This is a genomic window from Nonomuraea diastatica, assembly GCF_004349015.1.
Lineage (GTDB): Bacteria > Actinomycetota > Actinomycetes > Streptosporangiales > Streptosporangiaceae > Nonomuraea > Nonomuraea diastatica.
Map to the genome: position 1 here is coordinate 1 of NZ_SMKP01000050.1, position 56,139 is coordinate 56,139.

51 protein-coding genes are annotated in these 56,139 nt (G+C 69.6%); 17 read left to right on the plus strand and 34 right to left on the minus strand.

Annotated features, from left to right (window positions below):
- The coding region (locus E1294_RS18980) for a sensor histidine kinase (RefSeq protein WP_132509866.1) at window positions 1-1,969 on the minus strand (1,969 nt) is incomplete at its 3' end.
- A gap of 501 nt (window positions 1,970-2,470) precedes the next feature.
- Between E1294_RS18980 and E1294_RS18985 the strand changes: the two genes are divergently transcribed.
- Window positions 2,471-3,454: an ABC transporter substrate-binding protein gene (locus E1294_RS18985; RefSeq protein WP_165977365.1), complete on the plus strand. Its 984-nt coding sequence runs from the start codon at window positions 2,471-2,473 to the stop codon at window positions 3,452-3,454.
- Between the two features lie 28 nt (window positions 3,455-3,482).
- On the opposite strand, the gene E1294_RS18990 is transcribed toward E1294_RS18985, so the two are convergent.
- From E1294_RS18990 to E1294_RS19005, 4 genes are read right to left on the minus strand one after another with little or no spacing between them, the layout of a single operon-like run.
- A complete protein-coding gene (locus tag E1294_RS18990) occupies window positions 3,483-4,070 on the minus strand; it encodes a GTP-binding protein (protein WP_132509870.1) in 588 nt (195 codons plus the stop codon).
- Window positions 4,051-4,431: a DUF742 domain-containing protein gene (locus E1294_RS18995; RefSeq protein ID WP_132509947.1), complete on the minus strand. Its 381-nt coding sequence runs from the start codon at window positions 4,429-4,431 to the stop codon at window positions 4,051-4,053. Before E1294_RS18995 ends, E1294_RS18990 begins: the two co-directional genes overlap by 20 nt.
- Window positions 4,432-4,469: 38 nt before the next feature.
- Window positions 4,470-4,892, minus strand: a complete 423-nt coding sequence (locus E1294_RS19000) for a roadblock/LC7 domain-containing protein (protein ID WP_132509872.1) — start codon at window positions 4,890-4,892, stop codon at window positions 4,470-4,472.
- Window positions 4,889-7,669: a sensor histidine kinase gene (locus tag E1294_RS19005; RefSeq protein WP_132509874.1), complete on the minus strand. Its 2,781-nt coding sequence runs from the start codon at window positions 7,667-7,669 to the stop codon at window positions 4,889-4,891. The genes E1294_RS19000 and E1294_RS19005 overlap by 4 nt, the downstream gene beginning before the upstream one ends.
- A 608-nt stretch (window positions 7,670-8,277) precedes the next feature.
- Between E1294_RS19005 and E1294_RS19010 the strand changes: the two genes are divergently transcribed.
- The 5 genes from E1294_RS19010 to E1294_RS19030 all read left to right on the plus strand — a co-directional run bounded on the left by E1294_RS19010 (window position 8,278) and on the right by E1294_RS19030 (window position 12,925).
- Entirely contained in the window at window positions 8,278-9,279 is a 1,002-nt protein-coding gene (locus E1294_RS19010) for an ABC transporter substrate-binding protein (protein ID WP_132509876.1), read from the plus strand.
- A complete protein-coding gene (locus tag E1294_RS19015; RefSeq protein WP_165977366.1) occupies window positions 9,276-10,091 on the plus strand; it encodes an ABC transporter permease in 816 nt (271 codons plus the stop codon). Before E1294_RS19010 ends, E1294_RS19015 begins: the two co-directional genes overlap by 4 nt.
- Entirely contained in the window at window positions 10,088-10,894 is an 807-nt protein-coding gene (locus tag E1294_RS19020; RefSeq protein WP_132509880.1) for an ABC transporter permease, read from the plus strand. Before E1294_RS19015 ends, E1294_RS19020 begins: the two co-directional genes overlap by 4 nt.
- 160 nt (window positions 10,895-11,054) lie before the next feature.
- The gene (locus E1294_RS19025; protein ID WP_132509882.1) at window positions 11,055-11,825 is read left to right on the plus strand and encodes an ABC transporter ATP-binding protein; all 771 of its coding nucleotides are present in this window, start codon (window positions 11,055-11,057) and stop codon (window positions 11,823-11,825) included.
- 275 nt (window positions 11,826-12,100) lie between these two features.
- Complete coding sequence (locus E1294_RS19030; protein ID WP_132509883.1) at window positions 12,101-12,925, plus strand: DUF4429 domain-containing protein; 825 nt, start codon at window positions 12,101-12,103, stop codon at window positions 12,923-12,925.
- A 12-nt stretch (window positions 12,926-12,937) separates the two neighbouring features.
- Here the strand turns inward: E1294_RS19030 and E1294_RS19035 are convergent, their stop codons facing one another.
- Complete coding sequence (locus E1294_RS19035) at window positions 12,938-13,702, minus strand: SDR family NAD(P)-dependent oxidoreductase (protein ID WP_246083106.1); 765 nt, start codon at window positions 13,700-13,702, stop codon at window positions 12,938-12,940.
- A 54-nt stretch (window positions 13,703-13,756) separates the two neighbouring features.
- Between E1294_RS19035 and E1294_RS19040 the strand changes: the two genes are divergently transcribed.
- Window positions 13,757-14,107: an ArsR/SmtB family transcription factor gene (locus E1294_RS19040; RefSeq protein ID WP_132509885.1), complete on the plus strand. Its 351-nt coding sequence runs from the start codon at window positions 13,757-13,759 to the stop codon at window positions 14,105-14,107.
- 97 nt (window positions 14,108-14,204) lie between these two features.
- Here the strand turns inward: E1294_RS19040 and E1294_RS19045 are convergent, their stop codons facing one another.
- The 6 genes from E1294_RS19045 to E1294_RS19070 form a co-directional block, all read right to left on the minus strand.
- On the minus strand, window positions 14,205-14,783 hold the full coding sequence (locus E1294_RS19045; RefSeq protein WP_132509887.1) for a GTP-binding protein: 579 nt from the start codon (window positions 14,781-14,783) through the stop codon (window positions 14,205-14,207).
- A complete protein-coding gene (locus tag E1294_RS19050) occupies window positions 14,764-15,168 on the minus strand; it encodes a DUF742 domain-containing protein (RefSeq protein ID WP_226898832.1) in 405 nt (134 codons plus the stop codon). Before E1294_RS19050 ends, E1294_RS19045 begins: the two co-directional genes overlap by 20 nt.
- 19 nt (window positions 15,169-15,187) lie before the next feature.
- The gene (locus E1294_RS19055) at window positions 15,188-15,610 is read right to left on the minus strand and encodes a roadblock/LC7 domain-containing protein (protein WP_090935862.1); all 423 of its coding nucleotides are present in this window, start codon (window positions 15,608-15,610) and stop codon (window positions 15,188-15,190) included.
- Complete coding sequence (locus E1294_RS19060) at window positions 15,607-18,798, minus strand: nitrate- and nitrite sensing domain-containing protein (protein ID WP_165977367.1); 3,192 nt, start codon at window positions 18,796-18,798, stop codon at window positions 15,607-15,609. The genes E1294_RS19055 and E1294_RS19060 overlap by 4 nt, the downstream gene beginning before the upstream one ends.
- Before the next feature lie 251 nt (window positions 18,799-19,049).
- Window positions 19,050-20,447: an aminobutyraldehyde dehydrogenase gene (locus E1294_RS19065; RefSeq protein ID WP_132509891.1), complete on the minus strand. Its 1,398-nt coding sequence runs from the start codon at window positions 20,445-20,447 to the stop codon at window positions 19,050-19,052.
- Between the two features lie 30 nt (window positions 20,448-20,477).
- Window positions 20,478-21,740, minus strand: a complete 1,263-nt coding sequence (locus tag E1294_RS19070; protein ID WP_246083107.1) for a glycosyltransferase — start codon at window positions 21,738-21,740, stop codon at window positions 20,478-20,480.
- A 146-nt stretch (window positions 21,741-21,886) separates the two neighbouring features.
- Between E1294_RS19070 and E1294_RS19075 the strand changes: the two genes are divergently transcribed.
- A complete protein-coding gene (locus E1294_RS19075; protein ID WP_165977368.1) occupies window positions 21,887-22,492 on the plus strand; it encodes a TetR/AcrR family transcriptional regulator in 606 nt (201 codons plus the stop codon).
- Here E1294_RS19075 and E1294_RS19080 read toward each other — a convergent pair.
- Genes E1294_RS19080 through E1294_RS19095 form a run of 4 tightly spaced genes read right to left on the minus strand, consistent with a single transcriptional unit; the run spans window position 22,486 to window position 26,375 of the window.
- Window positions 22,486-23,535: an ABC transporter ATP-binding protein gene (locus tag E1294_RS19080; protein ID WP_132509895.1), complete on the minus strand. Its 1,050-nt coding sequence runs from the start codon at window positions 23,533-23,535 to the stop codon at window positions 22,486-22,488. The genes E1294_RS19075 and E1294_RS19080 overlap by 7 nt on opposite strands.
- Before the next feature lie 53 nt (window positions 23,536-23,588).
- Window positions 23,589-24,386: an ABC transporter permease gene (locus E1294_RS19085; protein WP_132509897.1), complete on the minus strand. Its 798-nt coding sequence runs from the start codon at window positions 24,384-24,386 to the stop codon at window positions 23,589-23,591.
- Window positions 24,379-25,245: an ABC transporter permease gene (locus E1294_RS19090; RefSeq protein WP_246083108.1), complete on the minus strand. Its 867-nt coding sequence runs from the start codon at window positions 25,243-25,245 to the stop codon at window positions 24,379-24,381. The genes E1294_RS19085 and E1294_RS19090 overlap by 8 nt, the downstream gene beginning before the upstream one ends.
- Before the next feature lie 5 nt (window positions 25,246-25,250).
- Window positions 25,251-26,375 (minus strand): polyamine ABC transporter substrate-binding protein, encoded by a 1,125-nt coding sequence (locus E1294_RS19095; RefSeq protein WP_132509899.1) that lies wholly within the window; start codon window positions 26,373-26,375, stop codon window positions 25,251-25,253.
- Window positions 26,376-26,547: 172 nt separating this feature from the next.
- Here E1294_RS19095 and E1294_RS19100 point away from each other — a divergent pair, with 172 nt between their 5' ends.
- On the plus strand, window positions 26,548-27,678 hold the full coding sequence (locus tag E1294_RS19100) for a phosphotransferase (RefSeq protein ID WP_132509901.1): 1,131 nt from the start codon (window positions 26,548-26,550) through the stop codon (window positions 27,676-27,678).
- Entirely contained in the window at window positions 27,675-28,634 is a 960-nt protein-coding gene (locus E1294_RS19105; RefSeq protein WP_132509903.1) for an SIS domain-containing protein, read from the plus strand. Before E1294_RS19100 ends, E1294_RS19105 begins: the two co-directional genes overlap by 4 nt.
- A gap of 6 nt (window positions 28,635-28,640) precedes the next feature.
- Here the strand turns inward: E1294_RS19105 and E1294_RS19110 are convergent, their stop codons facing one another.
- From E1294_RS19110 to E1294_RS19130, 5 genes are all read right to left on the minus strand, one after another.
- Complete coding sequence (locus E1294_RS19110; RefSeq protein ID WP_132509905.1) at window positions 28,641-29,207, minus strand: GTP-binding protein; 567 nt, start codon at window positions 29,205-29,207, stop codon at window positions 28,641-28,643.
- Complete coding sequence (locus E1294_RS19115) at window positions 29,188-29,502, minus strand: DUF742 domain-containing protein (protein WP_246083112.1); 315 nt, start codon at window positions 29,500-29,502, stop codon at window positions 29,188-29,190. The genes E1294_RS19110 and E1294_RS19115 overlap by 20 nt, the downstream gene beginning before the upstream one ends.
- A 191-nt stretch (window positions 29,503-29,693) precedes the next feature.
- Window positions 29,694-30,452: an RNA-guided endonuclease TnpB family protein gene (locus tag E1294_RS19120; RefSeq protein WP_165977369.1), complete on the minus strand. Its 759-nt coding sequence runs from the start codon at window positions 30,450-30,452 to the stop codon at window positions 29,694-29,696.
- A 111-nt stretch (window positions 30,453-30,563) separates the two neighbouring features.
- Window positions 30,564-30,986: a roadblock/LC7 domain-containing protein gene (locus E1294_RS19125; protein ID WP_132509911.1), complete on the minus strand. Its 423-nt coding sequence runs from the start codon at window positions 30,984-30,986 to the stop codon at window positions 30,564-30,566.
- Window positions 30,983-33,574: a sensor histidine kinase gene (locus E1294_RS19130; protein ID WP_132509913.1), complete on the minus strand. Its 2,592-nt coding sequence runs from the start codon at window positions 33,572-33,574 to the stop codon at window positions 30,983-30,985. The genes E1294_RS19125 and E1294_RS19130 overlap by 4 nt, the downstream gene beginning before the upstream one ends.
- A 287-nt stretch (window positions 33,575-33,861) precedes the next feature.
- On the opposite strand from E1294_RS19130, the gene E1294_RS19135 reads away from it, so the two are divergent.
- Genes E1294_RS19135 through betA form a run of 5 tightly spaced genes read left to right on the plus strand, consistent with a single transcriptional unit; the run spans window position 33,862 to window position 40,468 of the window.
- Window positions 33,862-34,965: a quaternary amine ABC transporter ATP-binding protein gene (locus E1294_RS19135; RefSeq protein ID WP_132509915.1), complete on the plus strand. Its 1,104-nt coding sequence runs from the start codon at window positions 33,862-33,864 to the stop codon at window positions 34,963-34,965.
- Entirely contained in the window at window positions 34,962-36,878 is a 1,917-nt protein-coding gene (locus E1294_RS19140; RefSeq protein WP_132509917.1) for an ABC transporter permease, read from the plus strand. Before E1294_RS19135 ends, E1294_RS19140 begins: the two co-directional genes overlap by 4 nt.
- Window positions 36,875-37,849, plus strand: a complete 975-nt coding sequence (locus E1294_RS19145) for an ABC transporter substrate-binding protein (protein ID WP_132509919.1) — start codon at window positions 36,875-36,877, stop codon at window positions 37,847-37,849. Before E1294_RS19140 ends, E1294_RS19145 begins: the two co-directional genes overlap by 4 nt.
- A 52-nt stretch (window positions 37,850-37,901) precedes the next feature.
- Complete coding sequence (locus E1294_RS19150) at window positions 37,902-38,837, plus strand: ABC transporter substrate-binding protein (protein ID WP_132509921.1); 936 nt, start codon at window positions 37,902-37,904, stop codon at window positions 38,835-38,837.
- Window positions 38,813-40,468 carry a choline dehydrogenase gene (betA, locus tag E1294_RS19155; RefSeq protein ID WP_246083110.1) on the plus strand — a complete coding sequence of 552 codons (1,656 nt, stop codon included), beginning with the start codon at window positions 38,813-38,815 and terminating at the stop codon, window positions 40,466-40,468. The genes E1294_RS19150 and betA overlap by 25 nt, the downstream gene beginning before the upstream one ends.
- 36 nt (window positions 40,469-40,504) lie before the next feature.
- Here the strand turns inward: betA and E1294_RS19160 are convergent, their stop codons facing one another.
- Together E1294_RS19160 and E1294_RS19165 are read right to left on the minus strand one after the other, a co-directional pair.
- On the minus strand, window positions 40,505-40,714 hold the full coding sequence (locus tag E1294_RS19160) for a hypothetical protein (RefSeq protein WP_132509923.1): 210 nt from the start codon (window positions 40,712-40,714) through the stop codon (window positions 40,505-40,507).
- 56 nt (window positions 40,715-40,770) lie between these two features.
- Window positions 40,771-41,541 (minus strand): TetR/AcrR family transcriptional regulator, encoded by a 771-nt coding sequence (locus E1294_RS19165; RefSeq protein WP_132509925.1) that lies wholly within the window; start codon window positions 41,539-41,541, stop codon window positions 40,771-40,773.
- A gap of 57 nt (window positions 41,542-41,598) precedes the next feature.
- Here E1294_RS19165 and E1294_RS19170 point away from each other — a divergent pair, with 57 nt between their 5' ends.
- The gene (locus E1294_RS19170; protein WP_132509927.1) at window positions 41,599-41,778 is read left to right on the plus strand and encodes a hemerythrin domain-containing protein; all 180 of its coding nucleotides are present in this window, start codon (window positions 41,599-41,601) and stop codon (window positions 41,776-41,778) included.
- Here the strand turns inward: E1294_RS19170 and E1294_RS19175 are convergent.
- From E1294_RS19175 to E1294_RS19205, 7 genes are all read right to left on the minus strand, one after another.
- Window positions 41,775-42,353 (minus strand): GTP-binding protein, encoded by a 579-nt coding sequence (locus E1294_RS19175; RefSeq protein WP_132509929.1) that lies wholly within the window; start codon window positions 42,351-42,353, stop codon window positions 41,775-41,777. The two genes, E1294_RS19170 and E1294_RS19175, sit on opposite strands and share 4 nt — an antisense overlap.
- On the minus strand, window positions 42,334-42,696 hold the full coding sequence (locus E1294_RS19180) for a DUF742 domain-containing protein (protein WP_132509931.1): 363 nt from the start codon (window positions 42,694-42,696) through the stop codon (window positions 42,334-42,336). The genes E1294_RS19175 and E1294_RS19180 overlap by 20 nt, the downstream gene beginning before the upstream one ends.
- A 26-nt stretch (window positions 42,697-42,722) precedes the next feature.
- Window positions 42,723-43,145 (minus strand): roadblock/LC7 domain-containing protein, encoded by a 423-nt coding sequence (locus tag E1294_RS19185; protein ID WP_132330743.1) that lies wholly within the window; start codon window positions 43,143-43,145, stop codon window positions 42,723-42,725.
- Between the two features lie 25 nt (window positions 43,146-43,170).
- Window positions 43,171-46,020 (minus strand): nitrate- and nitrite sensing domain-containing protein, encoded by a 2,850-nt coding sequence (locus E1294_RS19190; protein ID WP_165977370.1) that lies wholly within the window; start codon window positions 46,018-46,020, stop codon window positions 43,171-43,173.
- A gap of 206 nt (window positions 46,021-46,226) precedes the next feature.
- Window positions 46,227-48,452 (minus strand): [protein-PII] uridylyltransferase, encoded by a 2,226-nt coding sequence (locus E1294_RS19195; protein ID WP_132509935.1) that lies wholly within the window; start codon window positions 48,450-48,452, stop codon window positions 46,227-46,229.
- A gap of 61 nt (window positions 48,453-48,513) precedes the next feature.
- On the minus strand, window positions 48,514-48,852 hold the full coding sequence (locus tag E1294_RS19200; protein ID WP_132509937.1) for a P-II family nitrogen regulator: 339 nt from the start codon (window positions 48,850-48,852) through the stop codon (window positions 48,514-48,516).
- Window positions 48,849-50,162, minus strand: a complete 1,314-nt coding sequence (locus tag E1294_RS19205) for an ammonium transporter (protein WP_132509939.1) — start codon at window positions 50,160-50,162, stop codon at window positions 48,849-48,851. The genes E1294_RS19200 and E1294_RS19205 overlap by 4 nt, the downstream gene beginning before the upstream one ends.
- A 206-nt stretch (window positions 50,163-50,368) precedes the next feature.
- Here E1294_RS19205 and E1294_RS19210 point away from each other — a divergent pair, with 206 nt between their 5' ends.
- Window positions 50,369-51,292, plus strand: a complete 924-nt coding sequence (locus E1294_RS19210) for an ABC transporter substrate-binding protein (RefSeq protein WP_246083111.1) — start codon at window positions 50,369-50,371, stop codon at window positions 51,290-51,292.
- Between the two features lie 87 nt (window positions 51,293-51,379).
- Here E1294_RS19210 and E1294_RS19215 read toward each other — a convergent pair whose 3' ends face one another.
- The 4 genes from E1294_RS19215 to E1294_RS19230 all read right to left on the minus strand — a co-directional run bounded on the left by E1294_RS19215 (window position 51,380) and on the right by E1294_RS19230 (window position 56,125).
- Window positions 51,380-52,159: an MOSC domain-containing protein gene (locus tag E1294_RS19215; protein WP_165977371.1), complete on the minus strand. Its 780-nt coding sequence runs from the start codon at window positions 52,157-52,159 to the stop codon at window positions 51,380-51,382.
- Window positions 52,160-52,432: 273 nt separating this feature from the next.
- The gene (locus E1294_RS19220) at window positions 52,433-53,374 is read right to left on the minus strand and encodes a sigma-70 family RNA polymerase sigma factor (RefSeq protein ID WP_132509943.1); all 942 of its coding nucleotides are present in this window, start codon (window positions 53,372-53,374) and stop codon (window positions 52,433-52,435) included.
- A 68-nt stretch (window positions 53,375-53,442) separates the two neighbouring features.
- Window positions 53,443-54,630: an imidazolonepropionase gene (gene hutI, locus E1294_RS19225; protein WP_132509945.1), complete on the minus strand. Its 1,188-nt coding sequence runs from the start codon at window positions 54,628-54,630 to the stop codon at window positions 53,443-53,445.
- A 181-nt stretch (window positions 54,631-54,811) separates the two neighbouring features.
- Entirely contained in the window at window positions 54,812-56,125 is a 1,314-nt protein-coding gene (locus E1294_RS19230; protein ID WP_132509959.1) for a formimidoylglutamate deiminase, read from the minus strand.
- Between the last annotated feature and the right edge of the window lie 14 nt (window positions 56,126-56,139).

Genomic DNA, 56,139 nt, shown 5'->3' on the forward strand with positions numbered 1-56,139 from the left:
GGGAGGTCGTGGAGAAGGCGGGCGGTGGGGTGAAGAAGCCGGAGGGCTGGGCGAGCGACGGAGGGAAGAAGGCAGCGGGTTGGGGAGCCGGAGTGGGAAAGGCGGGGGTGGTCTGGGCCGGGCCCAGGTGGGGGTGGAGCAGAGAGCCGGGCAGGAGCACGATCGCGGTCAGACCGGCCGCGTGCGAGCGCAGCCGCACCCGTACGCCGTGGCGCTGCGCCAGCCGGGCGACCACGAACAGCCCCATGCGGCGGGAGACCGACACGTCCACCGTGGGGGTGCGGGCGAGCCGGGCGTTGGCCTGTTCGAGCTCGTCCTGGGTCATGCCGATGCCGGTGTCGTCGATGGAGAGCATGAGTCCGCCGCTCTCCAGCGTCCCGGTGGAGACGGTGACGCGGGCCTCGTACGGCGAGAAGGCCAGGGCGTTCTCGATCAGCTCCGCCAGCAGGTGGACGATGTCGTTGACCGCCTGTCCCGAGACGGCGACGCCGTCGGCGAGCTTGACCGCGACCCGCTCGTAGCCTTCGACCTCCGACAGCGCGGCGCGCACCACGTCGCCTAGGCCGACCGGCTCGTTCCACCGGCGGGGGGCGTCCTGCCCGGCCAGGACCAGCAGGTTCTCGTTGTTGCGCCGCATGCGCGTGGCCAGGTGGTCGAGGGTGAACAGGCCGGCGAGCCGCCGTTCGTCCCGCTCGCCCTGCTCCAGCCCGTCGATGATCTGGATCTGCCGCTGGACCAGGGTCTGGCTGCGCCTGGACAGGTTGACGAACATGGCGTTGACGTTGGCGCGCAGCCGGGACTCCTCGCCGGCCAGCCTGATGGCCTCGCGGTGCACCTCGTCGAACGCCCGGGCCACCTCGCCGATCTCGTCGTGGGAGTCGACTCCGATGGGCGCGGGCACGAGTCCCGTCTCGTCACCGCGCTCACGCAGCAGGCGGACCGTCTCGGGCAGGCGGGCGCCGGCGATGTGCAGGGCCTCGGTGCGGAGCCTGCGCAGCGGGCTGACCAGGGACCGGGCCATGATGGCCGTGATGATCAGGACCGCGAGCAGCAGCAGGAGGCTGTAGGCGGCGGCCAGGAGCGCGTCCCGGCGGGCGGCGTCCTTCAGTGTCCTGCTGTGGACGTTGATCTCCTCGCCGAGCCGGCGCTGCATGGTCCAGATCCCGTTCACGGAGCCACTGCTCGCCTCGAACCAGTGGTCGGCGTCGTCCTGGCGCTCCGGCTCGATGTCGATGCGGTTGCCGTCGGCGGCCTGGGCCAGCGCGCGCAGCCGGATCGCCTCGGCCCGGTCCACCAGGGTGCCGGTGACGGTGTCGTCGTACAGCTGGCGCTGGTCCGGCGTGGCCACCGACTTGAACACGGTGACCTCGCTCTCCTGCCGCGCGCGGGCGGCGATGAACCGGTCGAGCTCGCCGCTCTGGAACCGTCCGGCGGCGGCCGCGCCGGCGAGCAGGCCGCGCTGCTCGGAAGCGGCGTTGTACGCCTTGGACAGGGCGGAGAGCGCGGCCACATCGCCGGCGAGCGCCTCCTGGTCGCCTCCCTTGCCGATCTCGTCGTGGAACTGCGTGAGCACGGCGATGATCTGGGAGTACTTGGTGACGGTGGGCAGGGCGAGAAGCGCGGAGCCGAGCACGGTGCTGCGGGTGGCGGCGATCTCCGGCAGGCGGCTCAGCATCTGCCGGGTGAGGGTCGGCGCGCTCTCGCCGTACGCGGGGGTGATGGTCGCGGCCTTCTCGCGGAACGCCTCGGCGGCGGCGTCCACGGGGCCGAACTGCGCGCGCAGCGGCTCCTCGCGTTCGGGGGTGCGGCCGGCGGCCACGTAGTGCACGGCGAGGTCACGTTCCAGGGCCAGCTGGTGGGTCAGCTCGGTGACGGAGGCGCTGAGCTCGGATTTGTCCATGACGCGCTGGTACTGGCCGGCCAGCGTCCACGACGTGATGACCTGCTGTGCGCCGACCACGATGCTCACCCCGGTCGGGATGACGATCAGGGCGATGAGCCGCGAGCGTACCCGCCAATCCCGGAACCGGAATTTGCGCCGTCCTTTTCCGCCGTTGCGGCCATGCGGCTTCGACGGTGAAGGGGGATGGGGACGGTGGACGTCCGCAGGCGATCGGTTGCTCACTGGCTCCACTCTCTGGCCTACATATACGCCGGCATCGGCACCTGATGCGCACCCCCCGAGACGAAGAGCAATTTCAACACACGCCAGGCAGGTTGCGCCAACCTTACAAATCACCTGACTCCCTGGAAAGGATGACGTACAGCAAATCGGCCCCAGCGAAGCAGAGACGTCATGAAAGCCGGACAGTAACCGACAATCAGCGATGTTTCACTGGGCCGTGGCTCAGGGCAATTCATGGCATTCGCGCCACTCCTGCTGTACGATCACCGCCTGTCTCCGTGACGCCGCCTTCGGTTCCGATTCCCGGCGTCCACGGCGGCCTCGATGCCTCGGCCAAGGAGGACCATGCGATCCGGGCCCGCCTTCCGCGCCTGCGTGGCGCTCGCCGCCACGATCGTCCTCACCGCATGCGCCGGCGCCGGCCCCGCACCGCCCTCAGGCGGTCAGCGGGGAGGCCTGGAGAAGACCGCGCTGACCATCGGCGTCAGCCCGACACCTTCGTCGGCTCCGGTCTTCATCGCCGACCGCAGGGGGTTCTTCAAGGAGGAGGGCCTGACCGTCAGGACGGAGGTCATCCAGGCGCCGCAGGCCGTCATGCCGAAGATCCTCAACGGCACCATGGACATCTTCAAGGGCAGCTACGTGTCCCTGATCAACATCCAGGGCAGCGGCGCGGCGAAGATCAAGATTCTGCACGACAGCCTGGCGGCCGCGCCGGGCATCGCCGGTGTCGTGGTCATGAACGACTCCCCGTTGCAGGGCCCGAAGGACCTCAAGGGCAGGACGATCGCCGTCAACTCGCTCGACAACCTGGGCACGATGTCGATGAGCGCCCATCTGAAGGCTTATGAGATGACCCCCGACCAGGTGAAGTTCGTCGTGGTGAACTTCGAGGCCCAACTGGCCGCGCTCAAGGAGTCGCGGGTGGACGCCGCGTGGATGGTGGAGCCGTTCCTGTCCGCCGCCCAGCAGGCGGGCGCGCGGCTGTTGCTCGACACCAACACGGGCCCCACCGACGCGCTGCCGATCGACGGCTGGGCCGCGACGGAGGAGTGGGCGGCCCGGCACCCGAGAACCGCCGCGGCCTTCCAGCGCGCCGTGTCCAAGGCGCAGCGCCTGGCCGCGGCCGACCGCGCGGTGCTGGCCGAGGTCGTCCCGCTTTACACCCAGACCCCGAAGGAGGCGGTGATGACCATGGCGATGGGGACGTTCCCCACGTCGCTGAACGCCACGCGCATCCAGCGGGTGGCGGACCTGATGTACGAGTTCGGCTACCTGAAGTCGAAGGTCGACGTGGCCTCGATGGTCGTGCCCATCCCCGGGCAGTGACGCGAGCCCGCCCGCTCGCGGAAGGGGCTCAGCCGCCCCAGCCCGGCACGGCCATCCTGACCGAAAGGGCGTGTTCGACCAGGTTGATCAGCGCGGCCTTCACGGAGTCCTTCGACCTGGCGTCCAGGCGCACCATCGGGATGTGCGGGGCCAGGGTCAGGGCATCGCGAACTTCGGCGTCGCTGTGCGGATATTCTCCGTCCCATCCGTTGACGCCCACCACGAACGGCAGTTGCGCCTCCTCGAAGTAGTCGATGGCGGGGAAGCTGTCGGCCAGACGCCGCGTGTCGACCAGCACCACCGCGCCGATCGCCCCGCGCACCAGGTCGTCCCACATGAACCAGAACCGATGTTGCCCGGGCGTGCCGAACAGATAAAGGATCAGGTCACGGTCGAGAGAGACCCGGCCGAAGTCCATCGCCACGGTCGTCGTCGACTTCAACGGCGTCATGCCCAGATCGTCGATGCCCGCGGAGGCGTCCGTCATGACGGCCTCCGTGGTCAACGGCATGATCTCCGACACCGCGCCGACGAACGTCGTCTTGCCCACCCCGAAACCTCCAGCCACCACGATCTTCGTCGAGGTGAGGCCGGGGCTAGAGCCTGCGAAGTCCACTGAGCACCCTTTCGAGCAGATTGACGTCCGGCCTACCCTCATCCAGCTGTGGCTGGTGCACGCGGACCAGACCTTCGGCGGCCATGTCAGCGATCAGGACCCGTACCACGCCCAGGGGGATCCGCAGCAGGGCCGACACCTCCGCCACCGACCGGACCTGCCGGCACAGTTGGCTGATCGCCTGGTACTCCGGCGTGATGTGCGAGAACTCCCGCTGCTCGGCGGTCGCCGAGGACACCAGGGCCTCCATCGCCAGCTTGACCCGCGGCGCCGTTCGTCCGCCTGTCACCGCGTACGGCCGGACGGGCGATGCCGGGTCGGGATTCAGCGGCGACGGGGACTGGGGCTGAGGCGGAGGCACCCAGTCGCCGCTGTTCCATCGGGGGTCTGTCACCTACGTCACCTTGTCTGGCTGGCGCGCAGCTCCGCGCGCACAGCCGGAGTCAGCACCTGACCGGCGCGATCAACCATCAGCGTCATCTGATACGCCACCAACCCCATGTCGCAATCCGGAGCCGCCAGCACCGCCAGACACGAACCATCACTGATCGACATGATCAGCATCAACCCACGCTGCATCTCCACAATCGTCTGATTAACCGCACCCCCCTCGAACACCCGCGCCGCACCCTGCGTCAAACTCACCAGACCCGACGCGATCGCCGCCAGCTGATCCGCCCGATCAGCCGGAAAACCCGACGACGCCGCAAGCGGCAACCCATCAGACGAGACCACCACCGCGTGCGCGACCCCGGGAACGGTGCTGACGAAATCGGTGATCAGCCAGTCGACTCCGCGTGCCGCGTGACTCAGGTCTCTCATGCGTCCTCCTCTCTGTTGTCGTCCGCCGGGCCAGAGGGGAACGCCCTGCCCTCGCTGATGTCATCACGTGCCGCCCGGAACCCCTGCTGGAAGCTGGAGAGCCGGTTACGGATCCGGTCCGGCGACACCGACGGCATCGGCGTCACCCCCTTCGGCGACGACGAGGTGTCCGCCGATCCGGGCACCAGGTTGGCCTTGGGCACCCGCTTGGGCAGCCCGGCGGCCGTCGATCCATTACGCACTGGCTCCACCACCGCTTCTGCCGCGCTCCAGCCTTCGTCCGCCTTGGACGGGCCCCAGCTTGCGCCACTCCCGTCGCGGCCGAACCAGGCGGACTCGACGGCGGCGAAGATCGGCAGGTAGTCGTCCCCGCCCGAGGCGGGCGGGGCCGCCGGGATGGACCCCGCCGCGCCCGGATCCGCATCCTGGTGGCCGAACCCCGGCCGCTGCGGCGGCATCGTGCCGTTGCTCCAGCCCCCCGGCGGGGGCTCGGGGCCGGGCCGCCTGGGCAGGCCGCGGTCGCCGTTCAGTGCCGGGCCCCGGTGCGGGCCGCCCGAGTTCCACACGTCGGCCCCGTCGTAGCCGAGCGGCTCCTGCGGCCAGCCGCCGGGCTCGGGCTGCCAGGGAGCCGACGGCGGCCAGTTGCCGCCCGGGTCCGGGTTCGACGGGAAGGACGGGTGGCCGGGGCCCAGCTGGTACGGGGGTTGCGGCCAGTCCACGGCCGGCGGGGCGGGATGCGGGCCGGAGTACGGCTCGTCCCTGGGCCCGCCGCTCGCCGCGCCCGCGAGGGCGGAGGGCTGGTTGCCGGAGAACGTGGAGGGCTGGTTGCCGGAGAACGCGGGAGGCTGGTTGCCGGAGAAGGACGGCGTGCCGGTGGGGGGAGGCGCCTGCGAGCCCAGCATGTTCTCCGGGATCAGCACCATCGCGGTCAGCCCGCCGGAACTGTGCGGGCGCAGTTGCACCCGGATGCCGTGGCGGTGCGCCAGGCGGGCGACCACGAACAGGCCCATGCGCCGCGACACCGACACGTCCACGGTCGGCGCGTCCGTCAGGCGCTCGTTCGCCTGGGCCAGCTCCTCCTGCGTCATCCCGATGCCGGAGTCGGTGATCGACAACATCACGCCGCCGCCGTCGATCCTGCTGCCCGACACCGTCACCCTGGTCTCACGCGGCGAGAACGACAGAGCGTTCTCCACCAGCTCCGCGATCAGGTGGATGACGTCGTTGACCGCCTGACCCGCCACCGACACCCCGTCGGGCACCTGCAACACGACCCGCTCGTAGTTCTCCACCTCCGACAGGGAGGCGCGGGCGACGTCGACCAGCTTGACCGGCTGGCTCCAGCGGCGCGGCGGGTCCTGCCCCGCCAGCACCAGCAGGTTCTCACTGTTACGCCGCATACGCGTGGCCAGATGGTCCAGCTTGAACAAGTTCCCGAGCCGCTGCTCGTCCTGCTCACCCTGCTCCAGACCATCGATCAACGTGATCTGCCGCTCCACCAGCGTCTGACTACGCCGCGACAAGTTCACGAACATCGCGTTCACATTGCTCCGCAGCCGCGCCTCCTCGCCCGCCAGCCGCACCGCCTCACGGTGCACCTCGTCGAACGCCCGCGCGACCTCACCGATCTCGTCGTGCGTGTCCACGCCGATCGGGTCGACCGGCGGGACCGTTCCTTCTCCGCTTTCGCGCAACTCGCGCACGGTGCCCGGCAGGCGGTTGCCCGCGATGTCGAGCGCCTCGCCGCGCAGCTTGCGCAGCGGCCTGATCAGCGAGCGGGCGATGAGCGAGATGATCGCGAGCACCACGAGCAGCAGCACCAGGATGAAGCCGCCGGAGATCAGCGCCGAGCGGTTGGCGCTCTCCTCCAGGGCCCTGGCACGCAGGATGACCGAGGACGACAACTCCTTCTCCACGGTGCGCAGCGCGTCGATCTTGCCGGTGCTGACCTCGACCCACGTGGCCGCGTCCTGGGCGGGCCGGCCACCGATGCTCAGCTCCTTGCCCTCGGCCGACTGCGCCATGGCCCGGAGCCTGAACAGGTCGGTCTGGTCGACGTCCCGGCCCACGACCGTGTTGCGATAGAGCTCGAGTTGTTCGAGGTTGGCCAGGGTGGCGAACAGCGTCGTCTCACTTTCCTCACGCGACTTGGCGTCGGAGAGCGCGTCGAGCTCGCCGCTGTCGAAGCCCTTCCTGTCCAGCGCGCTGGCCAGGATGCCGCGCTGCTCGGACGCCTGCTCCTTGGCCCTGGCGATGGCGGCCCGCGAGCCGGCGCTGCGTGACACCTCGTCGTCCACCGCGACCGTGCCGACCTGGTCGTGGAACTGCAGCAGGGTCGCGATGATCTGCGAGTACTTCTGGATCATCGGGAGGGGCTGGATCTTCCCGTTGACCGCCGTGTCGCGTACCGTCCGGATCTCGTCGAGCCGGCGCAACACCGGTCGTACGGCGTCGGCGTGGGTGTCCGTGATCGCCGCCGCCCGCTCCTTGGCCTCCTCGATGTGGCTGTTCACCGCGCTGTAGGTGGTGCGCAGCTGGGCTTCGCGGTTACCGGGACGGCCCTGGGCGATGAAGAGCGCGGTCTCGTCGCGTTCGAAGGACAGCTCGTGCGTGACGGTGCCGAGTTGCTGGCTGAACTCGGCGACCTCTCTGAGGGTCTGATAGGTGTTGGCGTCACTGAGCGAGGTGATCACGTTCAGTCCGCCCAGCCCCACGGCCACGGCCGTGGGAACGACGATCAGCGCGACAAGCCGCGACCGTACGTGCCAGTTGCCCAATCCGAACCTTTTCGAGGTCGGCTGAGGCAACCGTCGCTTCTCATGCCCGTGCGGCTCGCGGTCGGCGGAAGCTTCGGCGCTCTGCGTTCTCACTTGCCTTCGCAACCTCTCGCCTGGAGGGGGAATTCTCGGGGGCCGTGCAGGTTATTGCAGGTGGGGCAATATGTACGTCCAGATAAGCGCCATTTGAGCACAGGGGTCGCCAGGGGCCAACCACCACTAGTGCCCAGATGGGGCGTTTATCCCTTGTTGTCCAGAAAATTCGACAGAATCAGTAGAGGGCCTCTCATCAGGTGAAACAGGCAATAAAGAGCCGCCCGCGGGCCACCTCTTGACTCGCAGAAAAGATCGAATAGTATGCACCATCAGCTAACTGATGTCTCGCGCTCACCTCCAGTCCCAAAACGGACAAACATTCGTACGCGTATCGGTCGTCAGAATTTCACGATAGAGCCGGAAGCAGACATTGCAACCACAAGTGCTGTTCTCGCGATAATGACCGCTAATTTGGTGCTACCGTCGATCTCTGTTGTGCGTCAGGCACGCAGTCCCCCGGGAGCAGAAGCCCCCCGGTTCCCCCCTGGCTCCATCTGAAGGGAGTCCCTGACATGAGGCTTGGCCGTCCCGCCAGGACCGCCATCATCGGGATCGCTCTGATACTCGGTGTAGTCGCGTGCAGCACCGGCGGCTCAACGACCGCCAGTGCGCCATCGTCCGCACCCGCCAACGGCGGCCTGGAGAAGACGGAGATCAAGGTCGCCACCCTGCCCGCCATCGACAGCGCAGCCCTCTACGTGGCCATCGACCAGGGGCTCTTCGAGAAGGAGGGGCTGGAGGTCACCCCGCAGGTCGTCCAGGCCTCCCCCGAGGCCATCCCCATGATGCTGAACGGCGAGATCGACGCCATGTTCGGCAACTACGTCTCGATGTTCGCCGCCCACGACAAGGGCTCGCTCAAGCTGCGGATCCTGGCCGAGGGTTCGCGCGCCTCCCCCGACTCGCTGAGCATCATGGCGCTGCCCGACTCGCCCATCAAGGCGCCGAAGGACCTCGAAGGCAAGACGATCAATGTGAACGTCCTGCACAACTTCCAGGAGCTGGCGCTCACACAGGTGCTCAAGGCCAACAACGTCGATCCGGCCACGATCAAATACGTGCAGGTGACGTTCCAGAACATCATGCCCTCCTGGAAGGGCGGCCAGATCGACGCCGCCTACCTCGGCGAGCCGATGGTCACGGCGGCCACGGCCTCGATGGGCGCCCGCAAGATCCTCGACCCCGCGTCCGGCCCCGCCGCGGAGTTCCCGATCTCCGGCTACGTCAGCACGCAGGAGTGGTACGACAAGAACCCCAAGGTCGCCGCGGCGTTCCAGCGGGCCATCCACAACGCGGGCAAGCTGATGGAGAACAACCGTGAGGTCGTGGCCAAGGTGCTGCCGACCTTCACGCAGATCAACGCCGCCACGGCGGCCACCGTCACCTTCCCCTACTTCTCCAGCAACGACAATCCGGTCCGCCTCCAGCGGGTGGCCGACTGGATGCTGGAGGCCAAGTGGTTGTCCAAGGCGATCGACGTGAAGACCCTCATGTCGCCCACCACGTCAGGGTGAGCGCTCAGACCCTGTCCCGTGCCCGCCCGGCGTCCACGACCACCCGCTGGTCACGCCGGGCGGCCGGGGCGCTCGCCTTCGCCGCCCTGATCGAGCTGGTCAGCCGGACGGGCCTGGCCGATCCGGAGTTCCTGCCGCCGGCCACGGAGATCGTCGGGCGGGCGGTCACACTGCTCGCCGACCCCGCCTTCCTCGGGCATGCCCTGACCAGCCTGCTCGCCTGGGCGATGGGGCTGGGCATCGCGACGGCCATCGCGGTGCCGCTCGGCCTGCTGCTCGGCAGCGTCCCGCTCATCGACGCCGCGATGCGGTCGGTCGTGGAGTTCCTGCGGCCGATCCCGTCGGTGGCGCTCATCCCGCTGGTGGCCCTCGTCATCGGCACCGGGCTCCAGTTGCGCGTCACGCTGGTGGTCTACGCCTCGTTGTGGCCCATCCTCTACAACACGATGTACGGCCTGCGCGGCGTCGACCCGCTGGCCAAGGAGTCGCTCAAATCGTACGGCTTCGGCCCCCTGGCGGTGCTGCTGCGCGTGTCGCTGCCGTCGTCGGCGCCCTTCATCACCACCGGCGTCAGGCTGGCCGCCGGGGTGGCGCTCATCCTGACCGTCAGCACCGAGATCGTGGCCGGGCGGGGCGAGGGCATCGGCGTGTTCATCTTCTTCGCCGGGATCGCCGTGCCCGCGCGGATGGCCGACATCCTGGCCGGGGTGTTCTGGGTCGGCCTGTTCGGAGTCGTGGTCAACGCGCTGCTGGTGGCCGCCGAGCGGCGGGCGTTCCGCTGGCATCACGCGCAGTTGGGAGAGCGGCCATGAGGCGCAGAGGGCTGCGCACGGCGGCGTTCCGCTGGGTGGTCCTGCTCGTGCTCGTCATGGCCTGGGAGACGGCCACGCGGGTGGCGGGCAGCACGTTCTTCCCGCCGCCGAGCACGATCGTGACCCGGATGCACACCATGTGGTTCTCGGGCCCGCCAGATGCGTTGTTCCTGACCGACGCGGCGGTGGAGAACATCCTGCCGAGCCTGGGCAGGATGGCCGCGGGCTTCGCAGGGGGCGCGCTGGCCGGGGTCGTGCTCGGGCTGGCGGTGGGGCTGTCCGCCAGAGCGTACGACTATCTCGACGGGGTGTTGCAGTTCCTGCGCGCGATCCCGCCGCCCGCGCTGGTCACCGTCTTCCTCGTGGTGTTCGGGTTCGGGCTGAAGATGCAGCTGGCGTTCATCATGTTCAGCATCGTGTGGCCGGTGCTGCTCAACACCGCCGACGGCGCCCGCTCGGTCGAGCCGCTGCACCTGCAGACGAGCCGGGCGTTCCGGCTGTCACGGGCGGAGCTGCTGGTGCGGGTGGTGGTGCCGTCCACGCTGCCCAAGATGTTCGCCGGGCTGCGACTGGCCCTGTCGCTCTCGCTGATCGTCATGGTCTTTTCCGAGCTGCTGCCCGGCACCACGAACGGCATCGGTTTCCAGATCACCGACGCCTACTCCACGTTCGACCTGCCCGGAATCTGGGCCGGGATCGTGTTGCTGGGGGTGCTGGGATACGTGCTCAACGAGCTCTTCCTGGTCGCGGAGCGCCGGGTGCTCGGCTGGCACCACGCCGCCCAGCAACTGGCGGCTCCGTGACCGTGCCTCCCATGGCGTTGGCGCCCGTGAAAGACTGAGATCACGTTCCCAAGAGGTTACCTAACCGACATGTCCGGCAATTTACCCTCCGATAATGTTGTTGTCCCCGGCTCCGCAAGAGCCGCCGTGCAATCTGCGGCCTCGTCCCCAAGGACATCCATTGCTCGAGATAGACAACCTCTCCCACGTTTACGGCGGCGGCAGCCCGAACGCGCACCACGCCATCGACGGGCTCAACCTGAGCGTCGCGGCGGGTGAGCTGCTGTGCATCGTCGGCCCCTCGGGATGTGGGAAGTCGACGCTGCTGCGCTCGATCGCCGGCCTGATCACCCCGACAGGTGGTGAGATCAGGGTCGAGGGCGCCGTGGTGCGCCAGACCCCCGACAACCTGGCCGTCGTCTTCCAGGACTACAGCCGCTCGTTGTTCCCGTGGATGTCGGTGGCCGACAACGTGGCGCTGCCGCTGCGCCGCAAGAACATGGACAAGCGCCGGCGCCGCGAGGCCGCCCACGAGGCATTGGAGTCGGTCGGGCTGCAGGACGCGGGGCGCAAATATCCGTTCCAGCTCTCCGGCGGCATGCAGCAGCGGGTGGCGATCGCGCGTGCGCTGGCCTACCGGCCGACCCTGATGCTCATGGACGAGCCGTTCGGCTCGGTCGACGCCCAGACCCGCGAGGACCTGGAAGATCTGGTGCTCAAGGTGCGCGGCCACCACCAAATGACGATCGTGCTCATCACGCACGACATCGACGAGAGCGTCTACGTCGGCGACCGCGTGGTGGTGCTCTCCAAGGCCCCGGCGCACGTGGTGGGCGACCTCAAGGTGGACCTGCCCGCGCCGCGCGACCAGATCTCCACCCGCGAGCACCCCGACTTCGTGCACCTGCGGGCCGAAGTCGGCCGCCTGGTCCGCGGCCACGCGACCGTGTAAACCCTTCCCTCTTCCGCCTCGCCCCCGGTCCGCAGCCACGCGGCCGTGTTCGCACCGCGGCTGTGCGGCTGTGCGGCTGTGCGGCTGTGCGGCTGTGCAAAAACCGTCATTCTTTACGGCTGGCGCCAAGGTCACGCCAGACGCCGCACATGGCTGGGGCCTCCAGGGAGACGCCTGCTGACCGGCACGGGGCGGGCCGCCGTCACGGTGTTCCTTCAGCCGGTTACGTGGTTGTACTCCGGCCCGTTGGCGAAGGAAAGCCTATTCTGGATTTCGTGGCGGATGTGCTGGCAGGCCGGGGCTGCTCGTGGGAGTTCGAATCCGAATTTCTGCGCATCAAGCCCGACAGCGGAAAAGCGTCCAAACTTCTCTCCGAACTCGGCGAGCGAGTGGTGCCCCACGAGGCGATCGCCGAGGTCACCCTCACTCCAGGCAAGCGGGGCACCGTGGTGCTGCGGGCTGAGCCCAGACGTGGCGCCGACCCCCTGATGACCGCCGCGGCCGGGCAGCTCAAGGAGGCCGCCGACCCCTATCGGCTGGTGTTGCCCGCCGGCAAGGAGTCGCTCGCCGACTACTACGCGGACGAGCTGCGCTCGGCCCTCACCGACCGCGGCCCCGCCACGCGTTTCCTGGTCGCCCCTCCTGAGCCGCCGCGCGCCTTCAAGGGCTGGGACGGCGCGGCGGCCTTCGACGGCGACACCATCACCCTCACCTGGTTCTGGTCGGGAGCGACGTCGGCCAAGTACGCGGCGGGCGACCAGCGCTACACCCCCGCCGACCTGGAGGGTGTCGACTGGCACGCGCCGGATGGGGCGAGCGGGTGCCTGCGGCTCAGGGTGCGGGGGCGGCGGCCGCCTCCCGAGCCCGACAAGGATCCCGCCGCCGTCGTCTTCGGGCTGGGCTGGGGCGCCACCCACAAGTCCCTGCCCTTCGCCGCCGCCGTCCTCGCCGCCATCCCCGCCCCCGAGCCGAAGGCGCTCCCCTCGGCCGTGGCCGACGTCGCCGGGCTGATCGCCAAGCTCGGCGAGCTGCGCGACGCCGGGCTGCTGACCGAGGAGGAGTTCCGGGTCAAGAAGGCGGAGCTGCTCTCCCGCATATGAGCCGCCCCGGGCTCACGCCAGCTCCAAGCCGCCGTCGACGGTGAGGACCTGGCCGGTGATCCAGGTGGCGGCGGGATCGGCGAGGTGCACGATCCAGGCGGCCACCTCGTCGGGCTCGCCACGGCGGCCGAGCGGGATGCGGGCGGCCTCATCCCGCTTGATCTGCTCGACCGTGTCCTGGGGCAGCCCGGAGGCTGCCAGGGCCTCGCTCTCGGTCGGGCCGGGGGCCAGGGCGTTGACGCGGATGCCGTCAGGCGCGAGCTCCAGGGCCCAGCTGCGGGTCAACTGCTCCAGGGCGGCCTTTGAGGCGGCGTAGTGGGCGGCGCCGGGCAGTGGGCGGTGCCCGTACGTGCTGGAGACGTTGACGATCGTGCCGCTGGTGGCCTTCAGGTGCGGCAGCGCGGCGCGGGCGAGCAGGCTGGGAGCGGTGACGTTGAGCGCGAACAGGTCTCCGACGCGCTCGGCGTCGGTGTCGGCCAGCGCCATCATGGCGGTGGCGCCGGCGCTGTTGACGAGCACGTCGAGGCGCCCCCACCGCTCGATCGCCGCGCCGACGATCGTCCCCGGCGCGTGCTCGCCGCGGACGTCGGCGGCGCGGACGGCGATGCCGGGGTGCTGGTCCGCGGTCTCCCGCAGCACGTCGGCGCGGCGGCCGACCCCCAGCACGTGCGCTCCGGCGCGGGCGAAGGCGAGCGCGGCGGCGCGCCCGATCCCCGTGCCCGCCCCTGTCACGATCACCGCTTTGCCCTCCATCCGGCCGCCTGGTTGATCGGTCACATCGTCCCCCTATGTTCGATGTTCGTGAAACGTCGAACAAGCTAGCATGGACGTATGCAGAAGGCACATCATCCCGAGTTGGGCGAGATCGCACTGATCGAGGTGATGGCCGCGCTGAGCGACCCGATCCGGGTCGGACTGGTGCGCGTGCTGGCCGACGGCCACGAGCGCGGCTGGGGGCAACTCCGCGCACCGGTGGCCAAATCGACGCTCAGCCATCACCTGCGCGTGCTGCGCGACGCCGGGCTGACCCGCACCCGCCAGGAAGGCACCCGGTGCTATGTGACCCTGCGCGGAGAGGACTTACAGGCCCGCTTCCCCGGCCTGCTCCAGGTCGTGCTCTCGGCGATGGAGATCGACGACGTGGGCTCCCAGGTGGGCCTGCGCGACGGCGAGGATCTTTGATGCCCCGCTCTGGCTAGCGGGTGCTGACCCGTCCAGAGCCGGGGCAGCGAACGGCCCGCCACCCCGGTCAGGCAAGGGTGGCGGGCCGCTGAGCCGGCTAGACCGGGCTGTGCATGTGGCGGGTCAGGGCGTGCTCGACCAGCGTGATCAAGGTGCCCTTGACGGATTCGCGCTGCCGGGCGTCCAGCCGCACGATCGGGATGTGGCCGCCGATCGACAGCGCCTCGCGGATCTCCTCCTCCGCGTGCGCGAACTGGCCGTCCCAGCCGTTGATGCCGATCACGAAGGGCAGCTTGGCCTCTTCGAAGTAGTCGATGGCGGGGAAGCTGTCGGCCAGACGCCGCGTGTCGACCAGCACCACCGCGCCGATCGCCCCGCGCACCAGGTCGTCCCACATGAACCAGAACCGATGTTGCCCGGGCGTGCCGAACAGATAAAGGATCAGGTCACGGTCGAGAGAGACCCGGCCGAAGTCCATCGCCACGGTCGTCGTCGTCTTGTTCGGCGTGAGCGAGACGTCGTCGACGTGCGCCGAGGCGTCCGTCATGACCGCTTCGGTGGTGAGCGGCAGGATCTCCGACACCGCACCCACGAACGTCGTCTTCCCCACGCCGAAGCCCCCGGCCACGACGATCTTCGTCGAGGTTAGGCCGGGGCTAGAGCCTGCGAAGTCCACTGAGCACCCTTTCGAGCAAGTTGAGGTCCGGCTTTCCCGCGTCCAGCGCAGGCTGGTGCACGCGGATCAGGCCCTCCGACGCCATGTCGGCGATCAGCACCCGGACCACGCCGAGAGGCTGGCGTAAAAGGGCGGAGATCTCGGCAACCGACCTGACGTTCCGGGTCAGCTGAATAATCGCCTGATACTCCGGACTAAGTAGGGAAATGTCTTGGTATTCCGATGTCACGGAGGACACCAGGGCCTCCATGGCGAACTTCATCCGCGGCGCGGTGCGCCCCCCGGTCACGGCATAGGGCCGTACCAGGGAACTCGGCTTCTGCGGACGGGGGACCGCCGGATGCGGCGGCGTACTATCACCAGCCCAACCCTGACCTGACACCATGATCTCCTGTCACCGCCCCCTAGCGGGGACGGGCCGCTTGCAGCTCCGCGCGCACGGCCGGAGTCAGCACCTGGCCCGCCCGCTCGACCAGCAGAGTCATCTGGTATGCCACCAGACCCATGTCACAGTCTGGTGCGGCCAGGACAGCCAGGCAGGACCCATCGCTGATCGACATGATCATCAGGAGCCCTCGCTGCATCTCGATGACGGTCTGGGTCACCATACCGCCCTCGAAGACCCGTGCAGCTCCCTGGGTCAAACTGATCACACCCGAGGCCACCGCGGCGAGCTGGTCGGCCCGGTCCTTGGGAAAACCCTCGGAGAAGGCCAGTGGCAACCCGTCAGACGACACCACGACAGTGTGGGCGACGCCTGGCACGTTGTTCACGAAGTCCGTGATCAGCCAGCTGATGCCGCGCGCTCCCTGGCTCATTTCTCTCATTTGTCCTCCTCATTTTCTTCTCCGCGGGTGAACGCTCGGCCTTGCCGGACACCCTGCTGGAAGCTGGAGAGCCTGCTGCGCAACCGCTCAGGTGAGATCTGCGGCGCCGGTGATGTGGTTTGGGGCTCGGCGAGGCTGGCCGTGCCGGGCACCAGGTTGGCTTTGGGGACACGACGGGGCAGCCCCGAAGCCGTCGTGCCGGCCTGCGCAGGCTGCGCGGCGGCCTGCGCGGCCTGGAAGCCGGTGTCCGCGGGCGAGGACCACGACGCGCCGGCACCCGACTGCCCCGGCTTGCGCTGCGGCAGCTTGCCCGGCGTCCCCGGGGCGGGAGCGGACGGCGGCGGGTCCGCGGGCACCGCCGGGTGCACGGCGGTGATCTCGTGCTCCGACTCGGGCTCAGGGTGCGGCTCGGTACGAGGCCGCAACTGCTCCGGCTCCGGCCTGCGGAACCAGTCGGAGCCCACCGACGAGAAGATCGGCAGGAACTCCTCGCTCTGCTCCTCCATGGGCGAGTTGCGCACCGCGGGCAGCGGCCCGGTCATGTCCTGCGAGGAGTAGTCGCCGGGCCCGAACGGGTTGTAGTCGGGGTTCCCGTTCTGCTCGAACTGGTCGGCGGGCTTGGGCTCCTCCGAGAACGGCGAGCGGTACGACGGGTCGAACTGCGGCCGCGACCGCTCCTCCGCCTCGAACAACGACCTGCGCGGCAACGGGTCGGCGAACGACGACCACCGCGGTTCCTCCTGCGGCTGCTGCTGCGGCGGCTCCGTCGCGAACGACGGCCAGCGCGGCTCGTCGTCCTGCAGCGGCGGCGGCTGCTCGGCGAACGACGGCCACCGGTTCTCCGCGAACGGCTGCGACTCGGAGGAAGGCGGCGGCTCGTCCGAGAACGAGGGCCACCGCTGCTCGCCGAACGGCGACGGCGTGGGCGGCGGCTCCTGGGCGAAGGACGGCCAGGCCGGCTCCTCCTGCGCTCCCTGCGGCTGCCCCGCGAACGGCGACGGCTGGTCGCCGAAGGCTGGTGGTTGCTCCCCGAACGCCGGTGGTTGTTCGCCGAACGCGGCCGGTTGCTGCTCGGGCTGCTCGCCGAAGGCGGCGGGCTGCTGCTCGCCGAACGACGGCCAGTTGCCGGTGCCCGGCGCCGGCAGCGACCCCGGCCACTGCGTGTCCACGACCTGCTCGAAGCTCTCGCCCGAGAGCGCCCCGGAGCGCGAGCCCGATCCGTTCGTGGACGGCTGCCCGAACATGCTCGGGTCGAACGTCGTGAACGCTTCGTACTGGCCGCCCTGCTGTGGCGTGCCCGAGCCGTCGCTGATGAGCATGTCGGGCATCATGACGAGCGCGCTCAGACCGCCCGTCTCCCGCATGCTGAGCTGCACCCGGATGCCGTGACGCAGGGCCAGGCGGCCGACCACGAACAGACCCATGCGCCGCGACACGGACACGTCCACGACGGGCGGGTTCGCCAGCCGCCAGTTGGCCTCGGCCAGCTCGTCCTGGCTCATGCCGATGCCCAGGTCGTTGATCGACACGAGCACGCCACCCTCGACCGGCGAGCTGGTCACCTGGACCTTGCTCTCGCGAGGGGAGAACGAGATGGCGTTCTCGATCAGCTCGGCGAGCAGGTGGACGGCGTCGGTGACGGCCGGGCCGACGATGAGGGTGCCGGACGCGATCTGGATCTGGACACGTTCGTAGTTCTCGACCTCGGAGAGCGAAGCGCGGGCGATGTCGACCAGCGGCACCGGCTCGCTCCACTTGCGCGCGGCCTCCTGGCCGGCGAGGACCAGGAGGTTCTCGCTGTTGCGACGCATGCGGGTGGCCAGGTGGTCGAGGCGGAACAGGTTGGCGAGCCGCTGCTCGTCCTCCTCACCCTGCTCCAGGCCCTCGATGAGCTGCAGCTGCCGCTCGACGAGCGTCTGGCTGCGCCGGGAGAGGTTGACGAACATGGAGTTGACGTTCGCACGCAGCTTGGCCTCGTCGCCGGCCAGCCGGATGGCCTCGCGGTGGACCTCGTCGAACGCCCGCGCCACTTCACCGATCTCGTCACGGGTGTTGACGCCGACCGACGGCATCTCGGGCACGTGGGCGCCCTCACCGGACTCGCGCAGCAGGCGGACGGTCTCGGGCAGCCGGGTCGTGGCGACCTGGAGCGCTTCGGCGCGCAGCCGGCGCAGCGGGCGGACCAGGGAGCCGGCCACGCGGGTGGTGATGATCAGGACGAGGAGCAGCAGCACGAGGATCATCGCACCGGAGATGATCGCGTTGCGCTGCTCGGTGTCGCTGAGGTCGCGAGTGCCGGCCACGATCTTGGTGGCCAGGCCGTCCTCGACCTTGCGCATGGCGTTGCCGGTCACGGTGGTGCTCTCGAACCAGCGGGTACGGTCGGCCCGCGTGGTGACGTCGAGGTCCCTGATCCGGTTGAGGGCGCGCACCTGGGCGAGCGCCCGCTGCCGCATGGCGTCGGCGAGGTCGACCTCCAGGCCCTTGACGCCCTGGTGGTATGCCTCCAGGTCCGCCGGGTCGGCCTCCTGCTCGAAGGTGAGCTGCTCGGCCTGCTGCTTGTTCCAGGAGCCGAGGAACTCCGCCCAGTCGTCGCTGTCGAGCTTGGTCTGGACGAGCGCCACGAGGAGGATGATCTGCTGCCGCGAGACCTCCTCCTTGGCCCGCTGGAGCGCGCCGAGCGCGGCGACGTCGCCCAGGAGTGAGTCGTCGGTGACGCCGTCGCCCATGCCGGCCTGGACCGACGAGAAGACGTCGACCATCGTGGTGTAGGTGCCGATGACGGCGCGCGGGGGCACGTTGCCGACCATGGAGGCGCGCAGGCTGTCGAGGCCGTTGAGCCAGCGGTTCATGTTGGCGACGCCCTCGCGGACGCGGGTCGAGTGGGTGGCGTCGATAGCCGAGGCCGCGTTGACGACGTCCTGCTTGGCCTTGTCGGTCGCCTGCCGCTGGGTCTTGACCTGGACGAAGCGCTGGGCCTTCCTGCGGTCGGCGACGTACCACGCGGTGAGCGTGCGCTCCTTGCCGAGCTCGTGGTTGAGCGCGCCGATGCGCTGCACCAGCTCGGCGACCTGGGTGAGCCGGCGGTATTCGGCGCTGGTGCCGATGGCGTCGGCCAGCTGGACGCCGGCGAGCAGCACACCCACGACCGTGGGGATGAGGATCAGCGCGACCAGCCTTGAGCGCACACGCCAGTTCCCCAGCCGGAACCGTCCGCCTGTGTGCTCCCCTGACCTCGTATGTCTGGGGTTATCCGTCCTCACTGACTCTCGCAACCTCTCGCCGGTACGTGCTCGAAAAAATCAGACACGCGTGTGGCGCATGGGATTCTGTCCGGCTGGGTAATTGGAACACAACCCGTACCAGATCGGCCAACCGAACATATCCCATCAAACACGCCCAAAGCAGCGCTTCGGGGCGTCTATCGCCGTACACGTTTTCAGGCGGGCCGGAACGAATCCCGCTCGGCCGGTGCCGCGTGCTTCACCATCAGGTGCCGCGTCACCGTGTAGTCCTGCACCGCCTCCTGGCTCATGTCCTTGCCGAACCCGCTGCCCTTCACCCCGCCGTGCGGCGCCTCACTGGCGATGGGCAGATGGTCGTTGACCCAGGTCACACCCACATCGAGCCGATGCGACACGCGCATCGCCCGCGACACGTCGCGCGACCACACCGACGAGGCCAGACCGTATCGGGTGTCATTGGCCAGCCTGACGGCCTCGTCCTCGCCCTCGAAGGGCAGAGCGACCAGAACAGGACCGAAAAGCTCACCCTGGACGATCTCGCTGTCCTGAGCGACCTCGCTGACAAGCGTAGGCGAATAGTAAAACCCCGGCCGGTCGATCGGCGAGCCCCCGTGGAGAACCCGCCCGCCGGATCTCGAGACGAACCCGTGCACCCGGTCCCGGTGGGCCGCCGAGATCAGGGGGCCGATGTCGGTCGCCGGGTCCCACGGGTCGCCGACGGTGATATTGGCAAGAGTTGCCCGAATCGCCTCGACGGCGTCCGCGTACACCTCCCGGGCGACGTAGACGCGGGTGGCCGCCGTGCAGTCCTGCCCGCTGTTGTACGTCGCCCCCATGGCCACGCCATGAGCCATCTCGGCCAGATCGGCGTCCTCGAAGACCAGCGCCGGGGCCTTGCCGCCGAGCTCCAGATGGACCCGCTTGAGCGTGCCCGCCGCACCGGCCATCACGGCGCGGCCGGTCTCCGTCGAGCCCGTGACGCTGACCATGTCGACCCCGGGGTCGGTGACCAGTGCCTGACCGACCTGCGCGGCCCCTATGACCGCCTGGACGAGCCCTTCGGGCGCGCCCGCCTGGGCGAACAACTCCGCCAGCCGCAGCGTCGTACGCGGCGTCTGAGGGGCGGGCTTGATCACCACCGCGTTGCCCGCGGCCACCGCCGGGCCGATCTTCCACACGGCCATGACGAACGGGAAGTTCCATGGCGCGATCGACCCCACCACCCCGACGGGGCGGCGCAGCATGACCGAGGTGTAGCCGGGGCTGAACACGCCGGCGCCCGACCCTTCGAGGGAGCGGGCGGCGCCGGCGAAGAAGCGCAGGTTGTCGGCGGCGAACGGCAGCTCGCCGTCTCTGAACACCGCGGCGGGCTTGCCCGTCTCCTCCACTTCGAGCCTGGTCAGCTCTTCGGCGTCAGCCTCCACCAGGTCGGCCAGCCGCAGCAGCAGACGCTGGCGCTCGGCCGGAGTGGTCTGCGACCACGTCTCGAACGCCGCGCGCGCCGACCGTACGGCCGTCGCCACGCCCTCCACCGGCGTGTCCGGAATTTCGGCACACGGGAGCCCGGTGGCGGGGTTGATCAGTTCACGCATCGGAAGACTTCATCTCTCAAAGGGGACGTGCTATTTGCCGAGCTGCTCGATCAGGTCGGCGGCCTTGCGCAGCCCGTCACGGCGCCGGATCTCCTCGCCCGCGGCGGCCAGCCTCGCGCGCAGCTCGGTGTCGCCGAGCAGCCGCGCGACCGCCCCCTTCAGCTCGTCGTCGGTGAAGGTGTAGGTCGAAAGCCTGACACCATAGCCCAACTCATCCATTCTCTGGGCATTGTCGTACTGGTCCCAGAAGAGCGGCAGCACGATCATCGGCTTGCCGAAGTGCAGCGCCTCGGTGGTCGTGTTGTTGCCGCCGTGGGTGATGACGAGGTCACACAGTGGGATGATCCTAGTCTGCGGAAGGAACTCCGCGCCCCACATGTTGGCGGGAAGTTCGATCTCCTCGTGCAGCGGGCCCTTGGAGACGATGTACTGATGCGGAGTGTCGGCCAGCACGCCGATCACCCGCCGCATCAGCTCCACGTCGGACGAGCCGAGCGAGCCGAGCGAGAAGTAGATCAACGCGCCGTCGTTCCGCTCGTGCTGACGCTCGAAGGGCAGCTCGAACTTCTCCTCCGTCTCGCGCACCGAGGAGTCGAGCCGGTGCCAGGTGTCGTCCAGCGGCCGGGCGTCGGCGTAGTCGGCGATCTCCGGGTAGACGTAGAGGTTCAGGTCGCCCTTGTGCATGAAGTCGAGCTCGGGCAGCGGCTCGGCGCCCTGCTCGACGCACCACTCGTTCCAGGCGGCCCAGAGCTCACCGTGGGTGCGGTCGTACTCCGCGCGGAAGGCGTCCCACTCCGAGCGGTCGCCGGCGGGCAGCCCCGAGAAGACCGGCGCGACGTTCTCGCCGCGGACCTCGAGCGGGTTGCACGAGACGATGCGGACGAACTTCTTGCCCGCCGTGACCAGCGCCGGGAACGTGAGCACGTTGTCCTCGACGATGATGTCCGGCCGCACCCGCTCGATGATGGCCTTGAGCTGCGGCTCGCAGTATTTCGCGCCGTCGATCAGCTCGGCCCAGATGGGCTTGACGACGGTCTCGAGCTGCTCACGGGTGCTCTTGCGGTATTCGGGCGCGGTCTCGCGGATGAAGTCCTTCCAGAACTGCCCGGGGTCCTGTTCCTCGGCGTCATCAGGGGGAGGCGCGAGGTTGACGAGGTCCTCCTCGAAGCCGAGCGCTTCGAGCTTGCCCTTCCACGACGCCTCGGCGGCGAAGACGACGCGGTGACCCCGGCGACGCAGGATGTCGCCGATGCCGATGCAGTTGTTGGTGGGACCGTAGGCGCTTTCAGGCATGAACAGGATGGTGAGAGACATCGAGACTCCGGAAGAGCTGATCAATTTGAAGGGGAATTCAAAAACGCATCTAGCGTGAAGGTCAACTTACGGGCACTATGGTCACGGCTAACTGAACAGCAGCCAAACGGGTGAAGGTGGTGGGGGTGGCTCAGCGTAAAAGCCGGAGTGACCGGCGCATCGACTTGATCGAGGCCGCGCGCAGGGCCATCATCCGCCATGGCATCGACGGAGTACAACTCTCCCACGTGGCCGAGGAGGCCGGCCTGACCTCCGGAGCCGTGCTCTACCACTACCCCGACCTCAGCGAACTGCTGGTCGAGGCGCAGCACGCCGGCATGGAGCGCTTCTACGAGCAGCGGCTGCGCCGGCTCGCCGACTTCACCGATCCGGTCGAGAAACTGGTCGTGACCATCAGGTTGGGGCTGCCGACCGGACCACTCGACCCCGACGTCCGCCTGCTCAACGAACTCGGCGGGGCCGCGGGCCGCAACAGGGTCTACGGCGTGTTGCTCACCTCGCTCTATGACCGCCAGGTCTCCATGTACCAGGCGATCCTCGACACGGGGGCAGCGCTGGGGGTGTTCCGGCTGAGCGCCGACTCTCTGACGATCGCGCGCAATCTGGTGGCGCTGGAGGACGCGTACGGCTACCGCATCACGGCCAGACACCCGGTGATCGGCCCGGCCGAGGCGGCCGAACTGATCCTGTCCTACGCCCGGGCGGCCACGGGCAACGACCTGTCTCACTGATCGACCGCCATGATGACGGCGTCCTCGGCGTTCCAGCGCACCTTGACCTTGGCCCCCGCCTCCACCGCGCTGGCGCCCTGGACGGCGACGAGCACCGGCTTGCCCCGGCCCGGCACGTCCACGGAGATGTGCGACACGCCGCCGTAGAAGCTGACGTCGAGGACGCTGCCCCGCAGGCCCCCCGTCTCGTTCTCGTCGACCAGCCTGACCCGCTCGGGGCGTACCGCGAGCAGCGCCTTGCCGCCCGCCGCGAGCTCGGTCATGGGCGTGCCCGCCAGCACGCCGAACTCCTCGCTCTTGAGCCCGCCGGGGCCGCCGGCAACGCCCTCGAACAGGTTGTTGGCGCCGACGAAGCCGGCCACGAACGGCGACTTCGGCCGCTCGTACAGCGGGACGGGCTCGTCCACCTGGCACACGGCGCCGCTGTCGAACACCGCGATGCGGTCGGCCAGCGACATGGCCTCCTCCTGGTCGTGCGTGACGACCACGAACGTGATGCCGACGTCGTGCTGCAGCCGCTTGAGCTCCAGCTGCATGTCGGCGCGGACCTTCTTGTCCAGGGCCGACAGCGGCTCGTCGAGCAGCAGCAGGCGCGGCCGCTTGACGATGGAACGGGCGAGCGCCACCCGCTGCCGCTGGCCGCCGGAGAGCTGGGCGGGCTTGCGCGAGGCGTGCGCGGTCAGCCCGACCGTCTCAAGCACCTCGCCGACGCGCTGCTTGATCTCCTGGCGGGGCAGGCGCTCCCGCTCCAGGCCGTAGGCGACGTTCCTGGCCACGGTCATGTGCGGGAACAGCGCGTACGACTGGAACATCAGGCTGATCGGTCTCCGGTTCGGCGGCAGGGCCAGCAGGTCGTCCCCATCGAGGGTGACCGTGCCCTTGTCGGGGGTCTCGAACCCGGCGATGATGCGCAGCAGCGTGGTCTTGCCGCACCCCGACGGCCCGAGCAGGGCGAAGAACTCGCCCTGTCCGATCTCCAGCGAGACGTCGTCGAGCGCGGTGACGTCGCCGAACCTGCGGGTGATTCCGTCAACCTTCAGCACTCTGTCTCTCACTTCTCATGGTCGAGTCCGCCTCACCTTGCACCCTGGGGCCCTCATGCGGTTCCTCCAGGTGTCCGGTTCGGCTCCCTCTCCCCGATTCTCGTCAGACGCTGACCTGCGATCACCGCTACGAAGCTCACGAGCAGCAGGATCGCGGCCAGCGCGTTGATCTTCGGGGTCACCCCGAAACGGATCATCGAGTAGATGACGATCGGCAGCGTCGGCTCGGCGTTCCCGATCGTGAAGAAGGCGATCACGAACTCGTCGAGCGACAACGTGAAAGCCAGCAGCGCCCCCGCCACGATGCCCGGCGCCAGCTGCGGCAAAGTGATCTTCATGAACGTGACCACGTGTCCCGCGCCGAGGTCGCGCGATGCCTCCTCCAGCGAGGTGTCGGCCCCGGAGAGCCGGGTGCGCACCACCGCGGCCACGAACGCCATGGAGAACAGGGCGTGCGCGAGGATCACCGAGTAGTGGCCGAGCGTCAGCGCGATCACGCCGTAGAAGAGCAGTAGCCCGATCGCCAGCACCAGGTCGGGCAGCACCGCGGGCATCAGCGCCAGCGCGTCGAGGGCCTTGGACCTGGAGTGGCGGGCCAGGCCGACGGCCAGCAGCGTGCCCAGCACGGTCGCGATCGCGGTCGACCCCACAGCCACGATCAGCGTGTTGATCAGGCCGTTGATGATCCGCTCGTCCGCGGCCAGCTCGCCGTACCACTTGAGGCTGAAGCCCTCATAGGTGTACGGAGACTCGCCGGCGTTGAACGACATGACGACGAGCACGACGATCGGCAGGTAGAGGAAGACGTACGTCACCCAGAGCGGGACGAACAGCAGCTTGGACCTACGCACGGCGCGCCACCCATGCCTGCGCCATCAGCAGCACCAGGAGCACCGCGATGAGCGCCAGCGCCAGCGTCGAGCCGAACGGCCAGTCGCGTGCCTTCAGGAACTGGTCGCGGATCAGGTTGCCGACCATGATCGACTTGTTGCCGCCCAGGATCTCGGGGATGACGAAGTTGCCGAAGCTCGGCACGAACACGAACAGGCAACCGCTCAGCACGCCCGGGACCGTGAGCGGCAGCGTGACCTTGCGGAACGTGGTGAACGGCGAGGCGCCGAGGTTCGCCGAGGCCTCTCTGAGCTGCGGGTCCAGCCGCTCGATCGCGGCGTACAGCGGCAGCACCATCAGCGGCAGGTACGAGTAGAGCAGCCCGGTGACGATCGCACCCTGGTTGTAGAGCAGCTCGTACGGCCCGAGCCCGATCGCCGCCAGCCCGCTGTTGACCAGCCCAGGACCGCTGAGCAGGATGATCCACGCATAGACGCGGATGATGAAGTTGGTCCAGAACGGCAACACGATCGCGACCAGGGCGATCGTCTTCCACTTGGGCGAGAGCCGGGCGATCGCGTAGGCCGTCGGATAGCCGATCAGCAGCGCGATGGCCGTCGTCAGGGCCGCGATGCGCAGCGATCCGCCGACCACGCCCAGGTAGAGCGGGTCCATCAGGCGGGCGAAGTTCTCGGTGGTGAACTCGTACACCACGCCGCCGAAGCGCCCGCGCTGGAAGACGGTGTTGCTCAGCACCAGGGCCAGCGGCACCAGCAGCAGTACGACCAGGTAGGTCAGTCCGGGCGACAGGAACACGAACGCGCCCAGCCGGCGTCCACGCGAAGGGGTCGCCGGCCGGGCCTTGAGCTCAGAGGTCACCGCGGTTACGACTGCGCCGTGACTTCCGTCGACAGACGGGTGTACTTCGTGGACGCCTGTCCCAGGTCGACGATCGACTCACCATCGAGCAGCTCGTCCGGCTTGATGCCGAGCAGCGAGCCCTTCGCGACCTTCACGCGCTCCATGGCCGCCTTGTTGGGCACCTTGTAGTTGATGTTCTCGGCCGCCCAGCTGTGGTTCTCGGGGGCGAGGATGTAGTTGATGAGCGCGTGGGCGGCCTCCTTGTTCTTGGAGGACTTCATGATCACCATGGTGTCCACCCAGAGGTCGCTGCCCTCCTTCGGCACCTCGAACGCGATGTTGCCCTTGGGGTCGGTCGTCGGGCACCAGCCGTCCCACGCCTCGACCATGATGGCCTCGCCGGACTTCAGCTTGTCGCCGAACGTCGTGTCGTCGTAGCCGAGCAGATGCGGCTTCTGGGCCACGAGGAGTTCCTTGGCCTTGGCGATCTCCTCGTCCTTGTCCGTGTTGACCGAGTATCCGAGGGCCTTGAGCGCCGGCAGGGCCAGCCAGCGCTCGGTGGTCATCATGGTGACCTTCTTGTCGGCCCAGGCCGGTGGCTTGAGGAGATCGTTCCAACTGGACGGCTTCTTCTTCACCAGGTCGGTCCGGTAGCAGATGCCGGTCGTGCCCCAGGTGTAGGGCACGGAGATCTTGTTGCCCTTGTCGTAGGAGAGCTGGGTGGCCTCGGGGTAGAGGTTGGCCAGGTTGGGGATCAGCTCGGGGTGGATCGGCTCCAGCAGGCCCTGCTCATTGAGCGCCTGGGCGTACTGGCCGGACACGAACGCCACGTCGACCCCGCTGTCACCGGAGGCGGTGAGCTTGGCCATCGCATCCTCGTTGGTGGCGTGCAGGGCGATCTTGATGTCCTTGACCTTGAGCTTGTCCTTGGCCCCCTTGGTGAACTCCTCGGGCAGGTAGCCATCCCAGACCGTCACCTGGATGGACTGCTGGGTCAGGTCCGCGTTCGGCTTGAGGTCGTCGGCCGCCGCCGCGTTCGTGCCTTCTGGGCTTGTCGACGACTCACCGCCGCACGCCGAGACGGCAAGCGCGAGGCCGGCCGCCGCGACGGCGGCCGGGAGACGACGGGTGAACCGGATACGGGACACGGCCGCTACTCCTTCTTGAATTTGCGGTGTTAGAGGGGTCGCGCGACCTTACCGGACACAGCGGACCAGACCAGGAGTGTTGCAGCAGATATCAACATGGGCAAGACTTTTTATGACATTGCTACCTGGAAGTTTGGCGATCGTGTTGAATTGGGATTCAATAGGGTGCCGGTTGATCTCTCTCGGTGAGAGGCCCCTCACCGGCCGAGATCGCGGGCTCACCACCGCACTCGTGGGGCTGCTGGAAGACGAGCCGCCGCCGCCCTTCGCGGTGCACCGTTTCCGCCCGTTGCCCACCTTCTCGTACGACTCTGGAGATCTCCACACTGGGGTCCCAGGTGAACGTGACTTCGGTCCGCACGTGGACCAGACCAACTATTCCGTGGTCGTGGCCGAGAAGGTGGTGGTCAAGTGGCTGTCCCCGCCGGCGCTCCTGCCGCATCCCGCCCCCGAGATGCTCGCCCACCTCGTTGAGGCGGGCTTCAATGACACCGCTCCTCCGTACGCGGCGCTGACCGCGGTGCTGGACGGCCGTGACCACCTCCTCGCCCTGGTCACGGGCTATCTCCCCGGAGCACGGGACGGCTGGGAGTGGTGCGTGGACGAGGCCGCGTCGCCGGACCGGGCCGGCGCCACCGCCTTCGCCACGCCGCTCGGCCGCCTCGCCGCCGACCTGCATCTCGCCCTCGCCACGCTGCCGCCGCCCCCTGGCGGGACCGGCCCCACGCTGACGACACGTCCGGCTGAGCGGGCGGCGGGCGCGCTCGCGGAGGCCCTGGAGCTGACCGGCGGCGACGACGGCGAATGGCTTTCCACCAGGTCCGCCACCCTCCGGCGCGACCTGGCCCCGCTGGACGTCCCGACGACCGGCCCGCGCATCAGGATCCACGGCGACCTCCACGTCGGCCAGATCCTCCGGTGGGAGGGCGGGTACGCGGTGATCGATTTCGACGGCAACCCGACGGTCGCCGACGCGGACCCGTACCAGCCGGCGGCCAGGGACGTCGCCCAGCTGACCACGAGCCTGGAGCACGTGGCGCAGGTGGCGATCAAGCGGCGGTCCACGCCGCCCGCCGAGGCCGCCGCGTGGGCGGCCGCCGCCCGCGCCGCCCTGCTGTCCGCCTACCGGGCCCGCCTGGCCGAGCGGGGCCGGCCTGACCTGCTGGACGACAGGCTGATCCGCCCGTTCGAAGTGGAGCAGGAGTGCCGGGAGCTCATCTACGCCGCCCGTCACCTGCCCCGCTGGCGCTACGCCCCCATGGGCGTCCTGCGCACCTGGTATCCCGAGGAGAACAACCCGTGAACCCCGAGCTCTATCTGTCCGACCTGGAGGCCAAGCCGGAGGCGCTCCGGAGCCTGGCCGGCGCCCTGGCCGAGGAGAACCCGTTCCGCGCCCTGCCTCCGGGCATCACGAGGGTGCTCTTCCTCGGCATGGGCAGTTCCCGCTACGCCGCCGGGGTGGCCGCCCTGCGCCTGCGCGCGGCGGGCGTCGACGCGTACGCCGACTACGCCTCCGCCGCCGCCACCCACCCGGCGAGGGAGGACACCCTGGTCGTGCCGATCTCAGCCACTGGCGCCAGTGGGGAGACCCTCGACGCCACGGCCCGCTACGCGGGTGGCCCCTCCCCCGTCGCCGTGCTCACCAACACCACGGTCTCCCCCCTCGCCGAGGCGGCCGACCTGGTGATCCCCACGCACGCGGGCGAGGAACGCGGTGGCGTCGCGTGCCGGACGTTCCAGCACACCCTGGCGCTCCTGCTGCTCATGGAGGCCACGCTCACCGGGCGGGACCGCGACGTCCCCGCCCTGGTGGAGCGGGTCGCCGAGGCCACCGCCGACCTGCTGGACCGCCGGGACGCCTGGCTCCCGCAGGCGCTGGAGCTGCTCGACGGCCCGCACGGCGTCTACACCGTCGCCCCCGCCGAGCGCCTGTCGTCGGCGGAGCAGTCGGCGCTGATGTTCCGCGAAGGTCCGCGCCGCCCGGCCGACGCGTGCGAGACGGGCGACTGGTCCCACGTGGACGTCTACCTCACCAAGACCCTCGACTACCGGGCCGTGCTCTACCCGGGTTCCCGCTACGACGAGCAGGCCATGGACTGGGTACGCCTGCGGGGTTCGACGGTGCTCGCCGTCGGCGCGGAGGTGAAGGACGCCGCGGCCGCCATCCGCTACCGGCACGACGGCGACCCTGACGTGGCCCTGCTCACGGAGACCCTGGTGGCCGAGCTGGTGGCCGCCCACTGGTGGGCGGGTCGGTAGGGGTGGTCAGCCGGCGCGCACGGCCATGGCGTGCTCGACGAGCGTGATGAGGGTGTGCTTGACCGCCGGGCGCGCCCGCGCGTCCGTGCGGACGACCGGCACGTGCGGCGATAGCGTGAGCGCCTCCCGCACCTCGCTCTCGACGTGCGGGAACTCGCCGTTCCAGCCGTTCAGGCCGACCACGAACGGGATCCGCGACTCCTCGAAGTAGTCGACGGCGGGGAAACTGTCGGCGAGCCGGCGCGAGTCGACCAGCACCACGGCGCCGATGGCACCGCGCACCAGGTCGTCCCACATGAACCAGAACCGGTACTGGCCCGGCGTGCCGAACAGATAGAGGATCAGGTCGTCCGCCAGGGAGAGCCGCCCGAAGTCCATGGCCACGGTGGTGGTGGTCTTGCCCGGTGTGTGGCCGAGGTCGTCGATGCCCGCCGACGCGTCGGTCATCACCGCCTCGGTGGTCAGCGGCAGGATCTCGGAAACGGAGCTCACGAACGTGGTCTTGCCCACGCCGAACCCGCCCGCCACGACGATCTTCGTCGAGGTGAGCCGGCTAGAGCCTGCGAAGTCCACTTAACACCCTTTCAAGCAGGTTCTTATCGGGTAATCCCGCGTTCAGCTGCGGCTGGTACACCCTGACCAGCCCGTCCGCCTCCATGTCGGCGATGAGCACCCGCGCCACTCCGAGAGGGACACTCAGCAGCGCCGAGATCTCCGCCACGGACCGCACCTGCCGGCACAACTCGCTGATCGCCCGGTATTCGCGGGTGTAGGTCGAACCGAGCCGGGCCGAGGTCGCCGACGACACCAGGGCCTCCATGGCCAGCTCGGTGCGCGGGGCGGTCCTCCCGCCGGTGACGGCGTACATGCGGACGAGCGAGCTGCGCTCGGCCTCCGGCTCACCGTTATCCCACGATGCCACGGTTCACTCCCTTGACTTCCTCCCCAGGCCCCAAGGCACGGGACTCCAACCCGTCACCGGATCGGGGTTCCTGTTTCATCGGGCCACGCCTCCCCGGAAGACTCCGGGGCCGGTCTTACCAGCCCTCCGCAGGCGTTTTACCTCTCGACCAGCCCGGCCGCGAGGATGTTCTTCGCCGCCTTCACGTCCCGGTCGTGGAGGCTTTCGCAGGCAGGACAGCTCCACGAGCGGACGTTCGACGGCATGGACCCGTTGACGTGCCCGCATCCGCGAGCCGAGCACAGCTTCGACGACGGGAACCATCGGTCCACAGCCGCCAGCCTCCGCCCGTACCAGGCGGACTTGTAGGCCAGCATCCCCCGCAGCTCCCGCCCGGAGGCGTCGGAGATGGCGCGGGCCGGCGAGTGGTTCTTGACCAGGTTGCGGACGGTCAGGTCCTCGATCGCGAGCGTTTGGTTCTCGCGCACCAATCGAGTGGGGACCTTCGTGATCTTCTCGCCGGTGGAAAGCGTCAGTAGATGAGTGAGCCCGGCATCCATCCCGACCTGCGCATCCACGGGCGGCAGCGGGCTGATCTCCTCCTCGACCGACGTGAATCGCGGGTAGCGGGCACGCTTGGCGAAGAAGTTGTTGGACGCTATCTGCTGCCGACGCAACGCCTGCCGCAACGGGACGTTCGACACCTCGCGCAGGAACTCCAGTTCCGGGTCCTGCTTCCATGCGGTCAGCCACGTGGCCGTGTCCACGGACAAAGTCGAGACGCCCTCGTCGGTGTAGCGGCGGTTCCGCTCGGCGAGTGTCTTGTTCCAGACCAGCCGGATCCCCCCGAACGTGCGGTTCAGCAGATCCGCCCGTTCGGGAGTCGGGTGGAAGCGGTACTTGTGGGCCCGCTTCACGATCTGGGACGTGCTTAACGTGGTAGGCCATGATCGTGTTGGATCTGGGCCCCCGTTCCGGCCTGTCCGCAGGGCTGAAGCCCGGGGTCTGCGGCCTGTAAGCACACATGATCACCACGGACGCGCGGCGGACAGCTCCGCCCGTACGGCGGGCGTGAGCACCTCGCCCGCGCGCTCGACCAGGATCGTCATCTGGTAGGCGACGAGCCCCATGTCGCAGTCGGGTGCGGCCAGCACCGCCAGGCAGGATCCGTCGCCGATCGACATCACGAGCAGCAGTCCGCGGTCCATCTCGACGAGCGTCTGGGTGACCCCTCCGCCCTCGAAGACCCGCGCCGATCCGTGCGTGAGGCTGACCAGGCCCGCCGCGATGGCGGCGAGCTGGTCGGCGCGGTCCTTGGGAAAGCCCCGCGAATATGCCATGGGCAGCCCGTCGGCGGAGACGACGACGGCGTGCGCCACGCCAGGCACCTCTTCGACAAAGCCGGTGACCAGCCAGTTGACGTCCCTGGCGGCCTGGCTCAGCTCCTTCATGAGTCCTCCTCGAGCTCGGCACGGCCCTTGCGCACGCCCTGCTGGTAGCCGGCCAGCCTGGAACGCAGCCGATCAGGGGACAGCGGTGGAGCGGGAGCGGGAGTGGGAGCCGGATTCGCGGTGCCCGGTACCAGATTCGCCTTCGGCGTCCTTTTCGGCAAGCCCGAGTTCGTGGTGCCGCTCTGGGCGGGTTCCGCGGCCGCGCCCGCGGCCTGCCATCCCTGGTCGGCGGGCGAGGTCCAGGAGGAGTCGCGGTGGTCGGCGGTGGGGGCCGCCTTGCTGAACCAGCTGCTCCCCTCGACGGCGGTGAAGATGGGCAGGAACTCGTCCTGGGACGGCCCCGCCAGGTCGGGCGGCGGCTCGGCCGCGTGGGTGTACGGCGGCTGCTCGCCTGGATAGGTGTACGGCGGCTGCTCTCCCGGGCTGGTCGGCGACGGGCCGAACCACGACGACGGCTCGGCCGCCACGGGCGCGGCGTCGAACGACGGATGCCCGGGCGGAGGGCCCGTCAGGGAGGCGGGCGGCGGTGTGTGAACGGGGGCGGCGAAGGAGTCGGCGGTCCCGAAGGACGGCGTGCGCACCTGCGCCTGCCTGGGCACCTGGACCTGTCCCGGCGCGGGCACCGCGCTCGGCACCTCCGTCAGCAACATCGGCGGGATCAGCACCATGGCGGTCAGCCCGCCGATGTCCTGCGCCCGCAGCTGGACCCTGATGGTGTGGCGCAGCGCCAGCCGGCCGACCACGAACAGGCCCATGCGCCGGGAGACCGACACGTCCACGACCGGCGGATTGGCCAGCCGCCAGTTGGCCTCGGCCAGTTCGTCGGAGCTCATGCCGATCCCCTGGTCGGTGACCGACAACATCAGGCTGCCCTCGTCGATGCGGCCGCTGGAGATGATGACCTTGGTGTCCCGGGAGGAGAAGGAGACGGCGTTCTCGACCAGCTCCGCGAGCAGGTGCACCACGTCGGTGACGGCCTGGCCGGCGATCGCGACGTCCGACTCGACCTGGATGCTGACCCGGTCGTAGCTCTCCACCTCGCCCAGCGCCGCCCGCACGATGTCCATCAGCTCGACCGGTTCGCTCCACTTGCGGGCGGCCTCCTGGCCTGCCAGCACGAGCAGGTTCTCGCTGTTGCGCCGCATGCGGGTGGCCAGGTGGTCGAGCTTGAACAGGTCGCCGAGCCGGGCGTCGTCGCGCTCTCCGCGCTCCAGCCGCTCGATCAGCGTGAGCTGCCGTTCGACGAGCGTCTGGCTGCGCCTGGACAGGTTGACGAACATGGCGTTGACGTTGGAGCGCAACCGCGCCTCGTCGCCCGCCAGCCGTACGGCCTCGCGGTGCACCTCGTCGAACGCGCGCGCGACCTCGCCCACCTCGTCCCTGGAGAAGATGCCGATGGGCGGCACCTCGGCGTTGACCGCGCCGTCGCGCGACTCCCGCAGGTGCTGCACGAAGTCGGGCAGCCGCCGGCCCGCGATCTCCAGCGCCTCGCTGCGCAGGCGGCGCAGGGGGCGTACGAGCGACCTGGCCACACCGGTGGTGATCAGCAGCACGGCCACCAGCAGCGCGAGCACCGCGCCCGCGGTCACGAACGCCTTCCGCCGCTCGTCCGCGCTGAGCGCCTCACTGCGGGCCACGATGCCCTGTGCCTGGCGCCGCTCGACCGTGCGCATGGAGTCGACGACCACGGCGGTGGCGTCGTGCCACTCCTTGGCGTCGTCGCGCTTGGCCTGGTCGAGCCCGCGCAGCGGCAGCTCGTTGGTGGCCCTGATCATCACCAGCTCGCGCAGGAACAACATGCGGTCGGCGGACCTGCCGTTGACGGTCTCGTCGAAGAAGCGGCGCTCGTCGGCGGTGGCCTCCTCGGCGAAGCCCCTGCGCTCGCTGGCCTCCTTGGACTGCTCGCCGAGGAAACGCTTGAGCTGGTCGGGGTCGAACGCCCCCTCGACCAGCACGATCGTGACCAGCGCCTGCTGGTAGGAGACGCTCTCCTTGGCCCGGGCGAGCGCGTCGAACATGCGGGTCTGGCGGAACAACTCGTCGTCGGTGCTGCCCTTGATCAGCTCGTTGTGCACGGAGAGCAGGTCGGCGATCACGGTCGTGTAGAGCTCGACGGCCGGGCCGGGCAGCAGGTTGGCGTCGAGCGCCTGCGCGCGCAGGGTGTTCAGGTCGTTCAGGCGGCTGAGCATGGTCTCGATCTGGTCCGCCGTGCGGCCGCTCACGTCGTTCAGCAGGGACTGCGCGAGGCCGCGCACCTCGGTGACGGACTGGTCGGTCTGGCCCATCTGGGTGCGTACGGTGCCCAGCTCGTCCGTGGGCCGGTCGCGCGCGATGTACCACGCGGTCCTGGCCCGCTCGGTGGACACCTGGTGGGTGAGCTCGCCCAGCTCCGCGGACATCTGGGCGAACTGGTTCGTACGGGCGTAGTCGCCGGCGGCGGCGGTCGAGGCGAGCACCTGGACGCCGCCGAGCAGCACGGCGGCGGCCGTCGGGATGAGGATGAGCGCGACCAGACGTGCCCGCACGCGCCAATTGCGCAGCCGCCAGCCGCTCTCGCTGGCCTGCCTCTCGCCCAGCTGTGTACTCACCGAACGCACCTCGCCCGAATCGGCGGATATGAGGGGCCTACACCCCGGGGAAATCAGCAAGTGCGGGTAATTGGAACACATCCCATGCAGGACGGCCAACCGAACTTAACGCGACAAAAGTCGAGTCGTGTGACTCCTGAGGATAGAACTTGGGACCCCACGCGTGAAGCACCCTGAGCGAGAAATTAACCCACATCAAGATAGATGTCCGCCAATGAGCGGTTAGTACGTTTCAACGCATAACACGGAAGCCGCACCGTGATCTCTGGAGTGTCACAGCGTTGAGAATGTCGCTAATCACCACATATGTTGAGCGACGTCATAACGAGGAGGCGAGTGTGGGCGATTCTCACAGCGCGGCCATCACCGTCGAGGGCCTTTGGAAGATCTTCGGGCCCAAGGCGCGGAAAGTGCTGGACAGCGAGGACAGACATCTCGATCCCGCCGCGCTGAGAGAGAAGACCGGCTGCACCGCCGCCGTCAGGAACGTCGGTTTCGAGGTACGCCCCGGCGAGGTGTTCGTGGTCATGGGGCTGTCCGGCAGCGGCAAGTCCACACTCGTACGCTGCCTCACGCGGCTCATCGAACCCAGCGCCGGCGAGATCACCATCGGCGGCGAGGACATCGGCCGCGCCCCACCCGCCCGGCTCCGCGAGATCCGGCGGCACCAGGTCAGCATGGTCTTCCAGCACTTCGGCCTGCTGCCGCACCGCAAGGTGATCGACAACGTCGCGTACGGGCTGGAGATCCAGGGCACGCCCAGGGCCGCCAGGCACGAGCGGGCCGAGGAGATCCTCGCGCTGGTCGGCCTCGATGGCCACGCCGATTCCTACCCCGACCAGCTCTCCGGCGGCATGCAGCAGCGGGTCGGGCTGGCCCGCGCGCTGGCCGTGGATCCACAGGTGATGTTGTTCGACGAGCCGTTCAGCGCGCTCGACCCGCTGATCAGGCGCGACATGCAGGCCGAGGTCATCCGCCTGCACCGGGAAGTCGGCAAGACGCTGGTGTTCATCACGCACGACCTGTCGGAGGCGCTCAAGCTGGGCGAGCGGATCGCGATCATGCGCGCCGGCTCGATCGTGCAGCTCGGCACCGCGGAGGAGCTGGTGGGCGCGCCGGCAGACGACTACGTGGCCGACTTCGTCCGCGACGTGCCGAAAAGTCACGTGCTGACGCTGCGCCGGCTCTGCCGGCCCCTCGAGCCGGGCGAGTCGCTGGACGGCCCGGAGTTACCCGCCTCCACGGTCATCAGGGACGCCATCGCCGCCTCCTCCGCGTCCGCCCACCCGATCAGGGTCGTGGACGGCGACGAGCTGGCGGGCGTCGTGGACCGGGTCGACCTGCTGTCCTTCCTGTCGGGTCAGGAGACCCCCGTGCGAGCGGGCGCATGAGCAGCGCCACGGCCGTCGGCAGGCCGGCCTGGCTCGGCCTGCCGCGGTGGGCGCCCCCTGCGGGGGCGGCGGTCCTGTTCGCGGCGGCGTACCTGGTCTTCCACGACACGGCGACGCTGCCGCACAACAGGGAGGCGGCGCCGTTCCTGGCCGTCACCGAGTGGCGCGAGTGGATCGACGACAACAGGAACGACAACCCGCTCTTCCTGTACTTCCTCAACTACATCAGGCTCTTCGTCGGCGGGCTCTACGACGCCTTCCACACCGTCCTGTACGCGCTCGGCTGGCCCGGCATCACGGGCGTCATGGGCGCGCTGGGCTGGTTGGCCGGCGGCCGGTGGATCGCGGCGCTCGCGGTGGGCGGCGTGAGCGCCTTCGGCCTGCTCGGCCTCTGGGAGTCGAGCGTCGACACGCTGGCCCTGGTCGCGGTGGCGGTGCTGCTGTCGCTGGCCATCGGCATCCCGCTGGGCGTGTGGGCCGGGCTCTCCGTCCGCGTGCGCCGGGCGCTGACGCCGGTCCTCGACGTCATGCAGATCATGCCGACGTTCGCGTACCTGGCGCCGCTCGCGTTGTTCTTCCACATCGGCGCGCCCGCCGGCGCCATCGCGACGATGATCTACGCGATCCCGCCCGCCATCCGCATCACCGCCCTGGCCATCTCGGAGGTCTCTCCCACGGCGGTCGAGGCGTCCGCCTCGCTGGGCGCCACGGGCCGGCAGACGTTGTTCAAGGTCTACCTGCCGCTGGCCAGGTCCACGATGGCGCTGGCGGTCAACCAGACGATCATGATGGCGCTGTCCATGGTCGTCATCGCGAACCTGATCTCGGCCCCGGGGCTGGGCGGCGACATCATCCGCGGCCTGTCGCGGGCCCAGGTCGGCATCATGCTGCCGGCGGGGGTGGCCGTGGTGATCATGGCGGTGGTGCTCGACCGGATGACGATGGCACTCTCCCGCCGGGACGCGCACGCCACGACCTCACGCGTCGACCTGGTCGGGGCGGGCTCGCTGGCGGTGGCCGGGCTCGCGCTCATCCCCGTGCTGCCGCGCGTCTGGCCCGAGAACCTCACCGTCAACGTCGTGGCGGAGGTGAACGACGCCGCCCGCTGGGCCGAGACGAACTGGTACCCGGTGACGACGTTCATCAAGGACGTCACCACCCGCGCCCTGCTCAACCCGCTGGAATCACTGCTCACCTCGGCTCCGTGGTGGCTGGTGGCGCTCGCGGTGCTCGCGGCCGCCTGGCGGGTGAGCGGGCTGCGTCCCGCGCTGACGGCGCTGGCCTGCCTGCTGGCCATCGCGCTGCTCGGCCTGTGGGAGCACAGCATGATGACGATGAGCACGGTCGCCGTCGCGGTGCTCGTCACGCTGGCCATCGGCCTGCTGCTCGGGGTGGCCGCGGCCCGCTCGCCGCGCTTCTCGGCCGTGCAGCGGCCCATCCTCGACGCCGCGCAGACCCTGCCCGCGTTCGTCTATCTGCTGCCGGCGCTGGCGCTCTTCGGCACCACCAGGTTCACCGCGATCTTCGCCTCCGTCATCTACGCGGTCCCGCCGGTCGTACGCCTGGTCGAGGACGGCATCAGAGGGGTGCCCGCCACGGTCGTCGAGGCCGCCGCCTCGGCGGGCTCGACCCCGCGCCAGCTGCTCTGGAAGGTGCAGCTGCCCATGGCCAGGAGGGCCATCCTGCTCGCGGCCAACCAGGGCATCGTGATGACGCTGGCCATGGTCGTCATCGGCGGCCTGGTCGGGGCGGGCGCGCTGGGCTACGACGTGGTCCTCGGCTTCTCCCAGCGGACCGACTTCGGCATGGGCTTTGTGGCGGGCATCGCCACAGTGCTCCTCGGAGTCATGCTCGACCGCATCACGCAGGGCGCCGACAGGCGCTCTTCCCCCCGAAAGAGGAAGTTCACATGAAGATTCGCCTGCTCGCAGGCCTTCTCGCCCTCGGGCTCACCGCGATGGGCTGCGGCGGAGCCACGGTCGGCACCTCGACCAGCTCGGCCGCGCCGGAGGCCGGCGCCAGCGCCTCGGGCGGCTCCGCCGGCACGGTGAAGATCGCCATCAATCCATGGGTCGGTTACGAGGCCAGCGCCAACGTCGTGGCGTACCTGCTGGAGAACGAGCTCAACTACGACGTCGAGCTGCCCGAGATCAAGGAGCAGCTGGCCTGGGAGGGCTTCGAGACCGGCGACGTCGACGTCATCATCGAGAACTGGGGTCACCCCGACCTGAAGAAGCAGTTCATCGAGGAGAAGAAGGTCGCCCTCGAAGCGGGCTCCACCGGCAACAAGGGCGTCATCGGCTGGTACATCCCCAAGTGGATGGCCGACAAGCACCCCGGCATCACCGACTGGAACAACCTCAACAGGTACGCCGAGCTGTTCAAGACCTCCGAGTCGGGCGGCAAGGGCCAGCTGCTGTTCGGCGACCCGTCGTACGTCAGCAACGAGGCCGCGCTGATCAAGAACCTCAAGCTCAACTACAAGATCGTCACCGGCGGCAGCGAGGCGGCCCTGATCAAGGGCGCCCAGCAGGCGCAGGCGCAGAAGAAGCCGCTGCTGTTCTACTTCTGGGACCCGCACTGGCTGTTCAGCCAGACCGAGCTGGTCCGGGTCAACCTGCCGCCCTACACCGAGGGTTGCGACGCCGACCCGAAGAAGGTGGCCTGCGACTACCCGGAGATGGACCTCGACAAGATCGTCAGCAAGAAGTTCGCCGACACCGGCGGCAAGGCGTACGAGCTGGTCAAGAACTTCACCTGGACCAACGAGGACCAGAACGCCGTCGCCGACGACATGACCAACAACGGCATGACCGGCGAGGAGGCCGCCAAGAAGTGGGTCGAGGCCAACCCCGCCAAGTGGCAGGCGTGGATCCCCAAGTAGCCCCTCGACGACCCGGGCCCCGGCACGCGGGGCCCGGGCACGGAGACCTCTGATGCGAACGAAGACGCTCGTCGGGCCGCTGGTCGCGGCCCTGCTCCTGGCGGCCTGCTCCACCGGGGAGCCCGACTCGGCCACCGCGTCCAAGGGGACGGTCGCCATCGACGTCCACGCCTGGGTGGGCTACGAGGCCCAGGCGGCCGTGCTGGCGTACCTGCTCAAGCACGAGCTCGGATACGCGGTGAAGACGCGCAAGGCGGCGGAGGAACAATCCTGGCGCGACTTCGAATCCGGCAAGGTGGACGTGATCGTCGAGAACTGGGGGCACAACGATCTGAAGAAAGAGTTCATCGAGGAGAAGAAGGTCGCTCTGTCGGCCGGTCTCACGGGGAACAAGGGAGTGATCGGCTGGTACGTCCCCGAGTGGATGGCCAAGAAATATCCCGACATTACGGACTACCGAAACCTCAATAAATACGCACACCTCTTCCGCACCGCCAAGACGGGAAATGCCGGGCAGATCCTGGACGGCGATCCGACGTTCGTGACCAACGACGAGACACTCGTCGAGAACCTCAGCCTCAACTACAAAGTCGTCTACTCCGGCAGCGAGGAGGCGTTGATCAAGGCGGCCCAGTCCGCGACGAGAAATCGCACGCCCTTGCTCATGTATTTCTACGAACCGCAATGGCTGTTCACCAAGGTCAAACTCGTCAAGGTCGCGCTGCCCCCGTACGCGGTGGGCTGCGACGAGGTCCCGGCCACGATCGCCTGCGACTACCCTCCCTACCTGCTCGACAAGATCGTCAGCCGGCGGTTCGCGGAGACCGGCGGGCAGGCGTACGAGCTGGTCCGCAACTTCAGCTGGACCAACGACGACCAGAACACCGTGGCCAGTGACATGATCAACGAGAAGATGACCGCCGAGCAGGCGGCCGAGCGGTGGGTCGCGGAGAACAAGATCGTGTGGAAGGACTGGATTCCCCGTTGAGGTACGACTACGTCATCGTGGGCGGTGGCAGCGCGGGCTGCGCCCTGGCCGGCCGGCTCAGCGCCGACCCCTCGACGTCCGTGCTGGTGTTGGAGGCGGGCAGGCCCGACTATCTGTGGGACGTGTTCATCCACATGCCGGCCGCGCTGATGTTCCCGATCGGCAGCCGCTTCTACGACTGGAAATACGCGTCCGAGCCCGAGCCGCACATGCGCGGCCGCCGCGTCTACCACGCCCGCGGCAAAGTGCTGGGCGGCTCCAGCAGCATCAACGGCATGATCTTCCAGCGCGGCAACCCGCTCGACTACGAGCGCTGGGCCGCCGATCCCGGCATGGAGCACTGGGACTACGCGCACTGCCTGCCCTACTTCAAGCGCATGGAGACCTGCCTGGCCGAGCCCGGCACGGACTTCCGCGGCGGCGACGGCCCGCTGAAGCTCGAACGCGGCCCGGCCCGCGGCCCGCTCTTCGATGCCTTCTTCGAGGCGGTGCAGCAGGCCGGCCACCCGCTGACCGACGACGTGAACGGCTACCGCCAGGAGGGCTTCGCCGCCTTCGACCGCAACGTCCACCGCGGCCGCCGGCTCAGTGCGGCCCGCGCCTACCTGCACCCGGTACGCCACCGGCGCAACCTCACGGTCAGAACCCGCGCGTTCGTGGAGCGCGTGCTCTTCGACGGCACCAGGGCCGTCGGCGTGCGGTGTGACGGCGAGCGTATCGAGGCGGGCGAGGTCATCCTGAGCGCCGGCGCCGTCAACACCCCCCAGCTCCTGCACCTGTCAGGTGTCGGCCCGCGTGACCTGCTGGAGCCCCTGGGCGTGAGAATGGTGCACGACCTTCCCGGCGTGGGCGAGAACCTCCAGGACCACCTGGAGGTGTACGTCCAGCACGGCTGCAGGCGGCCGGTCTCGCAGCAGCCGTCCCTGGCCAGATGGCGCAGGCCCTTCATCGGCGCCGACTGGCTCTTCCGCAGGAGCGGCCCTGGCGCCACCAACCACTTCGAGGCCGGCGGCTTCATCCGCTCCAACGACGACGTGGCGTACCCGAACCTGATGTTCCACTTCCTGCCGATCGCGGTCCGCTACGACGGCACGGCCCCGGCCGGCGGCCACGGCTACCAGGTGCACATCGGCCCGATGTACTCCGACGCCAGGGGCTCGGTGCGGATCAGGTCGGCCGACCCCCGCCAGAAGCCGGCCCTGCGCTTCAACTACCTCTCCACCGACCAGGACCGCCGCGAGTGGGTGGAGGCCGTCAGGCACGCCAGGACCATCCTGGCCCAGCCTGCCTGGGCCGGCCTCGACGCCGGCGAGCTCTCCCCCGGCCCCGCCGTGCAGAGCGACGAGGAGATCCTCGACTGGGTGGCCAGGGACGCCGAGACCGCGCTCCACCCCTCCTGCACCTGCAAGATGGGCACCGACGACATGGCGGTGGTGGACCCGGAGACCATGCGCGTCCACGGCCTGGACGGGCTGCGCGTCGTTGACGCCTCGGCCATGCCGTACGTCACCAACGGCAACATCTATGCCCCGGTCATGATGCTCGCCGAGAAGTCGGCCGACCTCATCCTCGGCAACACTCCGTTGGCCCCGGAGCGGGTGGAGTTCTACCGGCACCCACGACCAGCCTGAACGAGGAACCAGGCACGGTGGCAGGAAACCGTAGCGCTATCTGTCCCACAACGCGCTGATCGGCAGCGCCGTCAGCCGATCATCGAATGCGAGCGGCCGTCTCCCTGTGTGCAGCACGAACCCGTTGACGAACTGCTCTCCTAGTGTGTTTCTGAACATGGTCAAGCCCTTGAAGTCCTTGAGGTCGACGGCATCCGTGGCCTTGGCCTCGACACCGATCAGCCGGCCGTTGATCCGCTCAGCCACCAGATCGGCTCCCGCCCCCTGGCCCGACACACTTGCAAGGCCAGACCGACCGGCCCTCACGGTCCGGGGGCGCGGCCGGCCACCAGAGCCTCGATGCCGTCGAGCACCCGCTGGAGGCCGAACGCGAAGGCGTGCTCGGGGTTGTAGGCCGCGTTGAGCTCCTCCCCCACCGCCTGCCCCACCCGGGTCGCCGTGGGATAGCGGTCGACGTCGGCGATCCTGCCGAAGAAGGGCGAGTGCGCGGCCCACCACTGCTCGTCGGTCATGCCCGTCCGGGTCTCGGCCTGGGCGGCCTCCACCGCGCCCCTGGCCGCGCCGTGCACGAACCCGGTGATCAGCGTGATCACCGAGTCCATCTCCAGGTCCGTCAGACCTATCCCGTCGATCGCGCGCAGCTCGTATTCGTATTTCGCGGTGACGTTGGGGCCGAGCACGGGGCGGCTCGTCGCCACCTGCAGCAGCCAGGGGTGGCGCAGGTAGAGGGCCCAGTTCGCCCTGGCGATCTGCTCCAGCCGGCTCCGCCAGCCGCCGGGCACGTCCTCCGGCCTGGCGGTCTCGCCGTAGACGGTGTCCAGCATGACGTCGAGCAACTCGGGCTTGCCGGGCACGTACGTGTAGAGCGACATCGTCCCGACGCCCAGCCGCTCGGCCACGCGCCGCATGGACAACGCCTGCAGGCCCTCCGCGTCGGCCACCTCGATGGCGGCCCGGGCGATGCGGTCGACGCTCAGCTCTGGCTTGCCCTTGCGGCTGGCCCGCTCGCTGGTGCGCCAGAGCAGCGCGAGGCTGCGCGCGGGGTCGCCCTTTCCCGGATACTCAACGGTCACGTTCGTACGGTACACCGTACGGTTGCCGGCCAGGGGCTGAAGGAGCCTCTCGACCGGTTGCGGAGCGAGCACGCCGTGGTCGCCAAGCTGGCCGAAGGGCTGAGGGCAGCCTCCGGAGCCGCGGCGCTCGACCGCATCGCCGGCGAGCTCGAGTCGCACTTCGCCTATGAGGAGGAGCAGCTCGTGCCGGTGCTCAACTCGCTCATCGACGTGCCGTGGAGCCGGCTGGAGCACTAGCGCACGGGAGCGGAGCGCAGCCGCACGACGTGCTCGACCAGCGAGATCAGCGTCGACTTGACCGCCTCGCGGTTGCGGGCGTCGGTGCGCACGATCGGCACCTGCGGCGACAGCGCCAGCGCCTCCCTGACCTCCTGGTCGGAGTGCGGGAACTGGCCCTCCCAGCCGTTGATACCGATCACGAACGGCAGCTTGGCCTCTTCGAAGTAGTCGATGGCCGGGAAACTGTCGGCCAGGCGGCGGGTGTCGAGCAGCACCACCGCGCCGATGGCTCCGCGCACCAGGTCGTCCCACATGAACCAGAACCGGTGCTGCCCGGGGGTGCCGAACAGATAGAGGATCAGGTCACGATCCAGCGACAGCCGGCCGAAGTCCATCGCCACGGTCGTGGTCTGCTTGTGGGGCGTCAGACCGAGGTCGTCGATGCCCGCGGACGCGTCGGTCATCACCGCTTCCGTCGTGAGCGGGAGGATCTCGGACACCGCCCCCACGAACGTCGTCTTGCCGACGCCGAACCCACCCGCGACGACGATCTTGGTCGACGTGAGGCCGGGGCTAGAGCCTGCGTAGTCCACTGAGCACCCTTTCGAGCATGTTGAGGTCTGGCTGTCCCTCGCTGAGGTGGGGCTGGTGCAGGCGGACAAGCCCTTCATCGGACATGTCCGCCACGAGCACCCTGGCGACGCCCAGCGGGACGCGGAGCAGGGCCGAGATCTCGGCGACCGACCGGAACGTCCTGCACAGCTGCATGATGGCCTCCTGCTCGGGGGTGAGCAGGGCCATCTCGTCGTCCGGGATCGACATCGACGAGATCAACGTCTCCATCGCGAGGTGATAGCGGGGCTCGGATCGTCCGCCGGTCACCGCGTAAGGGCGGAACAAGGGCTCGTCGTCCCCGGTCCCGTCAACGCCGTACACGACCCTCTCCCATCAGTTCCATCACATCACCGCGTCCTGGCCGCCTGGAGCTCCGCGCGCAGGGCCGGCGTGAGCGCCTGTCCCGCCCTGTCCACCAGCAGCGTCATCTGATAGGCCACGAGCCCCATGTCGCAGTCGGGCGCGGCCAGCACCGTGAGCACGGAACCGTCGCTGATCGCCATGACCAGGAGCAGGCCACGCTGCATCTCGACGACGGTCTGCGTCACCGACCCGCCCTCGAAGACCCTGGACGCGCCCACCGTCAGGCTCAGCAGGCCCGCGGAGACCGCGGCGAGCTGGTCGGCCCTGTCAGGTGGGAAGCCCTCCGACGCCGCCAGGCACAGACCGTCGGCTGAGACGACGACGGCGTGCGCCACACCTGGCGTGTTGCGGACGAAGTCGGTGATCAGCCAGTCGAAGCGATGTGCCTCATGGCTAAGGGTTGTCACGCATCCTCCCCAGCGGGACGCTTACTCACTCTTGTTCCTCCTGTCCACGTACTTCCTGGCGGGCCCGTCGCACACCCTGCTGGAAACCGGCCATCCGGCTGCGCATCCGGTCTGCGGAGACCGGTTGCGCGGAGGCCGGCCGTGGCGGCTGATGTTGCTGTGCCGCCTGGCCGGCCGCCGTGCCGGGGACCAGATTCGCCTTGGGGGTGCGCTTCGGAAGCCCGGCGGCGGTGATCCCGCCGAGACTCGGCTCGCTCGCGGCGGCCGCCGCCTGCCAACCGGCGTCAGCGGCCGTTCGCCACGCTTCCTCCCCAGAGCGTACGGCCTGCGCCGGCGTGGCATCACCGCCGCCCTCCGCCTGCGCCGCCTGCTCCTCGGGCGGCCTGCGGAACCAGGCCGACTCCACCGACGCGAAGATCGGCAGGAACTCTTCCTGCTCCTGCCCCACCGGCGACACGTCGACCGAAGGGACCAGGTCCGGCCTGCGCACGTCGTTCGTGGAATACGACGAGGGCGGCGGCGTCTGGAACGCGCCATTTCCGGATGGCGGAGACCCCTTGCTCGGGTACGACGGGTAGGTCCCGGAGTCGAACGAGGCCGGCTGCCTGCGGTAGGAACCGCCGTCGGTGTCGGCGGTGAAGCCGTTGACGCCCGCCCTGCCGGGATCGGACGGGTGCGTCCCGAACGCGGGCCCTGGCGCTCCCGGCGCGCTGTCGTACGCGCCCGCGCCGGACCGGGGCACTCCTGCTGCCCTGCCGTTGGCGCCCGGGCGGAGGGAGTCCGGGTCGAAGGAGCCGAAGCTGCCGAACGACCGGAACGTCCCGTTCGAGGTGGGCTGAACCGCCTGACCGGGCACACCGACCTGACCAGGCACACCCGCTTGGCCAGCCACACCCGCCTGACCGGGCACACCCGCCTGACCTGGCACGGTCCCGCCGCCGAACGCCGGCCGCTGCGGCAGCGGCTGCTGCGCGCCGTCGGCGATCAGCGCCGGCGGCAGCAGCACCATGGCGATCAGCCCCGCGCCCTCGCCCTTCCTGAGCTGCACCCTGATGCCGTGGCGCAGCGCCAGCCGGCCGACCACGAACAGACCCATGCGCCGGGAGACCGACACGTCCACGACCGGGGGCTCGGCCAGGCGGCGGTTGGCCTCGGCCAGTTCCTCCTCGGTCATGCTGATGCCGGTGTCGGCCACCGACACCAGCGCGCCGCCGCCCTCGATGAGGCTGCTGGTCACCGTGACCTGGGAGTTGTTCGGGGAGAACTGGATGGCGTTCTCGACCAGCTCGGCGACCAGGTGGACCAGGTCGTTGGCGGCGCTGCCGACCACCGAGGTGGCCCGGTGCACCTTGACCTGGACACGCTCGTAGCCCTCGACCTCCGACAGCGCGGCGCGTACGACGTCGACCAGCTTGGCCGGCTGGCTGCGGCGGCGGGTGGCCTCGTGGCCGGCCAGGACCAGCAGGTTCTCGGAGTTGCGGCGCATGCGGGTGGCCAGGTGGTCGAGTTTGAACAGGTCGGCCAGCCGGCCACCGTCCTGCTCGCCCTTCTCCAGGCCGTCGATCAGCGAGATCTGCCGCTCGACCAGCGTCTGGGTCCGGCGCGAGAGGTTGACGAACATCGAGCTGATGTTGCTGCGCAGCTCGGCCTCCTCGCCCGCCAGCCGCACGGCCTGCCGGTGCACCTGGTCGAAGGCCCTGGCCACCTCGCCGATCTCGTCGTTGCCCTCAACCTCGATGGGGCGTACCTCGCCCACGGAGCCGTCACCGCTGACGCGCAGCCGCCGCACCACGTCGGGGAGCCGGAAGCCGGCGATCTCCAGGGCCTCGGTGCGCAGCCGGCGCAGCGGGCCGACCATGGACCGGGCGATGGCCACGGTGAGGAGCAGGACGAGCAGCAGCAGCGCCACGATGAGCACTCCCGCGATGACCGCGTTGCGGATCTCGGCGCTGCGCAGTTCCTGGCTGCGCAGGCCGACCTTGCCCGCCAGGTCCTCCTCGATCCCGTGGAGCACCTCGATGGTGGTCGTGTTCTGCTTGAACCACTGCTCGCGGTCACCCGTGGCGGAGATCAGGTTCTCGGTGATCCGCGCGCCCGGCGACCGGCCGCTGACCAGCGTGATCGCGCGTGACTTGGTGAGCTGGACGTTGACGTATTCCTCGGTGCCGGTCAGCCGCCTGGACAGGGCGAGCCCGACGTCGGGGCCGGCCTCCGCGCCGACGGCGGCGATGTCGCTCTGCTGGCGCGCGTTGGAGGCGATGAACGCCTCGACCTCTTCGGCGCCCACCCGCTGGGTGTTGTAGGAGGCCTGGATCAGCTGGACGCGCTGCCGGGAAATCTCCTCCTTGGCCGACGCGAGTGCGCTCAGCGCGCGGAACTGGCCGATGATCTGCGAGTCGTCGGACAGCAGGCTCAGCTCGTCGTGCAGCCTGAGCAGGGTGTCGGTGAGGAAGTCGTAGCGGACGGAGTCGGTCTGGCCCTCGTCCCGGATCTGGTCCAGCCGGCTCAGGTCGTATTTCGCCTGGTCGGCGGCCTTGACGATGCGGGGGCCGTAAGACGCGTCCATCGTGTCGAGGTCGGACCGCACGGCCTTGACCAGCGTGTCGACGGCGGCCTTGCGCTGCTCCAGCGGGGCGGCGAGCTTCTTGCGCAGGGCACGGCCGGCGCCGGCCCAGCCGGCGGTGTCACGCTCCAGCCCGATCGCCTGCACGAGGTCGCGGATGCGCCCGGACTGCTCGGCGCCGATGGCCGTGCGGTCGTAGACGCCGATGCTCTGGACCGACTCGACCACGCGCGCTCCCCCGAGCACGACGCCGGCGATGGTGGGCACCAGGATGAGCGCGGTGAGCCGCCACCGCACGCGCCAGTTGCGCAAGCCGAAGCGAGGCAGTGACCGCCGTTCGCGGTCTCGCTGCGCGGCTGGGCCGCCGGAGTTCCCCGTAGTCACTGCTTCCGCTACCCCTCAATCGTCCCCTCAGTCAACGGGCCCTCAAGCCGTCCACAAGGTATCCACAGCATCCGACTTACCAGGCATTTCGGACACCATTGTTACAAAGATGTCCGCCAGTCGTGTGCTGTTGGTTATCTCAGTGCGGCAAGCACTTGATCGCGGACTTGAGCCCTCTGCGCGTCGCCGCTGAGGGAGCGACCGGCGCGATCCACTACGTAGAAGACGTCCACCGCCTCCGCGCCGAGAGTCTCCACGCGGGCGGCCCTCACGTCAAGACCGCACTCACCGAACGCCCGTCCAATGCGCCACAGCAGCCCCGGCCTGTCATGGGCCCTGACTTCCACCACGGTGGCGGTCGCGGAAGCATCGTCCACCAACGTCACGCGGGGTGGGGCGACGGGCACGCGAGGCGGCCTCATGGAGCGCGTACGGCGGGCCAGCCGCTGCTCGATGTCAAGGCGCCCAGCAAGGACGAGACGGAGATCGGCCTCCAGCGTCGCGGGGTCGGGCGGCGAGCCGTACTCGGGGATGACGGAGAACTCGATCACGGCCGTGGACCCCGCGGAGGCGGCCGAGGCGGAGCGTACGACGAGCCGGTGCGCGGCGAGCACGCCCGCGGCGCTCCACAGCAGGCCCACCCGGTCGGGAGCGACGACCGTGACCGCTCCCCCGTTGACGCGTACGGCGCCGCCGCCGTGCCGGGCGAGCGCGGCCTGCTCGGCCGAGAGCATGGGCGGCCTGGGCGGGGGCGAGCCGGCGAGCATGGACCTGACGCGGCGCACGAGGTCGGCGACGAGCCCCGCCTTCCAGCCGTTCCACGCCGCAGGGCCGGTCGCGTTGCCGTCGGCGACCGCCAGCGCGGCCAGCAGGTCGAGGACCTCCCGCGTGCCGACCGTGGCCGCGACCTTCTCGATCGTGACGGGGTCGTCGAGGTCCCTGCGGGTGGCGGTCTCCGGCAGCAGCAGGTGGTGGCGGACGACGGTCGCGAGGATCTCCACGTCGGATGCGGGCAGGCCGATGCGGGTGGCGATGTCGCGGACCACGACCTCGCCGGTCGCCGAGTGGTCGCCGGGCCACCCCTTGCCGATGTCGTGCAGCAGCGCCCCGATCAGCAGGAGATCGGGACGGGAGACCTCGCGGGTGTGGCTGGCGGCGTTCGCGGCGGCCTCGATCAGGTGCCGGTCGACCGTGAACCGGTGGATCGGATTGCGCTGCGGACGGTGGCGTACACGCTCCCAGTCAGGAAGCAGCTTGACAAGGATGCCCGCCTGGTCGAGCTCCTCCCACACGGGCACCGCGGCGCGGCCCGCGCCGAGGACCGACACCAGCGCGTCGCGCGCCTCCTCGGGCCACGGCACCGGCATCGGCGGCGACTGAGCAGCCAGAACGGACACCGTGGCGGGGGCGAGCGGCAGCCCCGAGTCCGCCGCCGCGGCGGCGGCCCGCAACACCAGGACGGGGTCCTTGCGCGGGTCGACCCCCCGGGCGAGCACCACCTCGCCGCCGTGCTCGACCACGCCGTCCGCCAGCGGGCGGCGGCCCCGGGGAGCGGGGCCTGACAGGAGCCTGTCAACGGTGCGCCAGGTGGCGTCGAACGCGTGGGAGATGGTGCGGCCCGCCTCGGCGAGCCTGCGCATCAGCGCCTCGGCGTCGAGCAGGCCGAGCAACCCGGCCACCGCGTCCTGCTCCTGCAACACCAGCCGGTCGGTGCCACGGCCGGTGACGACGTGCAGCGCGTGCCGCACGTCGAGGATGAGCTCGTACGCCTCTCGCGCCCGGGGGCCGGGCGCCGAGGCGACCCAGGCGGCGGACACCGCCTGCATGGCCTGGACGTCGCGGAGCCCGCCGCGGCCGTCCCTCAGATCGGGTTCGAGGAGGAAGGCCAGCTCGCCGCTGGCGCGGGCCCGCTGGTCTGCGGCGGCGCGCAACTCCCCGAGCCGGCGCCGGGAGTCGGCCCGCCACTCGGCGAGCACCGCCTCCCTGGCCTTGCGGGTCAGCTCGGGATCGCCCGCCACGTGCCTGGCCTGGATGAGGCCGAGCACGGCCTTCAGGTCCTGCCGGGCGACGGTCACCGCCTCCTCGACGGTGCGGACCGAATGGTCCAGGTTGACCGCCGAGTCCCAGATCGGATACCAGATCCGGTCGGCGATCCTGGCGACGTCGGCCCGCCCTTTGTGCAGCAGGACGAGGTCGAGGTCGCTGCCGGGGGCCAGCTCGCCCCTGCCCAGGCTTCCGACGGCGACCAGCGAGACGTGCTGGCCGTCGCTGGCCGTGCGGAAGAGATCCCTGAGCCAGCGGTCGGTGTCCGCGGCCCGCTCCTTGCGCGCCGCGGCGTACGAACGGGCCTCGCCCCTCACTCCTGCGCCCCCTTGCCGAGCTCCGCCCGGACCCCGTCGTCCGGGCGTCGCCTGGGTTTCCTCACAGGGCCTCCGGGCCCCTCTCTCCCGTGCGCACGCGGATGACGGTGTCCACGGGCACGGACCAGACCTTGCCGTCACCGATCTTGCCGGTGTGCGCGGCCTTGACGATGACGTCGATCACGTCCTCGGTGTCATCCTCTTCCGCGAGGACCTCGATCCTGACCTTCGGCACCAGGTCGACCTGGTATTCGGCGCCGCGGTAGACCTCGGTGTGGCCGCGCTGCCGGCCGTAGCCGCTCGCCTCGCTGACCGTCATGCCCTTGATGCCGAACTGCTCGAGGGCGGCCTTGACGTCGTCCAGCTTGAAGGGCTTGACGATCGCCGTGATGAGCCTCATGCGTCCACCTTCTTCGTCGCGGGAGCGGTGACGGGGCCGTTGGGCGAGCTCACGCCGGAGGCGTGAACGGTGCCGAGGTCGTAGCCGGTCTCGGCATGGGTGGTGATGTCGACGCCGGTGACCTCGTCCTCGGTGGAGACGCGGAAGCCCATCGTCCTGTCGATGATCTTGCCGATGATCCAGGTGAGGATGAAGGAGTAGCCGCCGACCGCGACGGGACCGAGCACCTGCAGGCCCAGCTGGCCGACGCCGCCGCCGTAGAACAGGCCTTCGCTCTGCTGCTCCAGGAAGGGGTAGGCGGCCAGGAAGCCCAGGGAGACGGCGCCGACCACGCCGCCGACGAGGTGCACGCCGACCACGTCGAGGGAGTCGTCGAAGCCGAGCTTGTACTTCAGGCCCACGGCGTAGGCGCAGATCGCGCCGGCCAGCAGGCCGATGACCATCGCCGCCCACGGGTCGACGAAACCACAGGCCGGGGTGATGGCGACCAGACCGGCGACCGCGCCGGAGGCGGCGCCCAGGCTGGTGGCGTGCCCGTCGCGCAGCTTCTCCACGACGAGCCAGGCGCCCACGGCGACCGCGGTGGCGACCTGCGTGTTCAGGAAGGCCAGGCCGGCCGTGCCGTCGACCGCGAGCTCCGAGCCGGCGTTGAAGCCGAACCAGCCGAACCACAGCAGGGCGGCGCCGAGCAGCACCAACGTCAGGTTGTGCGGCCGCATCGGCTCCTTGCGCCAGCCCTGCCGCTTGCCGAGCACGAGAGCGAGCGCGAGCGCCGCGGCTCCGGCGTTGATGTGCACGACGGTGCCGCCGGCGAAGTCCTCGATGCCCATGGTGTTGAGCCAGCCGGTGCCCCACACCCAGTGCGCGACCGGGAAGTAGACGACCGTGGCCCAGATGACGGTGAAGAGCATCCACGCCCCGAACTTCGCCCTGTCCGCGATCGCGCCGCTGATCAGCGCGACGGTGATGATGGCGAAGGTCATCTGGAACATGGAGAAGACGAGGCTCGGCATGCCGGTGCCGTCGTCCGCGGTGGCGGTGTCGACCAGGCTCTGCAGGCCCAGGGCGTCGAAGCCGCCGACGAAGGTGTTGAGGGCCGAGCTGGGGTTGTCGGTGAAGGCCAGCGAGTGCCCGAAGAGCATCCAGGTGATGGTGACGGTGACGATGGCGCCGAACGACATCATCATCATGTTCAGGACACTCTTGGCCCTGGTCATGCCCCCGTAGAAGAACGCGAGGCCCGGAGTCATCAACAGCACCATTGCGGCGGCTGTGAGCATCCAGGCAGTCGTGCCGCTATCGATCTTCACGACGCGACCCTCCTTACATGTGACGTGTGGCCACAGCGTGTTCGGCCGGGGTTTCGTGGCTCGACCAGGTGTGTTTCACATTCGTGAATCTCGCCGTACGGGTGTTTCTGGCACGTTTCGGCCTTCTCACAGGCACGGTTTCGGCATCGCACTATCGGAGCGTGGAATACTTAGGCTTGCCTAACCTAAACGATCAAGGAATGCCCATGCGTCTCCGCCTGGCCCTCGCCGCCGCGCTCTCCTTCGCCCTCGTCGCCTGCGGTAGTTCCACCTCCTCACAGCAGGCCGGTCCCACGCGGACCGTCAAGCACGCCATGGGCGAGACCAAGGTGCCCATGACCCCCAAGCGGGTGGTGGTGCTCGACACCGACAAGCTCGACACCATGATCTCGCTCGGCCTCACGCCCGTCGGCGCCGCGCAGGCCGCCCAGAACCAGACCTGGCCCGAATACCTCGGCCCCGCACTCAAGTCCACCAAGGCGGTGGGCACCCTCCAGGAGCTGAACATCGAGGCCATCATGGCCCTGAAACCAGACCTCATCCTCGGCTCCAAGTTCCGGCAGGCCCCCTTCTACGACAAGCTCAGCAAGATCGCGCCCACCGTCTTCACCGATCGCGTCGGCATCACCTGGAAGGAGAACTTCCTGCTCGACGCGGAGGCGCTGGGCAAGAAGGAACAGGCCACGCGGCTGCTGTCGGACTACGAGACACGGGCCGAGCAGGTGGGGGCGAAGTTCTCGAAGCTGGAGGTGAGCATCGTGCGCTTCATGCCCACCGAGATCCGGATGTACGGGCCCGAGTCGTTCAGCGGCATCGTGCTGGGCGACGCGGCCATCCCGCGGCCCGAGGCGCAGCAACTGGCCGGCCAGGACGACAAGCGCTTCGGCAAGCTGAGCCAGGAGAACATCGCCAAGGCCGACGGTGACGCGATCTTCTACAGCGCGTACGGCGATGCCGCCGCCAAGTCACAGGCCACGGTCACCGCCGGTCCGCTGTGGAAGAACCTGAAGGCCGTCACGTCGGGCAACGCCCACCACGTGGACGACGAGATCTGGATGACCGGCATCGGCGTCACGGCCGCCGGCAAGATCCTCGACGATCTGGACGAGCACCTCACCCCGCTGGTGTGACAGGCCCGGGGGCGCACCCTGGCACCCGACGGAATCTACATCCACGTCGTGACAGGTCCGAAGCGCACCCTGGCACCGGACCGGAATCTACGTCGATGACGTGACCCGTCCGAGGCGCACCCGGTCGCCCTTCCTGACCTGGCCGGGCCGCAGCACCTGCGCGTAGACCCCCGCGCACGGCTGCGGCCCCATGTCGAACACCGGCACCCGGTTGTGCCTGGCCACGGTGCGCAGCGCCTCGGTGTCGCGCTCCAGCGGCCCGTGCGCCAGCGTCGGCACGGCGCAGCGAGGGGTGGTCACGATGACCTTCAGCACCACCTCGTCGCCGACGTGCAGCTCCCGGCCCGTCCAGGCGTTCTCGGGAAAACCCTCCGCGTCCGTCGCGATCACGAGGTTGGGACGGTAGCGGACGGCCTCGACGTGCCCGCGCGGGCTGAGCGCGCCGATCCGCGCCACGGCGGAGGTGGAGATCAGGTGGATCGGGGCGAAGTCGAAGAACGTGCCGCCCGGTGATGCCCCGCCGAGTGTGCCGACGGTGTGGGACACCTCGGCCTCGATCCCCTCGGCCAGCACCTGCTCCGGCACCGACCGTTCGAACTCGGCGTCCGCCGGCGGCACGTCGATCACCCGCACCTCGCGCCCGAGCCTCCGCGACAGCTCCTCGTCACCGGGGACGCGGGCGCCCTCGATGGTCAGCAGGCCACGCCAGAGCCGCGGGTTCTTCACGCTCGCGATCTTGCCCGTGGTGACGTCGAGCACCGCCCGCGCCCGATCCCCCGCGAGCCCGCGCTCGGCCACCTCGCTCCGCACGACCTCCTCGCCCAGCATCGACTTGACGGGATAGCGGCGCAACGTCTCCACATGCATGCCCCGACCCTATGCGCCCATGACCGTACGGACGCCCCCGCATCATCTGACGCCCCCCGCATCACCTGGCCTCCCGCACACCGCCCGCATGCCGCCCGCGCGCCGTCGTGTCAGAACAAGCTTTGGGGAACCCCCTCGGGCCGGGCGCCGCACTGCGTGCCTCCGGCCCGCTGGACTCGCCGTGGACCTGGGATGCGGCCCGATCGTCGCGCAACACGCGACGGCGCCGCAAGGCCGTGGCGGTGTGCGTCATCACGCTTCGGGCGGCGGCACTCAGGCGGCGGCGGTGGCCATCTTGCGCAGGCGGGCCAGCGCGTCGCGCTCGATGCGGCGGGCGCGGTCGCGGCCGATGCCGTAACGCTCACCGACCTCCGTGAGCGTGTGCTCACGGCCGTCGAGCAGGCCGTAGCGCCAGCGCAGCATCTCGCTGGTGACGCCCTCGAGCCCGGTCAGCCATTCGTTCAGCCGCTCCCGCTCCAGGATGTCGATGGCCTGCTGCTCGGGATCCGCCCACGTCTCATCGGCGATCATGTCGCCCAGCTCGGTCTCGTCCTCGTCGCCCACCCCGAGCTGGAGCGAGACCGGATCGGACGCCCACCGCCGCAGCTCCCGCACCCGCTCGATCGGCAGGTCGAGGATCTCGGCCAGGTCGTCGTCGGTCGGCTCGGCGTCGAACTCCGCCAGGATGTCGCGCCGCACGCGCATCAACCGGGTCATCTGCTCGCCCGCGTGCGTGGGCAGCCGCACCGGCCGCGCCTGCTCGTGGATGGCCCGCCCCACCGACTGCCTGATCCACCACGTCGCGTAGGTGGAGAACTTGTAGCCCCGCCGGTAGTCGAACTTCTCCACGGCCCGGACCAGGCCCAGGTTTCCTTCCTGCACCAGATCGATGAGCGGCATCCCCCGGCCGGAGTATTTCCTGGCCACCGCCACCACCAGGCGCAGGTTGGCCTGGATGAACTCGTCTTTCGCCCGCTGGCCGGAAATGGCCAGGCGCTCCAGCTCCTCGTCCGCCGCGTCCCCGATGCGCGGCTCCGAGCCCCCGCTGTCGAGCAACTGCTCGGCGAAGAGTCCCGCCTCTATCCGCTTGGCGAGCTCCACCTCTTCTTCCGCCGTGAGCAGCGGGACCCGGCCGATCTCGGCCAGATAGGTCCCCAGCAGGTCGCGATCGGCGACATGCTGCTCTTGCGTGCGACTCCCCGTAGGCCTTGCCATCCCCAGGCACCTCGTTCCCGCAGCTGCGTTCCCTACCGGGCCAACGTCCGGCCAGAGGCAAAGATTCCCTAAAGCACTACGTCCGAGGGAGGGTTCTGGATGTCCTCCTCAAGGAGGAGACCGTTGTGAAACACCTGGTGGACAAGGGGAACGCCAGGTCTGTAGGCGAGATGCACATAAGACGGGGCGTCGAGGATGACGATGTCCGCGCGGGCTCCGGGCCGCAACCAGCCTACGTCCGTACGCCGGAGTGCGCGTGCCCCGCCGTACGTGGCCGCCCTGATCGCCTCCAGCGGCGTCATCCGCATCTCGCGTACGGCCAGCGCCACGCAGAACGCCATCGACGACGTGAACGACGACCCCGGGTTGCAGTCGGTCGCCAGCGCCACCGTCGCTCCCGCGTCGAGCAGCCGCCGCGCGTCCGGGTACGGCGACCGCGTGGAGAACTCCGCCCCGGGCAGCAGCGTCGCCACGGTGCCGGAGGAGGCCAGCGCGTCCACGTCGGCCGGCGTGAGGTGGGTGCAGTGGTCGGCGGAGGCGGCGCCGATCTCGCAGGCTATCCGCACGCCCGGCCCCTCGGTCAGCTGGTTGGCGTGCACCCGCGCCCCGAGCCCCGCCTTCACGCCCGCCGTCAGGATCTCCCGCGTCTGGTCACCGTCGAACGCCCCGCGCTCGCAGAACACGTCCACCCACTTCGCGTAGGGGGCGCACGCTTCGAGCATCTCCCCGGCGACGAGCCGCACGTACGCGTCGGCGTCCATGCCGGAGGGCACGACGTGCGCGCCGAGGAAGGTGGTCTCGTCGGTCAGCACGGTGGCGAGCTCCAGGCAGCGGCGCTCGTCCTCGACAGACAGGCCGTACCCGCTCTTGATCTCCACGGTGGTCGTGCCCTGGGCGAGCATCTCGTTCACCAGGCCGAAGGCGCGGGTGGCCAGCTCGGCGTCGCCGGCCCCGCGGGTGGCGGCGACCGTCGTCCTGATGCCTCCACCGGTGTAGGGCTCGCCGGACATGCGGGCCTGGAACTCGGCGGTCCTGTCGCCGGCGAAGACCAGGTGGGCGTGGCTGTCGACGAAGCCAGGGATGACGGCCCTGCCCCCGGCGTCCACGCGCTCGTCGGCGTCGGGCGCCCGGCTCGCGGGCCCGGCCCAGGCGAGCAGGCCGTTGTCGATGACGAGTGCCGCGTCGGGGATCTCCTCGCGTTCCGGGTCGCCGGTGTACAGGAGCCTGATCCCGTCGATCAGCGTCGTGCCCGTCATGGGTTCCTCCTGAGTGGTCGGTCTTCGCCAGGTGCCGATCAACGCGGTCGTCGCAGGGCTGCGCTCTGGGGACATCGCCGGGATCCGGCCCGGGCGGTCACCACAGGGATGCGAGCGGTCACCGCGGAGATCAGGGCGTTCATCGCGGGGGTCCGGTCGGCCATCGCCGAGATCCGGGAGGTCACCGCAGGGCGCCGATCGCCTCGCTGAGCATGGGACCGACGTCGCCGAGCAGGTGGCGGCCCTCGGTGACCACGCGCCGGCCGCCGGAGACGACCGCGTGCACGTCGGCCGCCGTGGCCGCGTACACCACCGCCTCCAGCCCGCGCGCGCCCGCCGTGCGCACGGAGTCGAGCCGTACGGACACCAGGTCGGCCCACGCGCCCGGCACGAGCAGGCCCGCGCCGGGGAAGCCGAGCGAGGTGTGGCCCGTGACGGTGGCGGCGGCGAGCAGCTCGTCGGCGCGCCAGTGGCCGCGCTTGTGGCTGGCCAGCCGCTCGTCCAGCTCGACCGCCCTGGCCTCCTCGAACAGGTCGATCACGGCGTGGCTGTCGGAGCCGAGCGTGATGGACGCCCCGCGGTCGGCCGCCGCCCGGGCTGGGCCGACGCCGTCGGCGAGGTCGCGTTCGGTGGTGGGGCACATGCAGACGTAGGAGCCCGACTGGCCGAGCAGCTCGATGTCCACGTCGGCCAGGTGGGTGGCGTGCACAGCGGTCGAGCGCGGCCCCAGCACCCCCCGCTCGTGCAGCACCTGGACGGGCGTGGCCGCGTACATCTCGACGCACGCGGTGTTCTCCGCCTGCTGCTCCGAGACGTGCACGTGCAGGGGCGCCGCGTTGCGGTGGGAGAACTCGGCCACGACCGGCATCTGCTCGGGCGGCACCGCGCGCACGGAGTGCACGGCCGCGCCGATCTCCACGTCGGGCTGCCCTTCGTACGCCGCCGCCAGCTCCTCCGCCCTGGCGTCCCAGCCTTCGGCGTCGCCGTCGGTGAAGCGCAGCTGCGTACCGGCCAGGGGCGCGCCGATGCCTCCGGACAGGTAGCAGGTGTCGAGCAGCGCGATGCGCAGGCCGGCGTCGCGGGCGGCCTGGATGAGGGCGTGGCCCATCGCGTTGGGGTCGTCGTATGGGTGGCCGTCCTCGGCGTGGTGCAGGTAGTGGAACTCGCCCACGCACGTCACCCCGGCCAGCGCCATCTCGGCGTAGACGGCCCTGGCCAGGCGGAGGTAGGAGTCGGGGTCGAGCTTGGCGGCCACCGTGTACATCCGCTCGCGCCAGGTCCAGAAGTCGCCCTTGCCCTCCTGGGCGCTGCCGCGCAGCGCGCGGTGGAAGGCGTGGGAGTGGGCGTTGGCCAGGCCGGGGATGGTGAGCCCTGCCAGCCGCTCGGCGGAGCCCGGCGGGCCCTGGCCGATGCGCGCGATCCTGGCGCCTTCGATCTCGATGAGCACGCCGTCGGTGACGCCGTCGGGCAACCACGCCTGCTCGCACCAGTACACGCGGGGGGCTTCGC

Excerpts from the sequence above, each read along its gene's own strand:
- E1294_RS18985 (WP_165977365.1), top strand. The coding sequence starts at position 2,471 with ATGCGATCCGGGCCCGCCTTCCGCGCCTGCGTGGCGCTCGCCGCCACG.
- E1294_RS19000 (WP_132509872.1), bottom strand. The coding sequence starts at position 4,892 with ATGAGAGACCTGAGTCACGCGGCACGCGGAGTCGACTGGCTGATCACC.
- E1294_RS19010 (WP_132509876.1), top strand. The coding sequence starts at position 8,278 with ATGAGGCTTGGCCGTCCCGCCAGGACCGCCATCATCGGGATCGCTCTG.
- E1294_RS19020 (WP_132509880.1), top strand. The coding sequence starts at position 10,088 with ATGAGGCGCAGAGGGCTGCGCACGGCGGCGTTCCGCTGGGTGGTCCTG.
- E1294_RS19040 (WP_132509885.1), top strand. The coding sequence starts at position 13,757 with ATGCAGAAGGCACATCATCCCGAGTTGGGCGAGATCGCACTGATCGAG.
- E1294_RS19050 (WP_226898832.1), bottom strand. The coding sequence starts at position 15,168 with ATGGTGTCAGGTCAGGGTTGGGCTGGTGATAGTACGCCGCCGCATCCG.
- E1294_RS19055 (WP_090935862.1), bottom strand. The coding sequence starts at position 15,610 with ATGAGAGAAATGAGCCAGGGAGCGCGCGGCATCAGCTGGCTGATCACG.
- E1294_RS19065 (WP_132509891.1), bottom strand. The coding sequence starts at position 20,447 with ATGCGTGAACTGATCAACCCCGCCACCGGGCTCCCGTGTGCCGAAATT.
- E1294_RS19070 (WP_246083107.1), bottom strand. The coding sequence starts at position 21,740 with ATGCCTGAAAGCGCCTACGGTCCCACCAACAACTGCATCGGCATCGGC.
- E1294_RS19115 (WP_246083112.1), bottom strand. The coding sequence starts at position 29,502 with ATGTACGCCGTCACCGGCGGGAGGACCGCCCCGCGCACCGAGCTGGCC.
- E1294_RS19125 (WP_132509911.1), bottom strand. The coding sequence starts at position 30,986 with ATGAAGGAGCTGAGCCAGGCCGCCAGGGACGTCAACTGGCTGGTCACC.
- E1294_RS19135 (WP_132509915.1), top strand. The coding sequence starts at position 33,862 with ATGTCGCTAATCACCACATATGTTGAGCGACGTCATAACGAGGAGGCG.
- E1294_RS19140 (WP_132509917.1), top strand. The coding sequence starts at position 34,962 with ATGAGCAGCGCCACGGCCGTCGGCAGGCCGGCCTGGCTCGGCCTGCCG.
- E1294_RS19145 (WP_132509919.1), top strand. The coding sequence starts at position 36,875 with ATGAAGATTCGCCTGCTCGCAGGCCTTCTCGCCCTCGGGCTCACCGCG.
- E1294_RS19150 (WP_132509921.1), top strand. The coding sequence starts at position 37,902 with ATGCGAACGAAGACGCTCGTCGGGCCGCTGGTCGCGGCCCTGCTCCTG.
- E1294_RS19200 (WP_132509937.1), bottom strand. The coding sequence starts at position 48,852 with ATGAGGCTCATCACGGCGATCGTCAAGCCCTTCAAGCTGGACGACGTC.
- E1294_RS19210 (WP_246083111.1), top strand. The coding sequence starts at position 50,369 with ATGCGTCTCCGCCTGGCCCTCGCCGCCGCGCTCTCCTTCGCCCTCGTC.
- E1294_RS19215 (WP_165977371.1), bottom strand. The coding sequence starts at position 52,159 with ATGCATGTGGAGACGTTGCGCCGCTATCCCGTCAAGTCGATGCTGGGC.
- E1294_RS19220 (WP_132509943.1), bottom strand. The coding sequence starts at position 53,374 with ATGGCAAGGCCTACGGGGAGTCGCACGCAAGAGCAGCATGTCGCCGAT.
- hutI (WP_132509945.1), bottom strand. The coding sequence starts at position 54,630 with ATGACGGGCACGACGCTGATCGACGGGATCAGGCTCCTGTACACCGGC.